45 protein-coding genes and 2 tRNA genes (1 of these 47 running past the window's edge) are annotated in these 57,671 nt (G+C 68.3%); 23 read left to right on the forward strand and 24 right to left on the reverse strand.

Features of this window, described 5'->3' with window-relative positions; all coding sequences use genetic code 11:
* Positions 1-98: 98 nt before the first annotated feature.
* Positions 99-1,508: a type I glutamate--ammonia ligase gene (gene glnA, locus V7Q42_RS11090; RefSeq protein WP_333824124.1), complete on the reverse strand. Its 1,410-nt coding sequence runs from the start codon at positions 1,506-1,508 to the stop codon at positions 99-101.
* A gap of 106 nt (positions 1,509-1,614) precedes the next feature.
* Entirely contained in the window at positions 1,615-1,953 is a 339-nt protein-coding gene (locus V7Q42_RS11095) for a P-II family nitrogen regulator (protein WP_217926929.1), read from the reverse strand.
* Positions 1,954-2,310: 357 nt separating this feature from the next.
* Here V7Q42_RS11095 and V7Q42_RS11100 point away from each other — a divergent pair, with 357 nt between their 5' ends.
* Together V7Q42_RS11100 and V7Q42_RS11105 are read left to right on the forward strand one after the other, a co-directional pair.
* Positions 2,311-3,885: an NAD(P)H-hydrate dehydratase gene (locus V7Q42_RS11100; RefSeq protein WP_333824193.1), complete on the forward strand. Its 1,575-nt coding sequence runs from the start codon at positions 2,311-2,313 to the stop codon at positions 3,883-3,885.
* Between the two features lie 267 nt (positions 3,886-4,152).
* Positions 4,153-4,770 carry a hypothetical protein gene (locus V7Q42_RS11105; protein ID WP_333824125.1) on the forward strand — a complete coding sequence of 206 codons (618 nt, stop codon included), beginning with the start codon at positions 4,153-4,155 and terminating at the stop codon, positions 4,768-4,770.
* An 82-nt stretch (positions 4,771-4,852) separates the two neighbouring features.
* On the opposite strand, the gene V7Q42_RS11110 is transcribed toward V7Q42_RS11105, so the two are convergent.
* Complete coding sequence (locus V7Q42_RS11110; protein ID WP_333824126.1) at positions 4,853-5,677, reverse strand: DMT family transporter; 825 nt, start codon at positions 5,675-5,677, stop codon at positions 4,853-4,855.
* Between the two features lie 208 nt (positions 5,678-5,885).
* Here V7Q42_RS11110 and V7Q42_RS11115 point away from each other — a divergent pair.
* The 3 genes from V7Q42_RS11115 (at position 5,886) to V7Q42_RS11125 (ending at position 9,844) form a co-directional block, all read left to right on the forward strand.
* Positions 5,886-5,970, forward strand: a tRNA-Leu gene (locus V7Q42_RS11115).
* Positions 5,971-6,346: 376 nt separating this feature from the next.
* Positions 6,347-8,212 carry a hypothetical protein gene (locus V7Q42_RS11120; protein WP_333824127.1) on the forward strand — a complete coding sequence of 622 codons (1,866 nt, stop codon included), beginning with the start codon at positions 6,347-6,349 and terminating at the stop codon, positions 8,210-8,212.
* A 165-nt stretch (positions 8,213-8,377) separates the two neighbouring features.
* Positions 8,378-9,844 carry a sensor domain-containing diguanylate cyclase gene (locus V7Q42_RS11125; protein ID WP_333824128.1) on the forward strand — a complete coding sequence of 489 codons (1,467 nt, stop codon included), beginning with the start codon at positions 8,378-8,380 and terminating at the stop codon, positions 9,842-9,844.
* A gap of 52 nt (positions 9,845-9,896) precedes the next feature.
* Here V7Q42_RS11125 and V7Q42_RS11130 read toward each other — a convergent pair whose 3' ends face one another.
* Positions 9,897-10,493 carry a DUF2585 domain-containing protein gene (locus tag V7Q42_RS11130; protein ID WP_333824129.1) on the reverse strand — a complete coding sequence of 199 codons (597 nt, stop codon included), beginning with the start codon at positions 10,491-10,493 and terminating at the stop codon, positions 9,897-9,899.
* Between the two features lie 344 nt (positions 10,494-10,837).
* Between V7Q42_RS11130 and V7Q42_RS11135 the strand changes: the two genes are divergently transcribed.
* The 12 genes from V7Q42_RS11135 to V7Q42_RS11190 all read left to right on the forward strand — a co-directional run bounded on the left by V7Q42_RS11135 (position 10,838) and on the right by V7Q42_RS11190 (position 23,865).
* Positions 10,838-11,917: an OpgC family protein gene (locus tag V7Q42_RS11135; protein WP_333824130.1), complete on the forward strand. Its 1,080-nt coding sequence runs from the start codon at positions 10,838-10,840 to the stop codon at positions 11,915-11,917.
* A complete protein-coding gene (locus V7Q42_RS11140) occupies positions 11,914-12,708 on the forward strand; it encodes an SGNH/GDSL hydrolase family protein (RefSeq protein ID WP_333824131.1) in 795 nt (264 codons plus the stop codon). The genes V7Q42_RS11135 and V7Q42_RS11140 overlap by 4 nt, the downstream gene beginning before the upstream one ends.
* A gap of 109 nt (positions 12,709-12,817) precedes the next feature.
* Positions 12,818-13,585 carry an SGNH/GDSL hydrolase family protein gene (locus V7Q42_RS11145; protein ID WP_333824132.1) on the forward strand — a complete coding sequence of 256 codons (768 nt, stop codon included), beginning with the start codon at positions 12,818-12,820 and terminating at the stop codon, positions 13,583-13,585.
* 336 nt (positions 13,586-13,921) lie between these two features.
* Positions 13,922-15,268 carry a trigger factor gene (gene tig / locus V7Q42_RS11150; RefSeq protein WP_333824133.1) on the forward strand — a complete coding sequence of 449 codons (1,347 nt, stop codon included), beginning with the start codon at positions 13,922-13,924 and terminating at the stop codon, positions 15,266-15,268.
* Between the two features lie 345 nt (positions 15,269-15,613).
* Complete coding sequence (gene clpP / locus V7Q42_RS11155) at positions 15,614-16,246, forward strand: ATP-dependent Clp endopeptidase proteolytic subunit ClpP (RefSeq protein WP_333824134.1); 633 nt, start codon at positions 15,614-15,616, stop codon at positions 16,244-16,246.
* A gap of 369 nt (positions 16,247-16,615) precedes the next feature.
* Positions 16,616-17,878, forward strand: coding sequence for an ATP-dependent Clp protease ATP-binding subunit ClpX (clpX, locus tag V7Q42_RS11160; RefSeq protein WP_333824135.1), 1,263 nt, complete (start codon positions 16,616-16,618; stop codon positions 17,876-17,878).
* A 105-nt stretch (positions 17,879-17,983) separates the two neighbouring features.
* Complete coding sequence (locus V7Q42_RS11165) at positions 17,984-18,733, forward strand: TylF/MycF/NovP-related O-methyltransferase (RefSeq protein ID WP_333824136.1); 750 nt, start codon at positions 17,984-17,986, stop codon at positions 18,731-18,733.
* Between the two features lie 386 nt (positions 18,734-19,119).
* Positions 19,120-21,543, forward strand: a complete 2,424-nt coding sequence (lon, locus tag V7Q42_RS11170; protein WP_333824137.1) for an endopeptidase La — start codon at positions 19,120-19,122, stop codon at positions 21,541-21,543.
* A 430-nt stretch (positions 21,544-21,973) separates the two neighbouring features.
* Complete coding sequence (locus tag V7Q42_RS11175; RefSeq protein WP_333824138.1) at positions 21,974-22,297, forward strand: HU family DNA-binding protein; 324 nt, start codon at positions 21,974-21,976, stop codon at positions 22,295-22,297.
* A 289-nt stretch (positions 22,298-22,586) separates the two neighbouring features.
* Positions 22,587-22,661, forward strand: a tRNA-Val gene (locus V7Q42_RS11180).
* A 248-nt stretch (positions 22,662-22,909) separates the two neighbouring features.
* Positions 22,910-23,179: a PepSY domain-containing protein gene (locus tag V7Q42_RS11185; protein ID WP_333824139.1), complete on the forward strand. Its 270-nt coding sequence runs from the start codon at positions 22,910-22,912 to the stop codon at positions 23,177-23,179.
* Positions 23,180-23,286: 107 nt separating this feature from the next.
* Positions 23,287-23,865: a cytochrome b/b6 domain-containing protein gene (locus V7Q42_RS11190; RefSeq protein ID WP_333824140.1), complete on the forward strand. Its 579-nt coding sequence runs from the start codon at positions 23,287-23,289 to the stop codon at positions 23,863-23,865.
* Between the two features lie 21 nt (positions 23,866-23,886).
* On the opposite strand, the gene V7Q42_RS11195 is transcribed toward V7Q42_RS11190, so the two are convergent.
* The 6 genes from V7Q42_RS11195 to V7Q42_RS11220 all read right to left on the reverse strand — a co-directional run bounded on the left by V7Q42_RS11195 (position 23,887) and on the right by V7Q42_RS11220 (position 29,888).
* Complete coding sequence (locus V7Q42_RS11195; protein ID WP_333824141.1) at positions 23,887-24,771, reverse strand: alpha/beta hydrolase; 885 nt, start codon at positions 24,769-24,771, stop codon at positions 23,887-23,889.
* A gap of 172 nt (positions 24,772-24,943) precedes the next feature.
* The gene (locus V7Q42_RS11200; RefSeq protein WP_333824142.1) at positions 24,944-25,657 is read right to left on the reverse strand and encodes an ABC transporter ATP-binding protein; all 714 of its coding nucleotides are present in this window, start codon (positions 25,655-25,657) and stop codon (positions 24,944-24,946) included.
* Positions 25,654-26,406: an ABC transporter ATP-binding protein gene (locus V7Q42_RS11205; RefSeq protein WP_333824143.1), complete on the reverse strand. Its 753-nt coding sequence runs from the start codon at positions 26,404-26,406 to the stop codon at positions 25,654-25,656. Before V7Q42_RS11205 ends, V7Q42_RS11200 begins: the two co-directional genes overlap by 4 nt.
* On the reverse strand, positions 26,403-27,368 hold the full coding sequence (locus V7Q42_RS11210; RefSeq protein ID WP_333824144.1) for a branched-chain amino acid ABC transporter permease: 966 nt from the start codon (positions 27,366-27,368) through the stop codon (positions 26,403-26,405). Before V7Q42_RS11210 ends, V7Q42_RS11205 begins: the two co-directional genes overlap by 4 nt.
* The gene (locus tag V7Q42_RS11215) at positions 27,365-28,300 is read right to left on the reverse strand and encodes a branched-chain amino acid ABC transporter permease (protein ID WP_333824145.1); all 936 of its coding nucleotides are present in this window, start codon (positions 28,298-28,300) and stop codon (positions 27,365-27,367) included. The genes V7Q42_RS11210 and V7Q42_RS11215 overlap by 4 nt, the downstream gene beginning before the upstream one ends.
* A 418-nt stretch (positions 28,301-28,718) precedes the next feature.
* Positions 28,719-29,888, reverse strand: a complete 1,170-nt coding sequence (locus V7Q42_RS11220; RefSeq protein WP_333824146.1) for an ABC transporter substrate-binding protein — start codon at positions 29,886-29,888, stop codon at positions 28,719-28,721.
* A 306-nt stretch (positions 29,889-30,194) separates the two neighbouring features.
* On the opposite strand from V7Q42_RS11220, the gene ade reads away from it, so the two are divergent.
* Positions 30,195-31,910, forward strand: coding sequence for an adenine deaminase (gene ade / locus V7Q42_RS11225; protein WP_333824147.1), 1,716 nt, complete (start codon positions 30,195-30,197; stop codon positions 31,908-31,910).
* 242 nt (positions 31,911-32,152) lie between these two features.
* Here ade and V7Q42_RS11230 read toward each other — a convergent pair whose 3' ends face one another.
* Positions 32,153-33,223: an alkene reductase gene (locus tag V7Q42_RS11230; RefSeq protein WP_333824148.1), complete on the reverse strand. Its 1,071-nt coding sequence runs from the start codon at positions 33,221-33,223 to the stop codon at positions 32,153-32,155.
* A 175-nt stretch (positions 33,224-33,398) separates the two neighbouring features.
* Here V7Q42_RS11230 and V7Q42_RS11235 point away from each other — a divergent pair, with 175 nt between their 5' ends.
* Positions 33,399-34,385, forward strand: a complete 987-nt coding sequence (locus V7Q42_RS11235; protein ID WP_333824149.1) for a zinc-dependent alcohol dehydrogenase family protein — start codon at positions 33,399-33,401, stop codon at positions 34,383-34,385.
* A 16-nt stretch (positions 34,386-34,401) separates the two neighbouring features.
* Here V7Q42_RS11235 and V7Q42_RS11240 read toward each other — a convergent pair whose 3' ends face one another.
* Positions 34,402-35,760, reverse strand: a complete 1,359-nt coding sequence (locus V7Q42_RS11240) for a globin-coupled sensor protein (protein WP_333824150.1) — start codon at positions 35,758-35,760, stop codon at positions 34,402-34,404.
* Positions 35,761-36,161: 401 nt separating this feature from the next.
* On the opposite strand from V7Q42_RS11240, the gene V7Q42_RS11245 reads away from it, so the two are divergent.
* Positions 36,162-39,545, forward strand: coding sequence for an EAL domain-containing protein (locus V7Q42_RS11245; RefSeq protein WP_333824151.1), 3,384 nt, complete (start codon positions 36,162-36,164; stop codon positions 39,543-39,545).
* A gap of 199 nt (positions 39,546-39,744) precedes the next feature.
* A complete protein-coding gene (locus V7Q42_RS11250; RefSeq protein WP_333824152.1) occupies positions 39,745-40,332 on the forward strand; it encodes a malonic semialdehyde reductase in 588 nt (195 codons plus the stop codon).
* Between the two features lie 96 nt (positions 40,333-40,428).
* Here the strand turns inward: V7Q42_RS11250 and V7Q42_RS11255 are convergent, their stop codons facing one another.
* The 7 genes from V7Q42_RS11255 to cobA all read right to left on the reverse strand — a co-directional run bounded on the left by V7Q42_RS11255 (position 40,429) and on the right by cobA (position 50,258).
* Positions 40,429-43,620 carry an efflux RND transporter permease subunit gene (locus V7Q42_RS11255; protein ID WP_333824153.1) on the reverse strand — a complete coding sequence of 1,064 codons (3,192 nt, stop codon included), beginning with the start codon at positions 43,618-43,620 and terminating at the stop codon, positions 40,429-40,431.
* Between the two features lie 12 nt (positions 43,621-43,632).
* A complete protein-coding gene (locus tag V7Q42_RS11260; RefSeq protein ID WP_333824154.1) occupies positions 43,633-44,814 on the reverse strand; it encodes an efflux RND transporter periplasmic adaptor subunit in 1,182 nt (393 codons plus the stop codon).
* Positions 44,815-44,951: 137 nt separating this feature from the next.
* A complete protein-coding gene (locus V7Q42_RS11265; protein ID WP_333824155.1) occupies positions 44,952-46,565 on the reverse strand; it encodes a methyl-accepting chemotaxis protein in 1,614 nt (537 codons plus the stop codon).
* The gene (locus tag V7Q42_RS11270) at positions 46,540-47,064 is read right to left on the reverse strand and encodes a PAS domain-containing protein (RefSeq protein ID WP_333824156.1); all 525 of its coding nucleotides are present in this window, start codon (positions 47,062-47,064) and stop codon (positions 46,540-46,542) included. Before V7Q42_RS11270 ends, V7Q42_RS11265 begins: the two co-directional genes overlap by 26 nt.
* 544 nt (positions 47,065-47,608) lie before the next feature.
* Positions 47,609-48,034 (reverse strand): group III truncated hemoglobin, encoded by a 426-nt coding sequence (locus tag V7Q42_RS11275; protein WP_333824157.1) that lies wholly within the window; start codon positions 48,032-48,034, stop codon positions 47,609-47,611.
* 119 nt (positions 48,035-48,153) lie between these two features.
* Complete coding sequence (locus tag V7Q42_RS11280) at positions 48,154-49,470, reverse strand: cobyrinate a,c-diamide synthase (protein WP_333824159.1); 1,317 nt, start codon at positions 49,468-49,470, stop codon at positions 48,154-48,156.
* Complete coding sequence (gene cobA, locus V7Q42_RS11285; protein WP_333824161.1) at positions 49,467-50,258, reverse strand: uroporphyrinogen-III C-methyltransferase; 792 nt, start codon at positions 50,256-50,258, stop codon at positions 49,467-49,469. The genes V7Q42_RS11280 and cobA overlap by 4 nt, the downstream gene beginning before the upstream one ends.
* A gap of 69 nt (positions 50,259-50,327) precedes the next feature.
* On the opposite strand from cobA, the gene V7Q42_RS11290 reads away from it, so the two are divergent.
* A complete protein-coding gene (locus V7Q42_RS11290; RefSeq protein ID WP_442958189.1) occupies positions 50,328-51,434 on the forward strand; it encodes a cobalt-precorrin-5B (C(1))-methyltransferase in 1,107 nt (368 codons plus the stop codon).
* A gap of 67 nt (positions 51,435-51,501) precedes the next feature.
* Here V7Q42_RS11290 and parE read toward each other — a convergent pair whose 3' ends face one another.
* The 5 genes from parE to cbiE all read right to left on the reverse strand — a co-directional run bounded on the left by parE (position 51,502) and on the right by cbiE (position 57,645).
* Positions 51,502-53,568, reverse strand: a complete 2,067-nt coding sequence (gene parE, locus V7Q42_RS11295; RefSeq protein WP_333824165.1) for a DNA topoisomerase IV subunit B — start codon at positions 53,566-53,568, stop codon at positions 51,502-51,504.
* A 172-nt stretch (positions 53,569-53,740) separates the two neighbouring features.
* Positions 53,741-54,661 carry an EamA family transporter RarD gene (gene rarD, locus V7Q42_RS11300; RefSeq protein WP_333824166.1) on the reverse strand — a complete coding sequence of 307 codons (921 nt, stop codon included), beginning with the start codon at positions 54,659-54,661 and terminating at the stop codon, positions 53,741-53,743.
* A 230-nt stretch (positions 54,662-54,891) separates the two neighbouring features.
* A complete protein-coding gene (gene cobM, locus V7Q42_RS11305) occupies positions 54,892-55,665 on the reverse strand; it encodes a precorrin-4 C(11)-methyltransferase (protein ID WP_333824167.1) in 774 nt (257 codons plus the stop codon).
* Positions 55,662-56,075, reverse strand: a complete 414-nt coding sequence (locus tag V7Q42_RS11310) for a cobalamin biosynthesis protein (RefSeq protein ID WP_333824168.1) — start codon at positions 56,073-56,075, stop codon at positions 55,662-55,664. Before V7Q42_RS11310 ends, cobM begins: the two co-directional genes overlap by 4 nt.
* A 274-nt stretch (positions 56,076-56,349) precedes the next feature.
* On the reverse strand, positions 56,350-57,645 hold the full coding sequence (gene cbiE / locus V7Q42_RS11315) for a precorrin-6y C5,15-methyltransferase (decarboxylating) subunit CbiE (RefSeq protein WP_333824170.1): 1,296 nt from the start codon (positions 57,643-57,645) through the stop codon (positions 56,350-56,352).
* On the opposite strand from cbiE, the gene V7Q42_RS11320 reads away from it, so the two are divergent.
* Positions 57,608-57,671 carry the 5' end (the start) of a cobalt-precorrin-6A reductase gene (locus V7Q42_RS11320; protein ID WP_333824172.1) on the forward strand. 740 nt of this gene lie beyond the right edge of the window, so 64 of the gene's 804 nt are visible here — the first part of the coding sequence; it begins with the start codon at positions 57,608-57,610; its stop codon lies beyond the right edge, outside the window. The two genes, cbiE and V7Q42_RS11320, sit on opposite strands and share 38 nt — an antisense overlap.

Consider the following 57,671-nt stretch of genomic DNA (forward strand, 5'->3'; position numbering starts at 1 on the left):
AGGGCGCTTCTCTCGTCGGGCTCGCCCGACGAGAGCCCGAAAACGAAACGGGGCGCCCAGAGGGCGCCCCGAAGCGATTGCCGTGATCCGTGGATCGATCAGCAGGAGTAGTACATCTCGTACTCGACCGGATGCGGGGTCATCTCGTAGCGCATCAGCTCTTCCCACTTGAGCTCGATGTAGCTGTCGATGAAGTCCGGATCGAAGACGCCGCCGGCGGTGAGGAAGGCGTTGTCCTTCTTCAGGCTCTCGAGAGCCTCGCGCAGCGAGCCCGACACGGTCGGGATCTTCTTGAGCTCCTTCGGCGGCAGGTCGTAGAGGTTCTTGTCCATCGCCGAACCCGGATGGATCTTGTTGATGATGCCGTCGAGGCCGGCCATCAGCATCGCCGAGTAGGCGAGGTAGGGGTTGGCGGTCGGATCCGGGAAGCGGACCTCGATGCGCTTGGCCTTCGGCGAGTTGCCCCACGGAATACGGACCGAAGCCGAACGGTTGCGGGCCGAGTAGGCGAGGAGCACCGGCGCCTCGTAGCCCGGGACCAGACGCTTGTAGGAGTTGGTCGACGGGTTGGTGAAGGCGTTGAGCGCCTTGGCGTGCTTCAGGATGCCGCCGATGTAGTAGAGGCAGGTCTCGGAGAGATCGGCGTACTGGTTGCCGGCGAAGGTCGGCTTGCCGTCCTTCCAGATCGACTGGTGGACGTGCATGCCCGAGCCGTTGTCACCGAAGACCGGCTTCGGCATGAAGGTCGCGGTCTTGCCGTAGGCCTGGGCGACCTGATGGATCGCGTACTTGTAGATCTGCAGGTGGTCGGCGACGCGGGTGAGCGGGGCGAACTTGATGCCGAGCTCGTGCTGGGCCGAAGCGACCTCGTGATGGTGCTTCTCGACCGAGACGCCCATCTTGGCCATCATGGCGAGCATCTCGCCGCGGATGTCCTGGCACGAGTCGAGCGGCGGGACGGGGAAGTAGCCGCCCTTGGTCTTGACGTGGTGGCCGAGGTTGCCGCCCTCGTACTCGGTGTCGGTGTTGGTCGGCAGCTCCGGATCGTCGACCTGGAAGCCGGTCTTGTACGGGGTGGCCGAGTACTTGACGTCGGAGAAGATGAAGAACTCGGCTTCGGGGCCGAAGTAGGCGACGTCGCCGATGCCGGTCGACTTCAGGTACATCTCCGCCTTCTTGGCGATACCGCGCGGATCGCGGCCGTAACGCTCACCCGAGGGCTCGAGGATGTCGCAGACGATGACCAGAGTGGTCTGCGCGAAGAACGGGTCGATGAAGGCGGTCTCCGGGTCCGGGATGAGGACCATGTCGGACTCGTTGATGGCCTTCCAGCCGGCGATCGACGAACCGTCGAACATCGTGCCGTCGGCGAAGATGTCCTCGTCCACGAGCGACACGTCGAAGGTGACGTGCTGCCACTTGCCGCGCGGATCGGTGAAGCGGAAATCGACGTACTTGACGTCCTGCTCCTTGATGAGAGCGAGAACGTCCTTCGCGGTCTTCGTCATGGGAAATTTCCCTTTCGTGGTGTGTGCTCGGGTCCGAGTGCCGGCCGGTGCGCGTCCGCTTGCCGGGTGGAGGAAGATGAGACGGGGGGAGGATCTAGCTCGTCGCTCAGATCGCGTCGAGTCCCGTTTCACCGGTACGGATTCGCACCGCTTCTTCGACGTTGGAAACGAAGATCTTGCCGTCGCCGATCCGCCCGGTCTGGGCGGCCTTGCGGATCGCGTCGACGGCTTTCTCCACCGTCTCGTCCGGCAGAACGATCTCGACCTTCACCTTGGGAAGGAAGTCCACGACGTATTCCGCACCGCGGTACAGTTCCGTGTGACCCTTCTGCCGGCCGAAGCCCTTCGCCTCGGTGACGGTGATGCCCTGGAGGCCGACCTCCTGGAGCGCTTCCTTCACCTCGTCGAGCTTGAACGGCTTGATGATCGCCTCGATCTTCTTCATCGCGTTCCGATACTCCGAAGAAATGTGTGGGATCGGTCGAAAAACCGACCCGCGCCTGTCGTTAGCACACCCCGTGCCACACGCCGATGCTCCGGCCGGCTTCCCGATCGGGCGGAGATTGTAGGGCTTTTCTCGCGTGCAGCGCAGCGTCGAGAACTTACGATGCAGGACAATGTTTGGGCAATTGAAAATTTTTTGTGCAGTTGCGCTGCACAAAATGCCATCCGCTCGGTCACTTCCCCCTGGTCGTGACGGGTGCGAACGCGTGGGGCGGCGACCGGGCGGCGGCGGCGGGCTGGAGCCGCGCCGCGGAATGACGCATATCTTGGCCGAACCGAGTGGAGAGAGCCGGACGTGATCGAACTCCTCACCCCTGCGGAGATGGGCCGCGCCGATCGTCTGACCATCGAGGCGGGAACCCCGGGCATCCGCTTGATGGAGGCGGCCGGGCGCGCCGTCGCCGACGCGGTCGGCCACCGCTTCGCCGTCGGCACGCGGGTCGTGGTGCTGTGCGGTCCGGGCAACAACGGCGGCGACGGCTTCGTCGCGGCGCGGATCCTGCGCGAACGCGGCTACGTCGTGTCGCTCCTGCTCTTCGGCGACCGCGACCGGCTCGCCGGCGACGCGCGCGCCGCGGCGGAACGATGGCCGGGGGCGGTGGATGCGGCGAGCGCCGCCGGGGTGGCGCGCGAATTGCCGAAATGCGGGGTGGTGGTCGACGCGCTCTACGGCGCCGGCCTGTCGCGGCCGCTCGACGGCGAAGCGCGAGCGATCGTCGAGGCGGTGAACGCGACACGTCGTCGGGTGATCGCCGTCGATCTGCCGTCCGGCATCGACGGCGCCACCGGGCGGGTGATGGGGGCGGCGGTGCGCGCCGAACTCTCGGTCACCTTCTTCCGCATGAAGCCGGGACATCTCCTGCTGCCGGGTCGGCTCCATTGCGGCAAGGTGATCACCGCCGACATCGGTATCCGGCCGTGGGTGCTGAAGGAGATCGCGCCGAAGACCTCGCGCGACGCGCCGGAGGGGTGGCGCGACCATCTCCACGCCCCGGGGCTCGGCGATCACAAATACAGCCGCGGCCATGCGGTCGTGGTGTCCGGTCCGATGACCCGCACCGGCGCAGCGCGGATGGCGGCGGATGCGGCGCTCAGGGCCGGTGCCGGGCTCGTCACGTTGGCCTCGCCGCCGGATGCGCTGGTCGTCAACGCCGCGCATCTGACCGCCGTCATGCTCGCCCGCATGGACGGGGCGGCAGGTCTCGCCGAGATCCTGGCCGATGCGCGCAAGAACGCCGTCGTCCTCGGCCCGGCGCTCGGGGTGGGCGAGGGCACCGCCGCTCTCGTCGCCGCCGCGGCGGCGAGCCCGGCCGCGGTCGTCCTCGACGCCGACGCCCTGACGACGATCGCCGCCGATCCGACCGCGAGTTTCGCGGCGATCGCCGGACGCGCCGCCCCGGTGGTGCTCACCCCGCACGAGGGTGAATTCGCCCGGCTCTTCCCCGATCTCGATCCGCGCGCCGGCGGTGCGGATCTCGCCAAGACCGAGCGGGCGGCGCGGGCGGCGGCGCGCTCCGGCGCGGTCGTCGTCCTGAAGGGGGCCGACACGGTGATCGCCGCCCCCGACGGCCGCGTCGCCATCGCCGACAATGCGCCGGCCGATCTCGCCACCGCCGGCTCCGGCGACGTCCTCGCCGGGATCGTCGGCGGTCTCCTCGCCCGCGGCCTGCCCGGTTTCGACGCGGCCTCGGCGGCGGTGTGGTTGCACGGCGAATGCGGCCGCCGCGCCGGCGCGGGCCTGATCGCCGAAGATCTCGCCCGCCACCTCGCTCCCACCCTCGCCGACCTCTACGAGGCGGAACGGCGGCGCGGTTGGGAGACGGCGGACGAGGACGGCGAAGACGACGAGATGGGCGTCGGCGGAACGGATTGAAATAGCGGATTGTGCAGCCGTGTAATTACACGCGAGAGTATTGCGTTCCTCCGTGCCATACCGGATCGTGTCCTCGGCCCGAGTTGAGCCGGAGGAGTAGGTCACATGGCACGGGGGAGTGGAGTTTCGGCCGCCGCGGTCGCGGCGGTGTTGTCGTCCGGATTGGTCGGTTGCGGGGCGATCCCGGGGTCGGAGACTCGTTACGGACCCGCCCAGACGTTGGATACCACCGACGTCGAGACGGAGACGAAGCGACAATCGGACGTCATGCAGGCTTTCGCGGCGGGGGCCGGATACAAGAACGCGGACAAGAATAACGATATCGCTCCGATTCACGACCCGCGTTGGTACGACGTGACGCTCGCCGGCTACAATTACGTCGACGAGAAGTGCGACGCCTATCTGCGCCAACTCTTCATCCTCGATCGCGAGAAGACGCGCGCGAAGGACAGTATCGTTCAGGTCGACAAACTCACCGGGGCGATCCTCGGCGCATCGGGCGCTGCGCCGGCGTCGATCCAGATCGTGGCGCAGGCGTTCGGCTTCGGCTCGACGATGACCACGATCATGGCCGACAGCTATCTCTATTCGGTGCCGCTGCCGACGCTGTTCACCACCGAGGAGCGGCTGCGCAAGGTCTATCGAGACGAGGCTGCCGCCAATCGTGCCGCGATCGACAACCGAGCCGCCGCCTATCAGAGCGTCCGCGGTTATCTCGCGCTGTGTTTCCCGCAGACGATCGAGTCCAAGGTGATCGGTGCGGTGGCGGCGGCGACGGTCACGCCGAGTGACGGCAAGAGCGGCGACACGCCGAAGAAGAACGGCGCCATGCCGCCGAAGAAGGGAGCGTCGAGCTCCATTCTCCTACAGATGAACGCGAAGTGACCGCGAACAGGGCGGTAGCCTCGGTCGGGGAGACGTGGTCGGGGCGACCGATCGAGTTCGCCCGGGCGCGCCGTCGCGTGTCTCAGCGGGTGGGCGGGGCGGGGGCGATGCGCCGGCGGCCGAGGATCACGACCGCGATGCCGCCGAGAACGGCGATCGACGCCGCGGCGAGACGGAGGGCCGCCGGCTCGCCGAGGAGGAACACCGCGAGGATCGCCGCGATCGGTGGCACCGAGAGTTGCACGGTCGCGGCGATCGAGGCGGTGAGCGAGGGGAGAGCCGCGTACCAGATGGCGTAGCCGAGGCCCGATGCGAGCGCGCCGGAGGCCAGCGCCCAGACCACGCCGGCGGGATCGAGGGATCTCGTTCCCGAAGCGAACAACGCGACGAGAAGGGCGAAGGGAACGGCGCGCAGGAAGTTCCCGGCGGTCGCGGCGAGCGGATCCGCGACGCCGCGCCCGCGCAGCGAGTAGACGCCCCAGGCGATGCCGGCGAGCGCCATCATCGCGGCGGCGAGCGGGTCGGGCGCGCCGAGGCCGGGCAGTACGAGCACGACGAGACCGCCGACCGCGACGAGGAGCCCGAACGACTGGATCGGGCGGAAGCGTTCGCCGGCGGCGAAGGCCCGGCCGATCATCGTCGCCTGGACCGCGGCGAACAGAACCAGTGCGCCTGTCCCGGCCGGCAGCGTCAGATAGGCGAAGGAGAAGAAGATCGCGTAGGCGAAGAGGGCGAGGGCGGAGAGCCAGCTTCCGGCCCTCGTCGGCGATCCGCCGCGCAGGCCGACGATCACCGCCAGAACCAGGGCGCCGGAGGCGATGCGGATCGCGGTGAAGCTCGCGGCATCGATGGTGGTATCGCGCAGAGCGAGGCGGCACAGCAGCGAATTGCCGGCGAAGGCGATCATCGCGGCGCTCGTGAGAGCGGCGATCCGGAATGTCGTCATGCCCGTCCGGCCGAGGCCGCCCCCTCTTCGTCCCTCGTCCGACGAGCGACATCACCGGTGTCGCGCTCTGTCAACCGTGCGCCGCAGGAGAAAGCGGACGGCGCGAGCTTCGGTCCGGTCACGCGGTCACTTGCAATGCCCACATGCTTCGCGCTACCTCCGAGGCCGTGCGGGTGTGGTGGAACTGGTAGACACAACGGATTTAGGTTCCGTCGGCGCAAGCCTTGGGGGTTCGAGTCCCTTCACCCGCACCACTCCTTGCCCTTCGCCGCGTACTCGTGGCCACGGTCGGCCCTCGGCCCCGGGGCCGGCCCGGCTCGCCGTTCGATGCGGCGGGATCGACGACGTGCGCCGTGTTCGTCGACACGATGACGTGATCGCGTGCTCCGACACGGAATGCTTGTATTCATGGCGCACTCGTTCGACACTCACCGGGGTCATATCGCCGGGGGGCTCGTCATGAGTGTGCGATCTGGACGTCCGTCGTCTGTCGGGATCTTTCTTCTGCTGGCCGCGCTGCAGGGCGCGACCGTCGGGGTCGCATTCGCCGCCGACATCGAATGGTCGGTTCGAAATCGGTTTCCCTTTCTTCGCCACGAAGAGGATTTCCGGCGGCTCGAGGCGGGCCACATGCAGGCCGGGGAGGGCGGCCGCGACGCGTTCGTCGGTGTTCTCGAAGCCGAGCATCGGCTGTCGAAGGGCGTCGAAGGGGCGAACTGGGCGCGCTCGCTGACGTCGACGGCGAATGGTCGCGTCTGTTTCGATCAGGGCCGGAGCAACGGCTACGGCGGCCTCGTCGAGAAATGCGTCCTCCATTTCGACGGCGAGAAGCCCTACGAGACGACCTACGTCAATCCGATCAGCCATCTCGTCGCATTCCAACTGAATGGTTCGGCGGACGAGCTGGCCGGGGCGCGATGCGAGTGGACCTTCGGGTCGCGTGAGGTGGAGCCCTTCACCGGGCCCTGTGACGCGCGGTTCAGCCGGCGCATCCCGCGCAAGATCGACCGCGCCGACGGCAGCCGGGTGATCGCTCCGACCGGCGTCTCCGTGAAGATCTCGCGGGCGGGTGCCGAGGATCGCGTCGTCGGGAGCGAGGTCGCGGTCCGCGACCTCATGATCGTCGGCATGGGCGATTCCATCGCCTCGGGCGAGGGCAATCCCGACAGGCCGGTCCAACTCTCCCAGAAAGGGTTCTGCTTCCGGCGGTTCCTCACCGGTGGCGCGGACGATTTCAATCGGCCGAGCCGGGCCGGGGTCTCGGAGACCGGCATCGCGCGAGCCTGCCCTCCGGACGACGAGCCGACCGGAGATCCGATCGCCGAACGCGAAGCCTGGGATGCGACCGGCGCCGATTGGTTGTGGCGGCGCTGCCATCGCTCGATGTTCGGCTACCAGATGCGCAGCGCGCTCGCCGTGGCGATCCGCAACCGCCACGCTTCGGTGACCTATGTTCCGCTCGGCTGTTCGGGTGCGGAGATTCGGGCCGGGGTGCTCGACATCCAGGATGCCCGCGAGAAGAAGCGTCGCCGCGGCTGGAGCGACGGCGGCACCGTCGATTCCCAGCGCAACGTCATCTCGCAACTCCTGAACATCGGGTCTCGGCGCAATCGTGTGCGAGAGGTCGATGCGGTCCTTCTCACGATCGGTGCGAACGACGTCGGCTTCTCGGGTCTGGTCGCGGACGTGTTGTTGGACCCCGCCGCCAAGGAGCGCGGGGTAATGGGCTCGACGATCGTCGAGCCGGCCACGGCGCGCAAGGCGATCGTCGACAAGCTGAGGTCCGATTTCGTCGAACTCCGCGCCTTCCTGCACTTGGTCGTCGGCCCAGACCTCTCCAAGGTCGTCTACACCGCCTACGCCAACCCGGCTCTGAAGGGCATCGACGCGTCCGGACGACCCGTCGCCTGCGGATCGGGACGACAGGGCGTCGACGTCCATCCGGCCTTCTCCGTCGACGGCACGAAGCTCGCCGAGACGGCGAAGTTCGTGGACGGCGAATTCATTCCGGCGCTCGAGACTCTGGCGACCTGCCGGAAGGTGAGCGGATCTCCGGTTCCGGTGAATTGCGACGATGCCGAAAAGGATCGCATGACCTTCGTCGCCGAACATCGCGCCGCCTTCGCCACGCACGGGTTCTGCGCCACGGCGGCCAGCGATCCGGCGTTCGATCGCGACTGCTTCCGCGCATCGGGCGACAGTTTCGACGACACGAACCAGTCGAAGCCGCTGCGTTGCGACCGAGACCCGGACGCTTTCCGCACCTACGCCGAGCGAACCCGCTGGATCCGCACGCCCAACGACGCCTATTTCGCGGCGATGACCTATCCCTTCCGCAGGTCGAAGGCGCAACAGCCGTCCGATCTGCACGCCGGGCTGTGGGGCGTGTTGACCGGCGTCTACGGCGGCGCCATCCATCCGACCGCGGAGGGACACGCCGCGATGGCCGACGCGGTCGTTCCCAAGCTCGAGGGCGTGTTGAACCTCGGTCGATGAGGGGCTCGGCCGGGTCGTCCTCGGCCCGGCTCGGGCGAGCGTCGCGGCAGGGTGACGCGGGCCCCGATCGACCGTGCTCGGTGGTGCGTGAACGAAGTCTTAACCGAAACAGGGTTCGCTCGAAGGGGCGTTTCGTGCCTCGATTCGTTGGCGGGCGGATTTCTCATGCACACATCACAGGTAGAAATCGCCGACCCGGGCGTCTCGTCGGAGGTGTCCGTTCTCTTCGATCTCGCGCCGGTGTCGCTGTGGCTCGAGGACTATTCGGGCGTGAAGGCGCAGCTGGAGATGTGGCGCGCCGAAGGCGTCGAGGACCTGCGCGCCCATCTCCTCGCCGATCTCGACCGCGTCCGCGCCTGCACGGCGCTGATCCGGGTGGTCGAGGTCAATCGCCGGACCCTCGATCTCTACGAGGCGCCGGACCGGATCCGCCTCTATGCCGGGCTCGATCGCGTCTTCCGCGGAGAAATGCTCGCCGGGCACGTCGAGGAACTGATGCAGCTGTGGGAGGGCAGGGGCGGTTTCCGCGGTCAGGGCGTCAACTACACGCTCTGCGGACGCCGGCTCGACGTTCTCGTGAGCGGCAACGTGCTGCCCGGCTCCGAGACCGACTGGGCTCGCGTTCTCGTCGCGGTCGACGACGTCAGCGAGCGGGAGGCGGCGCGCCGGGCGCTGACCGCCAGCGACGCCCATGCCCGCGGCCTCTTCGATCATTCGCCGGTGTCGCTGTGGGTGGAGGACTTCTCCTCGGTCAAGCGGCTGGTCGACGAGGTGAGACACTGCGGCATCGAGGATTTCCGCACCTTCACCGACGTCCATCCCGAATTCGTCGAGCGCTGCATGAGCGAGATCCGGGTCCTCGACGTCAACCACGAGACGTTGCGGATCTTCTGCGCCGCCGATCGCGCCGTGCTTCTCAAGCGCAAGCACGAGATCTTCCGCGACCGCATGCGCCAGCCGTTCCGCGAACAGCTCGTCGACCTGTGGAACGGCAAGCTGATGCAGCGGCGTGAGGTGATCAACTATTCGCTCGAGGGCGACGAGCTGCATTTTCTCATGCAGTTCTCGGTGCTGCCCGGCCACGAGGACGACTGGGCCCAGGTCCAGGTGGCGTTGACCGACATCACGGCGCGCAAGAAGGCGGAGGCCTACCTGGAATTCCTCGGCAAGCACGACGTGCTCACCAAGCTGCACAACCGCTCCTTCTACGTCGACGAGATCGATCGCCTGCAACGCGGCGGCCCGGCGCCGGTGACCATCGTGCTGGCCGATCTCAACGGCCTGAAGGAGGTCAACGACGGCTTCGGCCACGCCGCAGGCGATCATGTGTTGCGCCGCGCCGGCGAGATCCTCGCCTCGGCGGCGACGGCGCCGGCGAAAGCCGCCCGGATCGGCGGCGACGAATTCGCCGTGATCCTGCCGGCGACCGACGAGCGCGGCGGGCAGGCGATGATCGACAACATCCGCAAGCTCAGCGAACTCAACAACCAGTTCTACGGCGGCGTGCCGATCAGCTTCGCCCTCGGCGTGGCCACGGCGCGGTCGGGCGAACGGCTCGAAGAGGTCGCCAAGCGCGCCGACGCCGACATGTACGAGGACAAGCGGCTCTACTACGCCGGTCGCGGCGGTTGATCCGCGCCGCAGGCCGGACGGGCCTTCCGGCGCGACGCCGGCGCGGACCCGATCAAGGGGACGAGGGGCCGGCGAGGCCCTTCTGCCAGCCGGCGATCGCGTCGACCGGATGGATCAGCTGGATCACGTTGAGGGTGAGGTTGTCGCGGATCGTCACCGCGGTGAAGATCTCGAAGGCGAGGGCGAGAGCGACGGTGCCGCGCGCCGGCAGGACGCGGGCGAGGGCGAAGCCGATCGCCGCCATCACCGTGTCGGACAGCGAATTGATCACGCTGTCGCCGGAATAGCCCTGGGCGAGCGCCTGCATCCGGTAGCGGTCGATCACCATCGGCGAATTCTCGACGAGTTCCCAACCGACCTCGAGGCCGAGCGCGATCGCCAGCCTCGACACGATCGACGCCCGCGGCAGGGCGAAGCGGGTCGCCGCGTAGAAGATCATCCCGTGGATGACGTGGCTGAAGGAATACCAGTCGGTGAGCTGTTGAGAGTTCTCCGGGCCGAGCACGTCGCCCACCCAGAGTCGGACCACGCCGCAGGCGCACAGCGTCGGTTGGCCCATGGCATGGAGCACCAGCCCCTGCAGCGTCAGCGCGGCGGCGAGGACCGCGGCGACGGCGAGGAGAGGGCGGAGGGTGGCGGTCGACGTCACGCGCGGTTCGTCCCGGATCGAGGGGTTTCGCGACCGCCGGAGACGGCCGTGCGGCGACGGTGGAGCAGGCGGGCCGGCGTGGCAAGTGCGGTGGCGGCGGCGGCCGCGACGGTCCCCGACATTCCGCTTGTCGGCGACGCGGCGGCGTGCCTATCGTGGCGCCGCCCGTACGGCGCGCGCGGGATGCCCGGCCCGGTCGGGCGAGGGAAGTGGGTGCGGCGTCCCCGCCGGGGCGAGGATCTCGGGAACATGGTGTCGATCACCTCGGTGTGGCGCGGACGGCGCGGCATGGATCGCCGGGCTCGCGACGCCGCGTCCGGACCTGCCGTTCGAGGTGGCTTCGCATGAGCCGCGCCGCCAACGCCGTCGATTTCTGGCGGGGCTTCGCCCTGATCGAGATCTTCGTCAATCACATCCCCGGCAATTTCTACGAGCACTTCACTCACAAAGCGCTGTCCCAGTCGGATTCGGCCGAACTCTTCGTGTTCCTCGCCGGGTGGTCGCTCACCCATGTCGTCGGGCCGCCCGACGATCCGCGCCCGACGCCGCGCCTGATCGGTCGCCTGTTGTTGCGCGCCGGCAAGCTCTACGCCGCCCACATGGTCATCGTCATGATGGCGATCGCCATGTTGGCGGTCTCGGCGCGATGGCTCGACAACCCGCTGATCCTCGAATGGTTCAACGCGGCCTCGGTGTTCTACGATCCCGTCGACACCCACGTCGGGCTGGTGCTGCTCACCCATCAGCTCGGCTATTTCGACATCCTGCCGCTCTACGTGGTGTTGTTGACGGCCTCGCCCGGCATCGCGCTGATCCATCGGCGATGGCCGAACGCGCTGTTGCCGCTCTCCTTCGCCCTGTGGCTCGGCGCGCTGGTCACCGAGACCACCTTCCGCACCTGGCCCTCGGAAGGCGAGTGGTTCTTCAACCCCTTGTGCTGGCAGTTCGATTTCGTCCTCGGCTTCCTGCTGGCGCGGGGGACTGGTCCCGGCGGCCGGGTCCGCCGCCATCTCGCCACGCTGCGCTGGGTCGCGATCCCGTTGGTCGTCGTCGCGGCGGTGTTGCGGGTGAAGGGGATCGCGGTCGATCCGACGCGGGTCCCCGAGCCGCATCTGCTGTTCGTCGACGCCAAGAGCTTCCTGAGCCCGTTGCGGCTCGTCCAGTTCCTGATGCTGGTGACGGCGCTGTCCGGCCTCTATCCCCACATCGCCCGCTGGGCCGGTCCGCTCGCGGGTGCGCTTTCCCTCCTCGGACGCAATTCGCTGCTGGTCTTCTGCATCGGCTCGATCCTGAGCCTCGCCGGACAGATCGGCCGCTTCGCGGCGCGCGGTGGTCTCGTCTTCGATACGGTCTTCGTCCTGGCCGGCATCGCGGTTCTGTTCATGGCGGCCCGAGCCGCGGACTGGTGGGAGCGTGCGCGATGAGAACATTGGTTCCGATCCTGGTGGTTCTCGTCGCGCTGATCGCCGGGGCGTCGACCCCGCGTGCGGCCGAGGAGAGCGCGCCGGCGATGGCGCCGATCCCGCCCGAATGCGTCGCCCCCGATGCCGAGGTCGCTTCTGTCGCGCCGCTGCCCGCCATCGCCAAGGCCCTGAGCGAACGGAAGAAAGTGGTGGCGTTGGCGATCGGCGGATCGGCGCTCGGCGTCGGTCGCAAGGGCGGCGACTACTTCGCGCTGGTCGAGACCTTCCTCGAGCAGACGTTCAAGGGGCTCGACGTCGTCATCGTCCAGCGCGGCGTCTCCGGCGAGTTGGCGCGCGACGCCGCCGAGCGCATCAAACTCGAGACGGCGCGCAGCGGGCCCGACGTCGTCTTCTGGCAGGTCGGGACCGCCGACGCGCTCGCCGGTGTCGACCCGCAAGAATTCGGCCAGACCCTGCGTGACACGATCGGCTGGCTGCGCGAGCACGATGTGGACACGGTGCTGATCGGATTGCATTATTCGCGCGCCCTCGCCCGCGATCCGCACTATCAGGCGGTGCGTGGCAAGGTCGTGGAGGTGGCGAAGACCGAGAACGTGCTGCGGATCAGCCGCTACGAGGTGATGGAGACGCTGGCCAAGATCCAGCAGAGCGCGCGACTGCCCGAGACCGACACGGAACTCACGGCGACGAGCTACAATTGCATGGCGGAATACCTCGCACGCTCTCTGGCGACCGGCATCTTCGGTCGCGCCAAGATCACGCCGCCGGCGCGGTCGCCGGACAAGCGGTGAGGCGCGAGGAGCGGGAAGGGCGAGATCGAACGTCGGCGAAAGATCGGCGGATCCGGAGGGAACGATGCGGAAGGATCGGTTGTTCGGAAGTGGGAAGTCGGGGAAGACGATGTCGATCGCGAGCGCACTTCTCGTCGCGGTCACCACGTTCCTGATGGCGACGGCGAGCGCGCGCGCCGAAATGCTCGCCAAGGGGCCGACCTGTTCGGCGCCCGCCTCTCTCCTGCGCCTGCAACGGCCGTTGCCGCATGTCGCGGCGCGTCTGGCCGACGGTGGTCCGCTCAAGATCCTCGCCTTCGGATCGTCGTCGACCCTCGGGTTCGGTGCGTCGACGCCCGAAACGACGTATCCGGCGCGCCTCCAGAGCGAACTGCGCCGCCGCCATCCGAAGAATGCGATCACCGTGGTGAACCGCGGCGTCAACGGCAACGAGACGCGCGAGATGATGCTGCGGTTCGAGATCGACGTGCTCGACGAGAAGCCCGATCTGGTCATCTGGCAGGCCGGGACCAACACGCTGCTCAACGGCCACGACATGTGGCCGGTGTTCCTCGACGTCCGCTCCGGGATCCGGCGGCTGCGCGCCCAAGGGGCCGACGTGCTGCTGATGAACCCGCAGTATTCGCCGCGGGTCCTCGCCCGGCCGGATCACCTGGCGATGAACGATCTGGTCGAGGTGATCGGGCGCGAGCTCGACGTCGACGTCTTCGATCGCTTCTCCATCATGCGCAACTGGGCCGAGGGCCAGCGCTATCCGATGGACACCTTCATCACCGCCGACGGCCTGCACATGAACGATTGGGCCTACGACTGCATCGCCAATCTCCTCGCCGACCTGCTCGACAAGGCGTCCGCCGGCTCGGTCGCCGCGAAGTGATCCCCTCGCGGCGACGGAATGCCGACGCTGCGACACCGTCCCGTGTCGGGTGGCGCAGTCGGGATGGGCGAAAACCGTCGTGCGAGCCGAAGAACCGGGGCCGTCACGCGTCTGGGACGTCGCCGTCGTCGAAGACGCCGCCCGACGGCCCGAACCTTCGGCTCGAGACCGTCGATACCGTCGCACAAGCGCGCCGGACCGCTTTTTTCCCTTGTCCTTCCGTCTCCCCACGCTTATGAAGCCCCACCACGGCGGGTTCGGACTCGTGGCCGTGCGCATGCGCGCGTCGTCCGCCCGTTTCCGCGACACAACGATTTCATCCAGGACGTCGATCCCATGCAGGTGACCGAAACCCTTTCCGAGGGCCTCAAGCGCGAACTCTCCATCACCGTGCCGATGGCCGACCTCGTCGATCGTCTCGACAAGCGTCTGGTGGAGCTCAAGGATACCGTCCGCATCAACGGCTTCCGCCCCGGCAAGGTGCCGACCGCTCACCTCAAGCGTCTCGTCGGCGCCCAGGAGATGGCCAAGATCGTCGACTCCGTCATCGGCGAGGCGATCCGCGACGTGGTCGAGGGCCGCAAGGAGCGCCCGGCGCTGAACCCCGACGTGGCGCTGGCCGAGGGCTGCGACGCGGAGAAGGTGGTGGCCGGTGAGGCCGACCTCGTCTTCAACGCCTCCTACGAACTGCTGCCGACCTTCGAGATCCTGGACTGGACCGCGATCGAGATCGAGCGCCCGGTGGTGACCGTCTCCGACGACGAGGTCAAGGAGCGCATCGACCAGCTCGCCGAGGGCAACCGTCCGTTCACCGACCGCGCCAAGACCGCCAAGGCGAAGAAGGGCGACAAGGTCAAGATCGACTTCGTCGGCACCATCGACGGCGTCGCCTTCGAGGGTGGTTCGGCCGACGACGTCGACCTCGTCCTCGGCTCGGGCCAGTTCATCCCCGGCTTCGAGGATCAGCTGATCGGCCACAAGACCGGCGACGACGTCACCGTCAAGGTCGCCTTCCCGGCCGACTACGGCGCGGCTCACCTCGCCGGCAAGGACGCCGAATTCGCCTGCAAGGTGAAGAGCGTCGCCTCGCCGGGCGACCTCGTGGTCGACGACGAGTGGGCCAAGGGCCTCGGTCTCGAGAGCCTCGAGAAGCTCCAGGAGATCGTGAAGGAGCAGATCGCGTCGCAGTACGCCGGCGCCACCCGCGCCAAGGTGAAGCGCGCGCTCCTCGACAAGCTCGACGAGCAGTACACCTTCGAGCTGCCCTCCAAGCTCGTCGAAGGCGAGTTCGAGAACATCTGGGCCCAGGCTCAGCAGGAACTCGCTCAGACCGGCAAGAGCTTCGCCGACGAGGGCACCACCGAGGACGAGGCCAAGGCCGACTATCGCAAGATCGCCGAGCGTCGCGTCCGCCTCGGTCTGGTTCTCTCCGAGGTCGGCGAGAAGCGTGAGATCAAGGTCACCGACGAGGAAGTGTCGCGTGCCATGATCGAGCGGGCTCGCCAGTTCCCGGGTCAGGAGAAGCAGGTGTTCGACTACTTCCGTTCGAACGCCATGGCGCTCGCCTCGCTGCGCGCCCCGATCTTCGAGGAGAAGGTCGTCGACCTGATCGTCTCCGAGGCCAAGGTCTCCGACAAGGAAGTGACCAAGGAAGAGCTGCTGAAGGAAGACGAGGAGGCGTGATCGAACGCCGATTCGAACGTCCTTCTCGCAGACGTGATCCGATGTGCGGCCCGCCTCTCCGGCGGGCCGTCGTCGTCAGGGGGCGAGGCTCACCATCATGGATCGCCAAGGCGTTGGTCGCAAAGGCGAATTCGTGGCGCCGGAAGCGCGTTGACGATATCGGTCGGTCGTCGGGGCGACGTCGCCCGCGCCCCTTCCTTCTCCGACCCCCAAGCTATATGTATCGAAAAACACGGGTTCGCCCGCGATCGCTCCGTCTCCCGGCGCGGTCGAGGCGGATCGAAGACGCCGCTCGCGACGCTCGTCGCCGAGACGGGTTGGTTCGAAGAACGTTCAGGTGAGCCGATGCAGGATCCGGTCGAGACCTACATGAGCATGCTGGTGCCGATGGTGGTGGAGACCACCAACCGCGGCGAGCGTGCCTACGACATCTATTCGCGGCTCCTCAAGGAACGCATCATCTTCATCACCGGGCCGGTCGAGGACTACATGGCCACGCTGGTCTGCGCCCAGCTGCTGTTCCTCGAAGCCGAGAACCCGAACAAGGAAATCGCCATGTACATCAACTCGCCGGGCGGTTCCGTCACGGCGGGTCTGGCGATCTACGACACGATGCAGTTCATCAAGCCGGCGGTGTCGACGCTGTGCATCGGTCAGGCGGCCTCGATGGGCTCGCTGCTCTTGTGCGCCGGCGAGAAGGGCTCGCGCTTCTGCCTGCCCAACTCGCGCGTCATGGTGCACCAGCCCTCGGCCGGTTTCCGCGGTCAGGCGACCGACATCGCCATCCGCGCCCAGGAGATCCTGTCGCTGAAGCAGCGCCTCAACGAGATCTACGTCACCCACACCGGGCAGACGCTGGAGGCGATCCACGAGGCGCTGGAACGCGACAACTTCATGACCGCCGAAGGCGCCAAATCCTTCGGTCTGGTCGACGACGTCATCACCTCGCGCTCGGCGCTCGAGGCGGCGGCGGGTTGATTTCGCGGGCGTCCGGACCCATGTTCGGAGCTTCGTGACGAAAAGTGCGCATCGCTCGCGCGGTGTGACGGGTCGATGACGGGGCGTCGCGGAGACGACGGCCCGCTTCGGCGGATGGAATGGCGCGGTCACTCCTCGTGGGAGGATGCCCGACCGACGACGGATGAGATGTGAGCGGCGCCGCCGCACGAGGGACGCGATCGACCGTTAAGACGGCTTTGATCATTGCCCCCTAGCATCGATCGGTCGAAGGGGAGGCGGATTCGCACGGCTCCGGCCACGGGCAAGGTGGCGGGACCGCGTGGGGCAGGGAAGGCGTCGGCGACGCCGGACGCGCTCCGCGAGAGGGCCGCGAATACGAGGTCGACGATGAGCAAAGTCACCGGAAGCGACACCAAGAACACTCTCTACTGCTCGTTCTGCGGCAAGTCGCAACACGAAGTCAGGAAACTCATCGCCGGACCGACGGTGTTCATCTGCGATGAATGCGTCGAGCTGTGCATGGACATCATCCGCGAGGAGAACAAGTCTTCGCTGGTGAAGTCGCGCGACGGCATCCCGACGCCCCGCGAGATCCGCAAGGTGCTCGACGACTACGTCATCGGCCAGGATCACGCCAAGAAGGTGCTGTCGGTCGCCGTCCACAATCACTACAAGCGGCTGAACCACGCCTCGAAGAACAACGACGTCGAGCTGGCGAAGTCGAACGTCCTGCTGATCGGTCCGACCGGCACGGGTAAGACGCTGCTGGCCCAGACGCTCGCCCGTATCCTCGACGTGCCGTTCACCATGTCCGACGCGACGACGCTGACCGAGGCCGGTTACGTCGGCGAGGATGTCGAGAACATCATCCTCAAGCTGCTGCAGTCGGCCGACTACAACGTCGAGCGGGCGCAGCGCGGCATCGTCTACATCGACGAGGTCGACAAGATCAGCCGCAAGTCCGACAACCCGTCGATCACCCGCGACGTGTCGGGCGAGGGCGTCCAGCAGGCGCTCCTCAAGATCATGGAAGGCACGGTCGCTTCGGTCCCGCCGCAGGGCGGCCGCAAGCATCCGCAGCAGGAGTTCCTGCAGGTCGACACGACGAACATCCTGTTCATCGTCGGCGGCGCCTTCGCCGGCCTCGACCGCATCATCTCGGATCGCGGTCGCGGCACCTCGATCGGCTTCAAGGCCAAGGTCCAGGCCCCGGAAGACCGCCGCACCGGTGCGATCTTCCGCGAGGTCGAGCCCGAGGATCTGGTCAAGTTCGGCCTGATCCCCGAGTTCATCGGCCGTCTGCCGATCATCGCGACGCTGGAGGACCTCGACGAGGCCGCGCTGGTCGAGATCCTGACCGCGCCGAAGAACGCGCTCGCCCGCCAGTATCAGCGGCTCTTCGAGATGGAGGGCGTCGAGCTCGTCTTCCACGAGGACGCGCTGAAGGCGATCGCCCGCAAGGCGATCGAGCGCAAGACCGGCGCGCGCGGCCTGCGTTCGATCCTCGAGGGTATCCTGCTCGAGACCATGTTCGAGCTGCCCGGCCTCAAGGGCGTCAAGGAGATCGTGATCTCGCCCGAGGTCGTGACCGGCAACGCCCGTCCGCTCTACACCTACGAGGACGAGGCGGAGGCGGCCACTTCGGCCTGATCCGGGCCTTCGCCGATCGATTTTCGCGGCCGCCCACCGTTCGTTCGGTTCGGGCGGCCGTATCGTTTTCGGGGCGCGGCCGAGTCCGCGACGTCGGAGCTTCCCATGACCCCAGAGAGCCCGCGTGCCACCGTGAAGGACCCGGCCTATCTGGCCTTCCTGGAGGAGCGGTTGCCGCTGCTCGCGCGTCACAGGGTTCCCTGGTGGCGTCGGTCGTGGCGCAGCAAACACGACACCCTGCGTTACTGCCTCGGGCGGGTGCCCATCGATCCGAACGGACTGATCGCCGAATTCGGAGTCTATCAGGGCACCACCATCCGGATGATGGCGCGCCGTTTCCCGGACCGGCAGATCTACGGTTTCGATTCCTTCGAGGGCTTTCCTGAAGACGGCCGCAAGGATTGGCGCCAGGACTTCTCGACCGGCGGACGCCTACCCGAGGTTCCGGCCAACGTCGTCCTATCGAAGGGGTTCTTCGAGGACACGCTCCCCGACTTCGTCGCGGCGCATGCCGGTGAGCATCTGGCGTTGCTCCACATCGATTGCGACCTCTATTCCTCGACGCGCACCGTCTTTCGGCATTGCGCGCCGATGATCCGGCCCGGATGCGTCGTCGTCTTCGACGAGCTTCTCCACTATCCCGAATGTCTGGACAACGAGATCGCCGCTTTCTGGGAGTTCCTGCGCGACAGCGGCGCCGATTTCGAGTGGGTGGCGACGGGAGGTGGGGTTCTGCCGGTCTCCGAATACCTCGCGCCGTCGCCGCGGACGCGGGCCTTCATGAACGGCATGGCCGGTCCGCGGGCCGCAGGTTACGACCCGGCGGTGGCCGTGCGCATCATCGCTCCGCGGTGAAAGCAGGGGGCGACTCGGTCGACGTCTTCGCGGCACGAGGACGGCTCCGCGGAGCGTTCGAAGCCGTCCGGGATCGCTCCGACGCTCGGTGTTTTCCGCAGATCGGCGGATTTCCGCGCTCTCGGAGGCGGCACTCGAGTGTGATGGGCGTCACCTTGACTCGGGGGGGGCCGGTAGCCACCTAATGGGAGAACGAGACGGTCATGTGAGATCTCGTCGTCATGCCCTCGAGGGGGTGATCGACGGGAGGCTCGGCCGGTCGCGGCGCTGAGGAGGGATCACCATCCCTTTCGGCGCCGGGTCCGGGGACGGTCGCGATCCGACGCCGCCCCGGGGCAAATGTCTCGCACGGGATCCACGGCGACGAGGCGAGAGAGGACTATTGAATGACCGTCGAGAACCTGCCGGAAGTGACCGATACGCCGCGCGACGACATCTTCGCCGTCCTGCCGCTGCGTGACATCGTCGTCTTCCCCCACATGATCGTGCCCCTGTTCGTCGGCCGCGAGAAGTCGATCCGCGCCCTCGAGCAGGTGATGAAGGCCGACAAGCAGATCCTGCTGGCGACCCAGAAGAACGCCGCCGACGACGACCCGTCGACCGATCAGATCTATCGCATCGGCACGCTGGCGAGCGTTCTCCAGCTCCTGAAGCTGCCCGACGGTACCGTCAAGGTGCTGGTCGAGGGCGCGTCGCGCGCCGAGGTCGTCGAATTCGTCGAGAACTCCGACATCTTCGAGGCGCGCGCCCGCGTCGTCGCCGAAGAGGTCGGGCCGCAGGTCGAGATGGAGGCGCTCGCCCGCTCGGTCGTCTCCGAGTTCGAGAACTACGTCAAGCTGAACAAGAAGGTGTCGCCGGAGGTCCTCGGCACGGTGACCCAGATCACCGACCACTCCAAGCTGGCCGACACCGTCGCCTCGCATCTCGCGGTGAAGATCCCCGAGAAGCAGGAGCTGCTCGCCATCACCTCGGTCGGCGCGCGGCTCGAGAAGGTACTCGGATTCATGGAGAGCGAGATCTCGGTCCTCCAGGTCGAGAAGCGCATCCGCTCGCGCGTCAAGCGCCAGATGGAGAAGACCCAGCGCGAGTACTACCTCAACGAGCAGATCAAGGCGATCCAGAAGGAACTGGGCGACAACGAGGAGGGCCGCGACGAGCTGGCCGAACTCGAGGAGCGCATCGCCAAGACCAAGCTGTCGAAGGAAGCCCGCGAAAAGGCGACCGGCGAGCTGAAGAAGCTGCGCCAGATGTCGCCGATGTCGGCGGAAGCGACCGTCGTGCGCAACTACCTCGACTGGCTGCTCGGCATCCCGTGGTCGAAGAAGTCGAAGCTGAAGCAGGATCTGGTCAACGCCCAGGAGGTGCTCGATCACGACCACTACGGCCTCGACAAGGTCAAGGAACGCATCGTCGAGTATCTCGCGGTGCAGGCCCGCGCCAACAAGCTGAAGGGCCCGATCCTCTGCCTCGTCGGTCCTCCGGGCGTCGGCAAGACCTCGCTCGGCAAGTCCATCGCCAAGGCGACGGGTCGCGAGTTCGTGCGCGTGTCGCTCGGCGGCGTTCGTGACGAGGCCGAGATCCGCGGTCACCGCCGCACCTACATCGGCTCGATGCCCGGCAAGGTCGTCCAGTCGATGCGCAAGGCGAAGAAGTCCAACCCGCTCTTCCTGCTCGACGAGATCGACAAGATGGGCATGGACTTCCGTGGCGATCCGTCCTCGGCGCTGCTCGAGGTGCTCGATCCGGAGCAGAACTCCACCTTCATGGACCACTATCTGGAGGTCGAATACGACCTGTCGGACGTGATGTTCGTGACCACGGCGAACACGCTGAACATCCCGGCGCCGCTGATGGACCGCATGGAGATCATCCGCATCGCCGGCTACACCGAGGACGAGAAGGTCGAGATCGCCCACCGTCACCTGCTCCCCAAGACCATGAAGGATCATGGTCTGAAGGAAGGCGAATACGCCGTCTCCGACGAGGCGCTGCGCGAGGTGATCCGCACCTACACGCGGGAAGCCGGCGTGCGCAATCTCGAGCGCGAACTCGCCACCCTCGCCCGCAAGGCGACCAAGGACCTGGTGCTGAAGAAGACCGACAAGGTCGACGTCGACGCCGCCAAGCTCGAATCCTACCTCGGCGTGCCGCGCTTCCGTCATTCGGAGGCGGAGGCCGAGGATCAGGTCGGCTGCGTCACCGGTCTCGCCTGGACCGAGGTCGGCGGTGAGCTCCTCACCATCGAAGCGGTCACCATGCCGGGCAAGGGCCGCATGACGGTCACCGGCAACCTGCGCGACGTGATGAAGGAATCGATCTCGGCGGCGGCGTCCTACGTCCGCTCGCGCGCCCTCGATTTCGGCATCGAACCGCCGCTCTTCGAGAAGCGCGACGTGCACGTCCACGTGCCCGAGGGCGCCACCCCGAAGGACGGCCCGTCCGCCGGTACGGCGATGGCGACCACCATCGTCTCGGTGCTGACCGGCATCCCGGTGCGTCACGACGTGGCGATGACCGGCGAGGTGACGTTGCGTGGCCGCGTCCTGCCGATCGGTGGTCTCAAGGAGAAACTGCTCGCGGCGTTGCGCGGCGGCATCAAGAAGGTGCTGATCCCGGCGGAGAACGCCAAGGATCTCGCCGAGATCCCCGAGAACGTGAAGAGCGGTCTCGAGATCGTGCCGGTCAGCCGGATGGACGAAGTGCTCGGCCACGCGCTCACCCGCATGCCGGAACGCATCGAATGGGAGGAGCCGGCTTCGAAGCCGGCCTCGGCCTCCGACGACGAAGCGGCGGGCGTCACGGCCCACTGATACCGGGCGGATGAAGTTCCGACCTGTTCGGAACTTCATCCGCGAAGGCTAGCCCGAACGGGCGTCGGCCGGTCAGGCCGTAACTCACGAAATTCGGACGAGTCCGGATTTCGTGAACTCGGTATGAGCCCGATTCGACACATTGGAAAAGTTGACGAAGGCCCCGCGGGAGACGATCCCGCGGGGCCTTCGGCGTCTCGGATCGCCGCTTTGTGAACAGACGGAGAGAGATTTTTCGCTTTTCGGTCGAAAATCGCCTCGAGGCTGCGAAAAAAGCCTTGCGGAGCGCCGGTTTTCGGGGCTTCTGGCGCTGTCCGGTCGCGGTCTTCGGGTGCTTCGTCACCGGGAACGCGCGGAACGCCCATTCCGGCGTGGCGAGGGGAAGAGCCGTCCGAAACTCGCCCTCGATGTCACGTCCGGCAGTACCCCGGTGGCCTCGCCGAGCTGCCGCCATGCCCAGAACCGAAGGAAGCACAAGATGAACAAGAACGACCTGATCGCCGAAGTGGCTGCCAAGACCGGTCAGACCAAGGTTGCGGCCGGTGAGGCCGTCGAGGCCACCTTCGACGCGATCACGGCCGCCCTCGCCAAGGGCGACGACGTGAAGATCGCCGGCTTCGGCAACTTCGTCGTCTCCACCCGCGCCGCCTCCGAGGGCCGCAACCCGCGCACCGGCGAGACCATCGCGATCCCCGCCCAGAAGGCCGCCAAGTTCCGCGCCGGCAAGGCGCTCAAGGATGCCGTCAACGGCTGACGCGTCGGGACCGGTCCCATACCGGTTCCTCGAACGCCTCGGACGACGCACCCTGTGAAAGCACGAACGATCCGGCGGCCCACGCCGGATCGTTTTCTATTTCGCGTCCGCGCCATCGATCGTGCTCCGCCGGCGCATCGCGTCGCTGTTTCGCCGTCAGGACCGCCGGAGCGCTCCGCGCACGGTCTCGCGCCCTTTCCCGCGCCGCCTCGATCTGCTATCGCTCGCCCCGCGCGGCGCGTGGTCGAGACCCGAGAGCCGCGTCATGGTCCTCTCGCAGGTGCCACGGGGGCGGTTAGCTCAGCGGTAGAGCGACGGTTTTACACGCCGTTGGTCGGGGGTTCGATCCCCTCACCGCCCACCATTCGTCCGATCCGAGAACGGCGAGCGGAGCGCGGTGCTCGTCCGCCCGACCTCGGTCATCGCCGGTGATTTCTCGCCGTCGGCCGCGAGATCGGCGCACGGTGCGGCGCCGCGATTCACGCGCCGGTCGTGCCTTCCTGACATTTTCCCGACATGCTCCGTCAGGCTCACGAGAGGTGGGGCGTGCGAAGAGGCCTCGTCCGGCCCGCTCGTTCCCGAAGCGGGCGCAACCGCGAAAGGTTCTCTTCGATGCGTCTCACCTTCGCTCTCGCCGCCGCCATCGTCGCCGTCTCGAGCCTCGGGGCCGTCGCCGCCGAGAAATGCACCACCACGCCGAAGTCGGGCTGGAAGCCGCAGGAAGCCGCGCTCGAGAAGGCGAAATCGCTCGGCTACACGACCTCGAAGGTCAAGGAAGAGGACGGCTGCTGGGAGGTCTACGCCAAGAAGGTCGACGGATCGAAGCTCGAGCTGTTCTTTCATCCGGTCACCCTCGACCTCGTCCGCACCAAGGCGATGTGACGGTCGGGGATCGCCGGGGGCCCGTCGTCCGCGCTCCGTCGGGCGGCGCGGCTCCGGGCGATCCGAGCAACCGCGCCCTTCCTCTCCGTGCCGGGAGCCTAACGACGATGACCACTTGCGATTTCGATCCCGCCGAACCGAGCCGCGCCACGCCGAACGAAACGCCGCGGAGCCGTGAGATCGGCGTCTGGGACCCCGTCGTCCGCGTCTTCCACTGGTCGCTGGTGACCGGGGTGACCGCCGCCTTCTTCACCGGCGACGACCTGACACGTATCCACATCCGCATCGGCTGGGCGATCGCCGCGCTCGTCGCAGCCCGCATCGTCTGGGGCTTCGTCGGCCCGCGTCACGCCCGCTTCCGCGATTTCGTTCGCGGCCCGCGCGCCGTCTTCCGTTATCTCTATGCCACGGCGTTCCTCCGCGCGCGGCGCTTCATCGGACACAATCCCGCCGGTGGCGCCATGGTCGTGGCGCTGCTGCTGCTGCTCGCCGCGCTCACCGCCACCGGCTGGATGCTCACCCTCGACGCCTTCTTCGGCGACGAACTGATCGAAGAGGTCCACGTGACCATCGCCTGGACGCTGGTCGTCTTCGTCGGCCTGCACGTCGCCGGGGTGATCGTCGCGAGCCTCGAGCACGGCGAGAACCTGGTGCGCGCCATGTTCACCGGTCGCAAGCGCCTCTGAGGCGCGACGGGTCGGGTGGGCTCAGCCGGCGGCGGGTCGCGGCACGGCTTCGTCGAGGAGATCGGCGACGGCGCGGTGGATCGGGCTCGCCGGATCCATCAGCCGCAGGATCAGCGAGAAGTGGTCGTCGTCCGGGCTCTCGAGGTCGCGGGTCGGGTTGCCTGCGGCGCGCCACGCCGCCGCCATGTCGCGGTTCTGGGCGAGGAAGGCCGCCGTCTCGGCGCCGCCGACGGCGAAGAGGGCGGGCGGACCGCCGGTCGGTACGCGATGCAGCGGTGAGGCCGCCCGGGCGCTCGCCGCATCGAGGCGGAGGGCGATGTTGAGCGAGGTCGCGACCAGCGGTTCGAGGTCGTAGACGCCGGAGAGGGCGACGACGCCGGCGATCGGCGACGGCGAGAGGCCGCGCGCCCCCCAGTCGGTCACCGCCAATTCCACCGCCAGATGGCCGCCGGCCGAATGTCCCGCGGCGACGATCGGCAGATCGCGGCCGCGCACGGTCCGGGCGTGCGCCAGGAGCGCCGGGACGGCCGCTCGCGCCGAGTCCGTCAGGTCGGCGAGGCTCGCGTCCGGACAGAGGGGATAGCCGACGGTCGCGACGTCGAAGCCGAGGTGGGCGAAGACGGGCATCAGGCAGCGCATGAGGGTGCGGTCGCGCATCTGCCAGTAGCCGGGGTGGAAATAGGCGACGACACCGCGCGCTTCGCCCGATGTCGCATACCAGTCGAACGCCTGACGCGGATGCGCCCCGTAGCGAAGATCGCCGGTGAAGCCGGGTCTCGTCGCCACCTCGGCGCTCGCGGCGATGAAGCCGTCGATGGTGGAGGGCCAGTGCGGGCGGCGCTGGTCGACGACATAGGCAGCCTCGTTCACCGGATCGATGGTCGGGGCGGCGGTCGGCTCGGTCATCGGCTTCGGTCTCCTGATGGGGGAGGAGGATCCTCGCCGATCGTGACTCATACCAAAGGCCGAAGGTGCTGACGCACCCGGCCTCTGAAAACACGCGAATTTCTCACTTGCATCCGGGGCATGAGAAATTCGCGTCAGGAATACCATCGGTCATGTTCGATGACCGATGGTATCACAATTCCAGATGGCGGGAGGCGAGGCTGCGGTCGTGGGCGAGTTCGGCGGAGGCGCCCTGCCAGACGATCCGGCCCTTCTCCATCACCACATGGCGATCGGAGAGGCGCATCGAGGCTTCGAGATGCTTGTCGACCACCAGGATCGCCAGCCCCTCACGCTTCAGGGCCGCGAGTGCCGTCCAGATCTCGTCGCGCAGCACCGGGGCGAGGCCCTCGGTCGCTTCGTCGAGAACGAGAAGGTCGGGATTGGTCATCAGCGCCCGGCCGATCGCCAGCATCTGCTGTTCGCCGCCGGAGAGTTCGTCGCCGAGATTGCGCCGCCGTTCGGCGAGCCGCGGGAAGAGGCGATGGACGGTTTCGAGCGTCCAGGTGGCGCCGCGCGCCGTGGAGGCGGTGGCGGTGAGGTTCTCGTCGACGGTGAGGCGGGTGAAGATCTGCCGGCCCTCCGGCACCAGCCCCAGCCCCTCGCGGGCGATGGCGTGGGGCGGTCGGCCGGTCATGTCGCGGCCGCGCACGATCACCCGGCCGGCGGTCGGCACGACCAGACCGAAGAGCGTCTTGATGGTGGTCGACTTGCCCATGCCGTTGCGGCCCATGAGGGTGACCACCTCGCCGGCGCCGACGGCGAGCGAGAGGGCGAACAGCACCCGCGCCTCGCCGTAACCGGCGTCGACGGCCTCGAGGGCGACGAGAGGGGACGATCCGGTCATGGCGCCTCCTCGCCGAGATAGGCGCTGCGCACTTGGCGGTCGGCGCGGATCTCGTCGGCCGTGCCGGTGATCGCCACCGCACCGCCGATCAGCACGGTGATGCGGTGGGCGAGGCGGAACACCGTCGCCATGTCGTGCTCGACGATCAGCATCGGGATCTTGCCGTCGAGCGAGGCGAGAAGCTCGGTGAGCCGTTCGGTCTCCTCGCGGCCGGTGCCGGCCATCGGCTCGTCGAGGAGCAGGAACTTCGGCTCCTGGACGAGGCCCATGGCGAGTTCGAGCGCCCGCTTCTCGCCGTGCGCCAGCGCCCCGGCGAGGATCGTCTCGCGCCCGGCGAGGCCGACCCGCTCCAGCGACGCCGCGGCGCGCTCCCTGAGACGCCGTTCGCCGGCGAGCGGGCGGATGAAGCGGAACGAGGTGCCGTCGGTCGCCGCCGCGGCGAGAACGACGTTGTCGAGCGCGCTGAAGCCGGCGATGACGTTCGACGTCTGGAAGACGCGGGCGAGGCCGAGACGAGCGCGGCGGGCGACGGGGAGGCCGGTGACGTCGCGCCCGTCGAAGACCACCCGGCCGGCGTCGGGGCGGATCGACCCGGCGATCTGGCCGACCAGCGTCGACTTGCCGGCGCCGTTGGGGCCGATCAGGGCGTGGATCTCTTTCGCACCGACGCTGAACGACACGTGGTCGGAGACGATGAGGGCGCCGTAGCGTTTCTGGATGTCGTCGAGACGCAGGATCGGTTCGCTCATGCGCGCCTCCCGAGGAGCCGCGGCAGGTCGACGACGCGGGTCGCGACGACCGCCAGGATGAGGAGCCCGAGTCCGAACTTCCAATATTCGGTCGCCTCGCCGAGGAATTCCTCGACCAGCACCACGACGATCGCGCCGAGGACCGCCCCGGAGAGCCGGCGCGAGCCGCCGAGTACGACCATGACGATGAGTTCGCCCGAGCGATGCCAGTTCATCAGCGACGGCGAGACGAAGCCGGTCTGCTCGGCCATCAGCGCGCCGGCGAGGCCGGCGATGCCGGCGGCGATCATGGTGGCGGCGAGGCGGGTGCGGAACACCGAGAAGCCGAGCGCCGCGGTGCGCGCCTCGTTGTCGCGGGCGGCGCGCAGCACGTGGCCGAAGCGGGCGCCGACCGTTCGATGGAGGAACAGCGAGGCGGCGGCGAGGACGGCGATCGAGAGCCAGGCGAGCGCCCCGTCGCTGCGGAAGACGCGGGCGCCGAGGAGCGTGGCGCGGCCGGCGATGCTCATGCCGTCGTCGCCGCCGTAGGCCGAGAGCGCCGAGAAGACGAAATATCCCATCTGGGCGAAGGCGAGGGTGATCATGATGAAGTAGACGCCGCGGGTCCTGAGCGCCAGGGCGCCGGTCGGCAGGGCGAAGAGGGCGCTGCCGAGGAAGGCGAGCGGCAGGAGGACGAGGACGTCGCGGACGCCCGCTTCGCCGGCGATTAACACCACGTAGGCGCCGATGCCGAAGGGCGCGGCGTGGCCGAAGCTGACGAGGCCGCCCTGGCCGAGGATGAAGCCGAGGGAGAGGGCGGCGAGGCCGAGGATGGCGGCGCGCGTCGCCAGCGTCACCCAGAAGCCCTGATCGAGGATCTGGCCGGCCGCGACGACGAGGGCGATCGCCGCGATCGCCGTCACCGGATGGGTGAGGAGCGCGACGAGGCGGGCGGGGAGGGAGCGGGGTGCGGGAGACGTCATTTCGTCCACGTCGCCCGTTCGCCGGTGAAGAGCCCGGAGGGTTTGAAGATCAGCACGGCGGCCATGAACAGGTAGATCGCCATCGAGGCGATCGCCGGTCCGGCCTGCGCCGCCGACGAGCGGTCGACGACGAGACGCAGCAGGTCGGTGGCGAAGGCGCGGCCGAGTGTGTCGACGAGGCCGACGATCAGCGAAGCGACGAGCGCGCCGCGCACCGAACCGATGCCGCCGATGACGATGACGACGAAGGCGAGGATCAGCACCGTGTCGCCCATGTGCGGCTCGACCGACAGGATCGGTCCGGCCATGGCGCCGGAGAAGCCGGCGAGCATGGCGCCGAAGGCGAAGACGAAGAGAAACAGCCGGTCGATGTCGACGCCGAGCGCCGAGACCATCTCGGGATGGGTCGAGCCGGCGCGCACCAGCATGCCGATGCGCGTCCGGGTGATCAGGAACCACAGGAGGAAGGCGACGAAGAGGCCGCTCGCGATGACGACCAACCGCCACACCGGGTAGAGCAACCCCGGCATCAGCGCGATCGAGCCGGAGAAGGCCTCGGGCACCGAAAGGGCGATCGGCGCCGGGCCGAAGATCATCTTCACCCCGTCGGTCGCCACCAGGATGACGCCGAAAGTGGCGAGTACCTGTTCGAGATGGTCGCGCCGGGTCAGATGGCGGAAGAGCACGAATTCCATCACCAATCCCAGCCCCAGCGCCGCGGCGAGGCCGATGAGCAGGCCGAGGCCGAAGCTGCCGGTCGCCGCCACGGCGGTCGCCGTCAGATAGGCGCCGATCATGTATTGGACGCCGTGGGCGAGGTTGACGAAGTCCATCACCCCGAACACCAGCGTCAGCCCGGCGGCGACCAGAAACAGGATCACGCCGAACTGCAGGCCGTTGAGGATCTGGACGAGGAGAAGGGTGACGGACATCGGATCGGTGAAGTTGGTGTGTGAATCGAGCGACGCCGCAGCCCGTCCTTCGGGACCCGTGGTGTCGGCGATCGAATTCGACCGTCATCTCCGGCCGTAGCGTAGCGGAGGGGAAGGGGATCCAGGGTGGCGGTTCGAGTCTCGCCGAAACGGTGCGTCGCGGCGGCGCCCTCCTGGATCCCCTTCCCTCGCTTTGCTCGCCGGGGATGACGGCGGAGGGGGCATGCATCCTCTGGCGCGATCGTCAGAGGTCTCTCGTCCTCGTCGCAGGCCCGCTCGGGGTTCTTCTGCCCCTCGCGGGGAAGCGGCCAAGCGAAGCCGGGTCGGGGGGGGCTCGGCGCGTCCGACGCCCTCACGCGTGGAGTGGGCCCCCCTCCCTGACCCTCCCCCGCGAGGAGGGAGGGAAGGAGGATCATTCTCACTTCAGCGGGCATTCCGTCCCGTAGGCGTCGCCGGCTTTGTCGAAGACCTTGGAGACGATCTCGGTGGCGTACTTGCCGTCGGCGCGTTTGACCGCCTGCACGACGTAGAAGTCCTGGACGGGGAAGCCGTTGGGCGAGAAGGAGAAGCCGCCGCGCACCGACTTGAACGGGGCGGAGAGCAGCGCCTTGCGGAACGCGGCCTTGTCGGAGGTCTTGCCGCCGGTGGCCTTGAGCGCGCCGTCGATCAGCTTGGCCGCGTCGTAGCCCTGCGCCGCGTAGAGCGACGGCACCGTGCCGTATTCCTTCTCGTAGGCGGCGACGAAGGCCTTGTTCTCGGGCGTGTCGAGGTTCGGCGCCCATTCCGCGCCGGAAAGCAGACCGACCGCGGCGTCCTTGGTCGCCGGCAGGGTGGTCTCGTCGACGGTGAAGGCGGAGAGGAAGGGGATCTTGCCGGCGAGACCGGCCTGGTTCCACTGCTTGACCAGGTTCACACCCATGCCGCCGGGCATGAAGGTGAAGACCGCATCGGGGCCGGCCGCGGCGATCTTGGTCAGTTCGGCGGAGAAGTCGAGCTGGTTCAGCGGCACGAAGATCTCGTCGAGAACCTCGCCCTTGAAGGCGCGCTTGAAGCCCGCCATCGAGTCCTTGCCGGCCTGATAGTTCGGCGTCATCAGGACGACCTTCTTGTAGCCCTTCGACTGGGCGTAGGCGCCCATGGTCTCGTGGTTCTGGTCGTTCTGGTAGGAGGCGGAATAGAAGTAGGGCGAGCAGCCCTTGCCGGCGAGCGGCGAGGGGCCGGCGTTGCCGGAGATCAGCGGCGTCTCGGCTTCGAACACCGGCTTGGCGATCGCCATCATGACGTTAGAGAAGACGACGCCGGCGACGACGTCAACCTTGTCGCGCTCCAGAAGCGCCTTGACCTTGGTGACGGCGACGTCGGGCTTCAACTCGTCGTCGACGACGATGACCTCGGTCTCCTGCCCGCCGAGCTTGCCGCCCAGTTCCTTCACCGCCAGTTGGAAACCGTCGCGCATGTGCACGCCGAGAGCCGCCGGCGGGCCGGAGAGCGTCGCGACGAAGCCGACCTTGATCGGATCGGCCGAGGCCACCGCGGTCGTGGCGAGGAGGGTCGCCGCGAACGCGGCCATACGGGTCGAATGAAGCATCGATCTCACCTTCTTCTTCGTCGTCGCGACCGAGCGGCCACGTGAGGATCTCCCTGTGCGCCGAGGGGATCGGCGCCGGCGCTGCCACGGCCGGTCGTCCCGCCGGCGAGGAGACACGCGTCTCTCTCGCCGATCGCGGACCCGGCGGGATCGCGCACCGACCCCTTTATAGAGAGGTTTCGGCGAATTGTACCGGGGAGCGGCCGGCGATCGTTCGCGTCCGGCGAGACCGGTCGTCGCGACCGTCTGGCTCGCCGCGCCCTACGTATGTATCCTGAGAGGGGGCGCTCCGAGGAGTCGCGAAGGATGGCCAGCCGCATCGAAGACGTCATCGCACGCGCCGTCGATCAGGGGCGCGGGGTTGCAGCCGCCGATCTGGTGCTGAAGGGCGGTCGCTTCCTCGACATCGTCACCGGCGAACTCGCCGCCTCCGACGTGGCGATCTCCGGTGATCGCATCGTCGGCACCTTCGGCGACTATCGCGGAGTGCGCGAGATCGATGCCCGCGGCAAGGTGATCGTCCCCGGTTTCGTCGACAGTCATCTCCACGTCGAAAGTTCGCTGCTCACGCCGCAGGAGTTCGACCGCTGCGTCGTTCCGCACGGCGTCACCACCGCGATCTGCGACCCGCACGAGATCGCCAACGTGCTCGGCCGCGCCGCCTTCGACTTCTTCCTCGCCTCGGCCGAGACGACGGTGGTCGATCTGCGCGTCATGCTGTCGAGCTGCGTGCCGGCGACCGACCATCTGGAGACGGCCGGCGCCCGGCTGACGGCCGAAGACCTCCTCGCCTATGCCGATCACCCGAAGGTGCTCGGCCTCGCCGAGTTCATGAACTTCCCCGGCGTCTTCGCCCACGATCCCGGCTGCATGGCCAAGCTCGCGGCCTTCGCCGGGCGCCACATCGACGGCCATGCGCCGCTGATGCGCGGTTACGACCTCAACGGCTATCTCGCTGCCGGCATCCGCACCGACCACGAGGCGACGACGCGCGAAGAGGCGCTGGAGAAGATCCGCAAGGGCATGACGGTGCTGATCCGCGAGGGATCGGTGTCGAAGGACCTGCACCTCTTGGCGCCGGTGCTGACCGAGCGGACGAGCCCGTTCATGGCCTTCTGCACCGACGACCGCAATCCGCTCGACATCGCCGAGGAGGGTCACCTCGACTTCGTGATCCGCACCGCCATCCGCCTCGGTGTGCCGCCGCTCGCCGCCTATCGTGCCGCCTCGTGGTCGGCGGCCCGCGCCTTCCGCCTGCACGATCGCGGCATGGTGGCGCCGGGCTGGCGCGCCGATCTCGTGCTCCTCGACGATTTCGACGATTGCCGGGTGGCGCAGGTGATCGCCGCCGGACGGCCGGTCGACGAGGCGCTGTTCGCCGCGCGGCGGCGGATCGAGCCGATCGGTCGGCACTCGATCCACGCGCCGCAGGTGGCGGCGGGCGACTTCCGTTCGCCGGGCGCGGGGCCGTCGACGCCGGTGATCGGCATCGTTCCCGGCCGCATCGTCACCGAGCGGCGCGACCTGTCCCTGCCTTACGCGAACGGCGAGCGCCGGGTCGATCTCGATCAGGACGTCATAAAGATCGCGGTGGTCGAGCGCCACGGCCGTGGCGGCGGCATCGGCCGGGCCTTCACGCAAGGCTTCGGTCTGAAGCGCGGCGCCATCGCCGCTTCCGTCGGCCACGACAGCCACAACATCACCGTGTGCGGCGCCTCGGACGCCGACATGGCGACGGCGGTCAATCGCATGGCCGAGATCGAGGGCGGCTTCGTCGTCGTCGAGGGCGGGCGGGTGGTCGCGGAACTGCCACTGGCGTCGGCCGGGCTGATGAGCCTCGGGTCACACGAGACGGTGCACGACCAACTGGTGCCGCTGCGTGCCGCGGCCAAGGGTCTCGGAGTGACGCTGACCGAGCCGTTCCTGCAGATGGCCTTCCTGCCGCTGCCGGTGATCCCCCACCTCAAGGTCACCGACAAGGGTCTCGTCGACGTCGATCGCTTCGAGCTGATCGACGGGTGAGGGGAAGGTGGGGGGCGACGAGCCGAAGGTGAGTTGCGCCGGTGGAGGTGACGGACCGGGTCGACCTCCGTGCGCGATGCTTCGAGACGCGCCTTCGGCGCTCCTCAGCATGAGGCGCTTCTTGGTTTTCCGGAAAAAACAAACACCTCATGCTGAGGAGCGCCCCGCGAGGGGCCCGTCTCGAAGCATCGCGCACCGAGCCTGTCGGCCGACGCGCATCCGCCGCCGATCGACCGCCGCCGTCACCCCGCCGCCGGTTCGAGCGCCGGATAGTCGGTGTAGCCCTTCGGGCCGTTGTCGTTGCCGTAGAGGGTGGCGACGTCGAGCGGGTTCTGCGGGGCGTCGGTGGCGATGCGTCCGACGAGGTCGGGGTTGGCGATGAAGGCCTTGCCCCAGGCGGCGGCGTCGGCGGTGCCGGCGTCGAGCAGCGCTTCGGCGCTCTCTCGCGTCAGCCCCTCGTTGGCGATCACCACGCCGCCGAAGATGCGCTTGATCTCGGGGAGAAGGCTGTCGTCGGCGATGCGCTCGCGCAGGAACAGGAACGCCACCTTCCGCTTCGCCAGTTCTTCGGCGACGTGGGTGAAGACGGCGCGCGGATTGGAGTCCCCGGCATCGTTGGCGTCGCAGCGCGGCGCCAGATGGATGCCGACCCGACCCGACCCCCACACGGCGATCACCGCATCGGTCACCTCGAGCAGGAAGCGCGCCCGGTTCTCGATCGAACCGCCATAGGCGTCGGTCCGGTGGTTGGTCTCGTCCTGGAGGAACTGGTCGATCAGGTAGCCGTTGGCGGCGTGGATCTCGACGCCGTCGAAGCCGGCGGCTTTCGCGTTCGCCGCGCCGCGCGCGTAGGCGGCGACGATGCCGGGGATCTCCTCGATCGCCAGCGCTCGCGGCGTCACGAACCGCCGCTTCGGCCGGACCAGCGTGACATGGCCGGCCGGCTGCACGGCGCTCGGGGCGACCGGCTGATCACCGTCGAGGTAGATCGGATCGGAGATGCGGCCGACGTGCCAGAGCTGGGCGACGATCAGCCCGCCCTTCGCGTGGACCGCGTCGGTGACCTTGCGCCAGCCGGCGACCTGTTCGTCGGACCACAGGCCCGGCGTATCGGGGTAGCCGACGCCCTTCGGCGTCACCGCCGTCGCCTCGGTCAGGATCATCCCGGCATCGGCGCGCTGGACATAGTATTCGACGTTGAGATCGGTCGGCACGCGACCGGCGCCGGCGCGGCAGCGGGTGAGCGGCGCCATGACGATGCGGTTGCGCAGGGCGAATTCGCCGGCGACGAGCGGGTCGAACAGAGACGGCATCGGGGATCCTCGAGCGGAGGGGGCGCCGGACGGTGCGGCGGGGTACGCCGAATATGGGCGGCGGGGCGCCGACGCGCCAGAGGCGGACCGCATGGCTCCGCTCCGCAATCCACCGGCTGTCCGCGAAGCCCTCGACGCCCTAGAGTCTCCGGGCTCACCGATCGGAGGATGCGACATGCGTGCGATGGTGCTGCGGCGACCGAAAACGCCTCTGGTGCTCGAGGAGCGGCCCGATCCGGTCCCCGGTCCCGGTGAGATCCGGGTGAAGGTCTCGGCCTGCGCGGTCTGCCGCACCGATCTCCACGTCGTCGACGGCGACCTGCCGCCGCATCGCGCCTCGGTGGTGCCGGGTCACGAGATCGTCGGCCACGTCGACGGGCTCGGGTCCGGCGTCACCGATCTCACCCTGGGCCAGCGCGTCGGCATTCCCTGGCTCGGCCACACCTGCGGCACCTGCCCGTGGTGCGCCGGCGGCGCCGAGAACCTGTGCGACGAACCGGCCTTCACCGGCTGGGATCGCGACGGCGGGTTCGCCACCCATGTGGTCGCCGACGCCGCATTCGCGGTGCCGCTCGACGATCTCGATCTCGACGACGTCGCCGCCGCGCCGCTGATGTGCGCCGGCCTCATCGGCTGGCGCTCGCTGGTCAAGGCGGGGGAGGGGCGGGTTCTCGGCCTCTACGGTTTCGGCGCCGCCGCCCACATCGTCGCCCAGGTGGCGAAGCACCAGGGTCGTCGCGTCTTCGCCTTCACCCGGCCGGGGGACGCGGACGCGCAGGCCTTCGCCCTGTCGCTCGGCTGCGACTGGGCCGGCGACGCCGGGGCGACGCCGCCGGAGGCGCTCGATGCGGCGATCATCTTCGCGCCGGTCGGCGAGTTGGTGCCGGAGGCGCTGCGGGTGGTGAAGAAGGGGGGCCGTGTGGTGTGCGGCGGCATCCACATGAGCGACATCCCCGCCTTCCCCTATGCGCTTCTCTGGCAGGAGCGCGAGGTGGTGTCGGTCGCCAACCTGACGCGCGCCGATGCGCGCGACTTCCTCGCCGTGGCGAAGGACGCGCGGCCGCATATCGCCACCCACGTCTACCCGCTCGAGCGGGCGAACGAAGCCCTCGACGATCTGCGTGCCGGGCGCTTCGCCGGGGCCGCCGTGCTGGTGCCGTGAAGCGGAGCGCCGCCGGTCAGCCGGTGCGGCGCTCGCTCTCGGGGCCGCGGCGCAACGCCTCGAGGAAGACCGTGACGGCCTCCGCCAGCGTCGTGGTGCGATCGCCGAAGATCTTGGCGACGGCTTCGACGTCGACCGCGTTGCGGCGGGTCTCGCCGATCGCCGTGTCGACGGCGGCGACCGAGCGGGCGAGAACGACGGTGCCGTCGGCGGCCTGCGCGACCGAGCCTGCGATGTCCTGCGTCACCGTTCCCTGTTCCTCGATCGCGGCGGCGATGGAGGCGGTGACGCCACCGATCTCGCGCATGATCCGGCCGATCTCGTCGATCGCATCGACCGCCTTGCCGGTCCCCGCCTGGATGTCGGCGACGCGGCGGGAGATCTCTTCGGTCGCCTTGGCGGTCTGGCCGGCGAGGTTCTTCACCTCCGAGGCGACGACGGCGAAGCCGCGCCCGGCTTCACCGGCGCGTGCCGCTTCGATGGTGGCGTTGAGGGCGAGCAGGTTGGTCTGGCCGGCGATCGCCTGGATCAGCCCGACGACGGCGCCGATGTGGGACCCGGACTGGGCGAGAGCTTCGATCGCCTGGGCCATCTGCGCCGTCATGCCGTTGGCGCGGTCGACGATGCCGGTGGCGGCACCGATCTGGCGGCCGATCTCGCCGATCGAGGCGCTCATCTCCTCCGCGGCGCTCGCCACCGATTGCACCATGGTGGAGGTCTCTTCCGCGGCCGCGGAGGCGCTGGTCGCCTGATTTCCGGCGTCGGAGGCGATCCCGGCGAGCGACTTCGCCGTGCCGAGCATCTTGCCCGAACAGGCGCCGACCTCGCCGAGGATGTTCTCGGTCGCGCCTTTGAAGCGGCCGATCGCACCTTCGACGAAGGTGGCGTGGCGTGCGCGCTCTTCGAGCAGGACCTCCTGATAGACGCTGATGGCGAGATCCATGTCGAGGAACACCGCTTTGGTGAGCGCGGTCGTGCGCTTCACCAGGCTCGCCTTGTCACGCCCGCAATCGGCGACGAGAAGGGCGATCAGCTCGTTGAGCACGAACTGGTATCCACCCATGTACCAGCGTGGTTCGAGGCCGATGCGGTGATGGGCGAGGCCGATCGCGCGGACCGAACGGGCGTAGTCGTCGTCGAAGCGGCCGGAGAACACCCGCGACCAGTGCCGGCTCTGAGCGGCGGCGAGATCTTTCGAGCGGTTGCCGACGAGGCGCGCCAGTTCCGGCTCGCGTCGGATGTGGTCGTAGAAGCGACGCAGGATGTCGTCGAGATGCGGTGAGACGATGTCGAACACGGTCGGCAACGTGGTGAGCGTATCCCGGTCGATGCGGGCGAAGTCCAGTCGGCGTCTGATCTCGTCGGTCGCTGCCATGATCGTCTTTCCAAGGTGTACCATCGGTGGTCGTCTGGACGGGATCGGGCGGAAGTGGTGCAGCCTGTTTCGTTGTTTCTATTACGTTACGTAATCTGAACGCGACACATCCACTTCGACCCAAGATTGTTTCAGCTTGGTTTCACGTGATTAACGCGAAGTTAAGACGGTCGGATCGAAATTCGCGATCGGCTTGTTTTTGTGACGCCCACAATCACGGCGCGGTGGCCGGCGAAGAAATCGGAGCGGCTGCTGCGTCTTCTCTCGCGTCGGCTTCGCAGGTCGTACTTCCCGTGGCGCCGCAGCGGTGCAAACTATTCTGGTTTCACCGAATCTTAGGGATGATTCTCGAAAGTCGACCGAAGATTTGCGCCCGCTGAGGGTCGGAAAACGGGGATGGTATGGGCGACGGCGAAATCAAGAAGGACGGCTGGCTCGTGTCCCAAATCCGGGTGGCGGCGGTGGTCGTCGGCTTCTTCCTGCTCGCGGCGCTCGGCCTCGGCATGTCGCGCAGCTGGGGCGAGATCGCGGCGTTCTGGCCGGCGACCTCTTTCGCCGTGGCGATGCTCTGGCGCGATCCGCGGATCCCGGTACCGGCAACCCTCGTCGGGATCTGGGGCGCGGGAACGCTGTCGTCGATCCTGCTCGGCACGCCGCTCGAACTCGCGGTCATCCTCGCCGGCGTCGACGCGCTCGAGGTCTCGATCGCACTTCTCGGGCTTCGTTGGTTGGGCGAACGGCGGCTCGACCGCTCGATTCCGATCTTCTTCGGCGCTCTCATCTTCGTCGGCGGGATCGCACCCGCACTGAGCGGAGTCCTCGGCGCGGCGGCGATCCACTGGTACCTCGGTCACGACCTGCATGCGGTGTGGACGACATGGTGGGTCGGCAACGCGCTCGGCACGGCGCTGCTGCTTCCGGTCATGACGTCGGTCACGCGGCGACGTCTGGCCGAGACCCTCGAAGGGCAGGCGCTCCTGGAAGCGGTGGGTCTCACGGTCGTGGCGGCGCTCGTCGTCGTCGTCACCGTCACCCGCATCGGCCAACCCAACCTGCTGATGGCGATCCCCGTCATCATCGCCGCGGTGCGCCTCAACCCTTTCGCCACCGCCGCACTCGGCTCTGCGACCGTCGTCTCGGTCGTCGGCGCCTCGCTCCTCGGCCTCACCATCACCGTTCCCGGCGGCGGGCAGGGGGCGTCGGTCGGGGCATGGTCGTTGGGGGCGGTGCTGCTGCCCTACTCGATCGCCCTGCTCATCGACGAACTGGCGCGTGAGCGCGAACGCCTCGCCGCCAGCGAACATCATTTCCGCGTCGCCATGGACCGTTCGCCTTTCGGCATGGTGCTGCTCGACACCTGCGGACGGATCTATGCGGTCAATCGTTCGCTGTGCGAGTTCCTCGGCTACGATCCGGAGGACCTCCTCGGCCACTCCCCGGTGGAATTCACCTGCGGCGACGACCGCGATCTGGTGGTCGACCGGATGAAGCGGCTTCTGGCGGGCGAGATCGACGAATACTCGCTGGAGAAGCAGTTTTTCCACAAGAACGGCACGCCGATGTGGACCTTCATCGCGGTGTCGTTGGTCCGGGACGAGAGGAGCGGCGCTCCGCTCTACATGATCGCCCAGATGCAGGACATCTCGGATCGCAAGGCGACCGAAGAGGCGCTCGAAGAGAGCGAGAGCCGCTGGAACTTCGCGCTCGAGAGCGCCGGCCAAGGCGTGTGGGATCACGACTACGGTCGCGGCACGACGTTCTATTCGCCGATGTGGGCGCGGATGCTCGGTTACGAACCGGAGGAGATCTCCACCGAATCCGACGCTTGGCTCGCCCTCGTCCATCCGCACGACCTGCCGCGACTGCTCCACCAGGAGCAGGTGCATCTCACCGGTGAGAGCCAGCAGTTCGAGAGCGAATTCCGCATGCGCCACAAGGACGGCCACTGGTTGTGGATCCTCGACCGCGGCAAGGTCATCGCGCGCGACGTCGACGGCCGGCCGCTGCGCATGGTCGGCACCCACACCGACATCACCGAACATCGCAAGCTCACCGAAGCCCTGCAGGAGGAGAAGGAGCGCCTGCGCATCACGCTCCACTCGATCGGCGACGGCGTGATCTGCACCGACGCCAGCGGACGCGTCACCTTCATGAACCCGATCGCCGAGCAACTGACCGGCTGGGCGGCGTCGGCGGCACTGCTGCGCCCGGTCGAGATCGTCTTCCGGCTGATCGACGAGAGGAACGACCACCCGATCGAAGGAACGGTGGCGCAATGTCTCGCCCGGCTCGACCGCGTCTCGCGCGACGAGGGCGTCCTGCTCGTCGGCCGCGGTGGGGCTCGTGTCGACGTCAAGGCCTCGGCCTCGCCGGTCAGGACACCGGCCGGTGAGGTTCTCGGCACCGTGCTGGTGTTCCAGGACGTGACGCGCGCCCGGACGCTGCAGAAGGAACTGGCACAGATGGCGCGTCAGGACGCGCTGACCGGTCTGCCCAACCGCTCGTCGTTCGAAACCGTCCTCACCGAGGTCTGTGCCGCGGCCGGCGACAGCGAAGCCGGGCACGCCCTGTGCTTCCTCGATCTCGACCGCTTCAAGATCGTCAACGACACGGCGGGGCACGCCGCCGGCGACGCCCTGCTGCGCGAGGTCGGTCGGGTGATCCGCGAGCAGATGCGCCGGCAGGATCGGATCGCGCGTCTCGGCGGCGACGAGTTCGGCATTCTTCTCGCCGATTGCGGCGAGGAGGACGCCCGCAACATCGCCGAACGTCTGCTCGAGCGGATCGGCCGTGTGCGCTTCGCCTGGCAGGATCGGGTCTACGAAGTCGGCGCATCGATCGGCATCGCCCGTATCGATGGCGACATCCCGCTCGCCGCCGACGTGATGAGCCGCGCCGACGTCGCCTGTTACGCGGCGAAAGCGGCGGGGCGCAACCGCGTCTCGGTCTATCATCCCTCGGAGGGCGACGCCCGCCGCCATCACCACGAACTCCACACCGCCGCCGGTATTCGCGCCGCGCTCGACGACGACCGCTTCGTCGTCCACGCCCAGGAGATTCTCGATCTCAGGCCGTCGGGCCACCTGCAGCGCCACTGCGAACTGCTGGTGCGCATGCGCGACGACGACGGGGCGCTGCTCTCGCCCGGCGCCTTCATCCCCGCGGCGGAACGCTACGGCCTGATGGCGTCGATCGATCGCTGGGTCATCCGCCGCGTGTTGCACACCTACGGCCGGGCCATCCTCGCCGTGCCGCGCCTCACGGTTTCGATCAATCTGTCGGCCAATTCGCTCGAAGATCCCGATCTCGTCGACTTCCTCGCGGCGGAACTGGAGCGCTCGGTGCTGCCGCCGCATCGGCTGCGCTTCGAGATCACCGAGACCTCGCTGATCAACAACCTGACCAACGCTGCGAAGCTCGTCGCGGCGTTGCGCGCCGCCGGCTACGCCATCATGCTCGACGACTTCGGCGCCGGGGTCTCGTCCTTCGCCTACCTCGAGAATTTCCCGACCGACTATCTGAAGATCGACGGCGGCTTCGTCCGCAAGATGAAGGACAATCCGGTCGATCGGGCGATCGTCGAGAGCATCAACGACATCGGCCACAAGCTCGGTGCGGTGACCATCGCCGAATTCGTCGAGGATGCCGAAACCCTGGAGATCCTGCGCGCGATCGGCCTCGACATGGCGCAGGGCTATCACATCGCCCGGCCGATCCCGCTCGAGACGCTGCTCCTGGAATTCACCGACGACGAGGTCGACGGCGCCGGCGCGCGCACGGCCTGATCCGGACGTCGGGGCTCGCGGCGGCGGTCATGCGGGCCACCGTTCACCGGACGGCGACGATGCGTTCGCCGAAGCGACACCCCGTCAGGCCTTTCCCGCGGTTGAACCGAATCTCCCTGCGTTCCATGTTGGGTAGAGCAGTTTCCGTCCGACATCCGTCCGGCGCATCGTCGTCTTCGACACGTTTCCCGAGGTTCCCATGTCCCGTCTCGACTCCGCCGCTCTCGATCTCCTCTTCCGCGACGCCCGCACCCACAACGGCTGGTCGGCCGAGCCGGTCGCCGACGCCGATCTCGTCGCCGCGCTCGATCTCGCCAAGATGGGACCGACGGCGGCCAATTCGCAGCCGCTGCGGGTCGTCTTCGTGCGCAGCGCAGAGGCCAAGGCGCGGCTGAAGCCGACCCTGTCTCCGGGCAACGTCGACAAGACCATGGCCGCGCCGGTCACCGCGATCGTCGCCTACGACCCGAAGTTCTACGATCTGCTGCCGAAGCTCTTCCCGCACACCGACGCGCGCTCGTGGTTCGCCGGCGATCCGGTGGGGGCGGAGGCGGTGGCGCGGATGAACGCGACGCTGCAAGCGGCCTATCTCATCCTGGCGCTGCGCGCCGTCGGTCTCGACACCGGCCCGATGGGCGGCTTCGACGCGGCCGCCGCCGATGCCGCCTTCTTCCCCGAAGGCGATGCCAAGTCGGTGTTCCTGATCAACATCGGCCGCGGCGACCCGGCCGCGCTCTTCCCCCGCAGCCCGCGCCTCGACTTCGCCGAGATGGCGAAGATCGTGTGACGGCGGACGCACCGCCCGAAACGAAAGAGCCGCCGAGGGTGACCTCGGCGGCTCTTTCGTTCGTGGAGCGTCGACGACGGGGCGGTGTCAGTCGGCTCAACCCGCCGGGTGCTCCGCCTCGCGCTTCGCCGTCACCGCCGCCCGCTTCGCCCGGCTGCGGAACCAGCCGGTGGTCCTGCGGATGGCGACGTAGAAGACCGGGGTCAGGAACAGGCCGAAGAAGGTGACGCCGATCATGCCGTAGAACACGGCGGTGCCGAGCGCCTGACGCATCTCGGCGCCGGGTCCTTGTGCGATCACCAGCGGCAACACGCCGAGGATGAAGGCGAAGGCGGTCATCAGGATCGGCCGGAGCCGCAGGCGGCACGCCTCGATCACCGCCGCCACCGGGCCGTTGCGGTTCTGGATCTCACCCTGGGAGGCGAATTCGACGATGAGGATGGCGTTCTTGGCGGCGAGGCCGACGAGGACGACGAGGCCGACCTGGGTCAGGATGTTGTTGTCCATGCCGCGCATCATCACGCCGGCGAGCGCCGACATGACGCTCATCGGCACGATCAGGACGATGGCGAGCGGCAGCGCCCAGCTCTCGTACTGAGCCGCCAGCAACAGGAAGACGAAGATCACCGACAGGGCGAAGACGAAGATCGTCGAGCCGCCGGCGAGCTTCTCCTGGAAGGCGAGTTCGGTCCACTGGAAGCCGGTGCCCTGCGGCAGCACCTTCTGGGCGATCGCCTCCATCTTGTCGAGCGCCACGCCCGAGGAGACGCCCGGTGCCGCCGAACCCTGGAGCGGTACGGCGGTGTACATGTTGTAACGCTGGATCAGCGCCGGGCCGGCGACGTCGCGGATCTCGACCAGGGTGCCGAGTGGCACCAGGGCGCCGGTCTGCGAGCGCACCTTGATCTGGGCGAGGTCCTCCTTGGTCATGCGGAAGCGCTGATCGGCCTGGGCGCGGACCTGATAGACGCGGCCGAAGGCATTGAAATCGTTGACGTAGGCCGTGCCGAAATTCTGCTGGAGAGCGGCGAAGACGGCTTCGACCGGCACGTTGAGCATCTGCGCCTTGGTGCGGTCGATGTCGACGCGGACCTGCGGCGTCGAGGCGGTGAAGGTGGTGAAGACGCCGCGCAGTTCCGGATCCTGCGCCGCCATGCCCATCATCTGATAGGCGAGGCCGAGGATGCGGTGCATGTCGGCCGAATCCTTCTCCTGGATTTCCAGTTTGAAGCCGCCCTGGTTGCCCAGGCCGCGCACCGGCGGCGGCGGCACCGCGATGGTGAAGGCCTCCTGGATCGGCGAGAGCCTCTTCAGGATCTCGCCGACCAACGCGTTCGAGGTCCTGCCCGTCTTCAGCCGCTCTTCGAAGGGGGCGAAAGGCACGAACAGGACGGCGCCGTTGGAGGCGGGGGTGAAGGTGGCGGCGTTGAGACCGGCGATCTCGACCGTATGGGCGACGCCGTCGATGTCGCGCACGATCCGCCCGGCCTTGGCCACCACGTCCTGCGTCCGGGTGAGCGAGGCGCCGTCGGGGAGCTGGATGATGACCAGCGCATAGCCCTGGTCCTGCGCCGGGATGAAGCCGGTCGGCAGCGTCTTGGCGAGCCACACCGTCGCGCCGATCATGCCGGCGTAGACGACGAGCGCCACCAGCTTGAAGCGCAGCACGAAGCCGACGGTCGCGGCGTAGCGGTCGGCGATGCGGTCGAAGGCGGTGTTGAAACCGTCGGAGAGCCAGCGTCCGAAGCGGGCGAGCGCCCCCGTCGGCCGGTGGCCCGGGTCGTGAGCCTTGAGGAGCAGCGCCGCGAGCGCCGGCGACAGGGTCAGCGAGTTGAAGGCCGAGATCAGCGTGGCGACCGCGATGGTGACGGCGAACTGGCGATAGAACTGGCCGGTGATGCCGGGGATGAAGGCGGCCGGCACGAAGACGGCGGCGAGCACCAGGGCGATGGCGATCAGCGCCGTGCCGACCTCGTCCATGGTCTGGTGGGTGGCGTCGCGAGGTTTCAGCCCGTCGGCGATGTTGCGCTCGACGTTCTCGACCACGACGATCGCGTCGTCGACGACGATGCCGATGGCGAGCACCAGACCGAAGAGCGTCAGATTGTTGAGCGAATAGCCGAGCGCCGAGAGGACCGCGAAGGTGCCGATCAGCGACACCGGAATGGTGGCGAGCGGGATGATCGCCGTGCGCCAGTTCTGCAGGAAGACGACGATGACGACGACGACCAGGATCACCGCCTCGAACAGCGTCTGGTAGACGGCGTCGACCGAGGCCTGGATGTATTCCGTCGGGTTGAACGGGATGGCGTAGGCGATGCCTTGCGGGAAGCTCTTGGCGAGCTCGTCCATGGCGGTGCGGATCTCCTTGGCGGCGGCGAGCGCATTTGTGCCCGGTCGCTGGAAGATGCCGATACCGACGGACGACTTGCCGTCGAAGGAGGAGAGGTTGTCGTAGCTCTGGGCGCCGATCTCGACCCGCGCCACGTCCTTCAGGCGGACGATGCGGCCGTCGGCGGTCGAGCGGACGATCACCTCGTTGAACTGCTGGGCGTCCTGGAAGCGCCCTTGCGTCTTCACCGAGAACTGGAAGGCGTTGTCCTTGGGCGCCGGCTGGCCGCCGATCGAGCCGCCGGAGACCTGGACGTTCTGGGCGCGCACCGCGGCGATGGCGTCGTCGGCGGTCAGCCCCAGGCTCGCCAGCTTGTCGGGATCGAGCCAGATGCGCAGCGAATAGAGACGCTCGCCGAAGATCGTCACGTCGCCGACGCCGTCGAGGCGCAGGAGCGGGTCACGGACGTTGGCGCGAGCGAAGTTCGACACGTAGAGCGGATCGAGCGACCCGTCGGGCGAGTACATCACCACGACCATCATGATGTCGGGCGACGACTTGTTGGTGGTGACGCCGAGCGACTGCACCGCCGAGGGCAGGCGCGGCATGGCGATCGACACGCGGTTCTGAACCAGAACCTGCGCCTTGTTGAGGTCGGTGCCGAGCTTGAAGGTGATGGTCAGCGCCATCGAGCCGTCGGCGGAGGCGTAGGAGGACATGTAGAGCATGTCCTCGACGCCGTTGATCTGCTCCTCGAGCGGCGTTGCCACGGTCGCCGCCACCGTTTCGGCGTCGGCGCCGGGATAGTTGGCGCGCACCACGATGGTCGGCGGCGCGATCTCGGGATATTGCGACACCGGCAGATTGCGGAAGGCGATCGAGCCGACGAGGATCAGCAGGATCGACAGGACCGAGGCGAAGATCGGCCGGTGGACGAAGAAGTGAGCGAAGCGCATCGGGTCGCGTCCTCACTTGGCCGGCGGCTGAGCGGCGGGCGCGGCGGGTGGAGGCGGGGCCGGGATCGCCGGTCCGACCGGCGGCAGCGCCACCATCTGCGGCGTCACCTTGACGCCCGGCCGGATGCGCACGATGCCGTTGACGGCGATCGTCTCGCTGCCGTCGAGACCGGAGCGGATCAGCCGCCAGCCGTCGATCTTGGGACCCGGCACCACCGGCTTCTGAGTGGTCGAGCCGTCCGCGGCGACGACGTGGACGATGCGGCGGGTCTGATCGGAGGCGATCGCCTCGTCGGGCAGCAGGATGCCCTTCTTGGTGCCGCCGAGCGGCACACGGATCTTGCCGAAGAGGCCGGGGGTGAGGAACAGGTCGTCGTTGGCGACCTTGGCGCGCACCCGCATGGTGCCGGAGGCCTGATCGACGCGGTTGTCGAAGAAGTCGACGCGTGCCTTGCGCTTCGGCTCGGGTTCGTCGGTGGTGCCGACGACGCCCTCGAGGCCGACGATCGAGGCGCTCGGGCCGCCGCTCGCCGCGGCGCGCTCGAAGGCGAGGAAGGTGGTCTCGTCGACGTCGAAATAGAAGTCGATCGGGTCGGCGGCGACGATGGTGGTCAGGAGCGTGTCGTTGGCCGCTACGAGCGTGCCCTCGGAGACCAGGGTGCGCGACAGGCGGCCGTCGATCGGCGCCTTCACCTGGGTGAACTCGAGATTGAGCTTGGCGGCGGCGAGCGCAGCGCGGTCGCCGGCGAGCTTGGCGGTCGCCTGGATCACCGCCTGGCGGCGCTGATCGAAGACCTGTTCGGTGATGTTGCCGGTCTTCTGCAACTGAGTGGCGCGCTCGAGGTCCCCGTTGGCGAAGGAGAGCGTCGTCTCCGACACGGTGACGGCGGCCGCCGCCTGATCGACCGACGCCTGATAGGGCCGCGGATCGATGGCGAAGAGCAGGTCGCCCTTCTTCACCGTCGCGCCGTCGGTGAAGGCGACCTTCTGGAGGTATCCGGCCACCCGCGACTTCACCTGGACCGACTGGGTCGCGTCGAACCGCCCGGTGAAGGCGACGTGCTCCTGGACGTCCTTGATCACCGGCTTGGCGACGGTGACCGGCGGGGCAGGGGGCGCGCCCTGTGCCTCGGCCTCCTGCGCTGCGACGAGGCAGGCGACGGCGAAGACGGCGGGAAGAAACAGGTGCCGCATGGGAAACCTCGGTGCGCGAAAAACGAGTCGCGGCCGGAGACGCGATCCGGCCGCGGCCCATATCAGCACGAGGAACGGTGTCTCGTCACCTTAATGATGGGTCATGCTGTGACGATCGACCATGTCGCCCGCCGCGGTCAGGCCGCCGCCGCGGTCGCCTCGCCGACGAGCCGCCGCAATCGGGCGATCGCCTTCTCCGACAATTCGGCCGCCAGGAATTCGACACCGAACTCCTCCTCCCCGACCCATTTGACGACACAGGGACAATAGATGCCCTTCTCGCCGCTCAACTCCATCTTGTCGCCGACCGCGACGCCGGCGATCGTCTTGACCTTGGCGCCGGTCAAGGAGACGTCGAGACAGGTCGCCTGTTCGCTGCGGCCGTCGCACCGCACCTCGATGAGGTGCCCGGTTTCGACCCGCTCGGCGCGCCCGTCACGGCGGTCGAGCGGACCGCGGCGCAGGGTCACCAGGAATTCCTTCACCGTCGCGGAGAGGCGATCGCCTTCGGACGAGATCGTATGGGTGCGTTGGCGGATGCCGCTGGCCAGCGTCGCCGTTTCGCGGGCGATCTCGGAGATGCCGTGGATGTCGCCGGTGACGGTACGGGTGCCTTCGAAGGCGTTACCGACGTTCTGGGCGATGTCGTCGGTCGCGGCGATCTGCGCTTCGATCGAACTGCGCATGGCGCCGGTGATGGCGTCGATCTCGGCGATGGTGCCGCCGATGCCGAGGATCGAATCGACCGCCGCCCTGGTCGCCGCCTGGACCTCGCCGATGTGGCGCGAGATCTCGCCGGTCGCTCGGCCGGTCTGTTCGGCGAGCGTCTTCACTTCCGAGGCGACGACCGCGAAGCCGCGTCCCGCCTCGCCGGCGCGCGCCGCCTCGATGGTGGCGTTGAGCGCCAGGAGGTTGGTCTGCGCGGCGATCTGATCGATGAGGTCGATGACCGCGCCGATCTTTTCCGCCGCCTCCGACAGGCCGGAGACGATCCGACCGGTCTCCTCGGCGCGCGCCACGGCGGTGCGGGCGATCACGGCGGAGCGGTCGACCTCGGTCCCGATGCCCTTGGCCGAGGAGGTCAGCGCGGCGGCGGCGTCGGCGACCGCCTGGACGTCGGAGGACGCCGTCTCGGACGTGCGGCCGACCGAGGCGGCACGTTCGTCGGTGGCGCCTGCGCCGGTTTCCATCCGGCTGGCGGCGTCGCCCATGTCGCGCGACCCGTCGATCAGGCTCTCGACGATCGAATTGATCGTCTCGGCGAAGTCCGAGGTCGAGACGTTGAAGGCGTCGATCCGCGCCTGGATCATGTCGGTGGCCTCGTTGATCGTGTCGGAGGCCATCAAGAGGGCACCGTTCATGCCGTGCGGCAGGATGCGGCGGTAGTACCGATTGTGACGGACGGCATCCATGGCGGCGCTCGACTCGCGCACGAAGGCGTCGAGATGGTCCGCCATGTCGTTGATCGCGTCGGAGAGGCGGCCGATCATGCCGGCCTGATCGAAGACCAGATCGCGGGTCTCGAAATCGCCGGCGGCGACCGCCCGCGCCACGCCGATCGATCGGTCGATGCCGGCGGCGATGCGCAAGGCGTTCCAGGTCGCGAAACCGACGGCGAGACCGGCGACGCCGAGCAGGGTGAGGGCGGTGATCGTCTGGCCGAACCAGACGGCCGCCGCGGTCGCGGTGATCGCGGCCAGGGCCAGGGCGCCGGGGAGGAGCGCCTCAGAGCGCGAAGATGAGCTCGTCATAGCTGGCCGCCTTCGATTTCACGATTTCCATCAGACGAGAGAAGGAAGCCTTCAGGCCGTCCTTGGCGTTGGCGTGGGAGGCCTCGATCCGCAGGAGATCGGCATAGACCGGCTCCATCACCTCCTCGATCACCCGGCGATCCGGCACCCGGCGATTGGAGTGGTAGCCGACGACCTCGCGCGCCTCATCGTAAGACGGCGTGACATGGGCGAAGACCCAATAGAAATCGCCGGTCCGCGTCATGTTCTTGACGTAGGCGAAGACTTCTTTCTTCTCGGCCAGTTGGTCCCAGAGGAGCTTGAACACCGCTCTCGGCATGTCGGGATGACGAATGATCGAATGGGGTTTGCCCATCAATTCGTCCCGCGTGTAGCCGGCGACCTGTGAAAAAGTGCGGTTCGCGTAGGTGATGCGCCCCTTGAGATCGGTCTTGGAGACGATGATCTCCTCGGGGCGGAACGTCACTTCCCGATCCGTAGGCGAAACAATTGCACCCATCGAGAAACACCCGCTTCGAGTCCGGCAGGAAAGTCTGCTTTCTAAAGGTTTTGTGTCAGGAGCGTTAACAAACCGTTCCGTTCTTTTCGTCGGATGAATACGGGTAAGTTACGTAGCGTAATATTTGACCGGACACATGACGAGAAAGGAAACGTCGACGGAATTGCACGAGCCGTCGAAGTGAAGACCGGCGGCGTACCCCGCCGGGGTCGTCGCGGATGTGTGGTTGACCTCCGTACTTCGATCCGAGGTCGGCTCGGCGTCGCGCGGCCGGCGCTGCACGTGCGAATAATATGGGCACGAAAATTTCAAAAAGAAAAAAATTGCGTTGATTTTTTGCGGCGCATCATCATAATCGATGTGTGGCCGGTGCTTCGCGGCACCCGTCATGGCCCTTCTGGGCGTTTCCTCCCTAGACTTGGGCCGCCGTCACAGGCGGCCTTTTTTTGCGCCGCAGTGAGGCGGGTCCGGGTCAGGCCGGCGTTGGTCGGGCGGGCGTACGCCGTCGGCCGAGAGCGTTGCGAGCCACGGTCTGGGAGCGGCGTCAATCGCGCGGCAGTCGCATCGGCCGCCCGTCGGGACCGCGCAGCGGGAACATCGCCGCCTGGAACGCCGTCGACATGTGTCCGGCCTTCTCGATCGCCTTGTCGGCGAGGTCGGCGGGCAATTCCTCTCGCGCGGTCTCGGAGAACAGGGCGATCCAGCGATCGAAATGTTCGGGCGTCAGTTCGAGCTTCCAATGGGGCGGGAAGGGCCGCCCCATGTAGCGGTCGGAGCCGATCAACTGGCGCGACCAGAAATCGATGATCACCTTGAGATGCTCGTCGAGCGCCGGAATGGCGCGGAAGATCGGCCCGATCAGGTCGTCGGCGTCGCCCTTCACGTAGAAGCGACGCACGAGGCGCTCGATCGCCGGCTCGATCTCGTGCGGATCGTGTTCGACGGTGAGCGTGAGGAGGTCGCGCTCCATGGATCATCCTCGTCTGGGAACGGTCCCGAATTGCTCGCAGGTCGGTGGAGCCGGAGGCAATCGGTAGAACCACGCAGTCACCCACGGTCACCCGGTCCCACGCGAACCGGGTTGCGCGGTCAGACCGGGGCGATGACGTGGAAGAACGTCCCGGAGACGCGGCCGCGGCGGCTGCCGGTCGGCACCTGCGGCGAACCGTAGGCGTCTCCGGCGAATCCGAAGGGGGCGTCGGTGCCGGGATCGACGATGGTGGCGTAGTGGAACTCGTGACCGCGGAGCCGTGTGCCGGCCGGGCCGAGCGGCCCCTCCGACAGCGTTTCCGCCGTCCGATAGCCGAGATTCATCTTGCGCTTCTCGAAGGATGTCGCGACGTCGAGCAGGGCTGTCATGGGGTGGGTCACGCCGGCGGCATCGGTGAGACTGCGGCCGAGCACCATGTAGCCGCCGCACTCGCCGTGGACCGGCTTCGTCGTTGCGAACCGCCGCAGCCCGTCGAGGAAGGTCGACGCGGCGGCGATCCGTCCCGCATGGAGTTCCGGATAGCCGCCGGGCAGCCAACAGACGTCGCAGCGCGGGCTCGGCGCCTCGTCGGCGAGCGGCGAGAAGAACTCGACATCCGCACCGGCGGCGCGCCACCCGGCGAGGAGATGAGGGTAGAGGAAGCCGAAGGCGGCGTCCCGGGCGACGGCGATCCGCTGGCCCGGCGGCGGCAGGAGCTTCGCACCGGTCGTGTCGAGCGCGCGCAGCGGTCGCGCCGCGCGCGTCATCCGGTCGAGATCGACGTGGGCCTCGACGAGGTCGGCCATGCGCTCGAGCAGCGCCTCGAGGCCGTCCGTTTCGGCCGCCTGGACGAGACCGAGGTGGCGCTCGGGGACGGCGATGTCGCCCGTCCGCGGGATCGCGCCGAGGACGTCGACGCCGATGGCTCGGATGGCGTCGCGCACCAGCCGGGTGTGGCGCTCCGAGCCGACGCGGTTGAGGATCACGCCGGCCAGGGCGAGATCGGGCGCATAGGCCTTCACGCCTGCGACGATCGCCGCCGCCGACTGCGACTGACCGGAAACGTCGTGGACGAGCACCACCGGCAGCCCCAGTGTCGCGGCGACATCGGCGCTCGAGCCCGTCCGCCCCGCTTCGCCGGGCACACCGTCGAAGAGACCCATCAGCCCCTCGGCGAGAAGGAGATCGGCGCCGGCGCTGGTCTCGCCGGCGAGCCGGGCGAGGAGGGCGGGGGGCATCGACCAACTGTCGAGATTGAGGCTCGGCCGGCCGGTCGCGGCGGCGTGGAAGGCCGGATCGATGTAGTCGGGGCCGCATTTCGCCCCGGCGACGGCGAGGCCGCGCCGCTTCAGCGCCCGGAGGGCGCCGAGCGTCACCGTCGTCTTGCCGCTCGACGATCGCAGCGCCGCGACGAGGAGGCCGCGCGCCGGGGTCATACGGTGGCGTCGGGGAAGCCGAGGGCGGCGCGCACCGGCACGATCGAGCCGATCACGGTGATCGCCGGCGCCTCGATGCCGGCCTTGGCGACGTCGGCGACGGCGTTTCCGAGGGTCGAGACCAGCACCCGCTGCTCCGGCGTCGTCGCCTTGTTGACGAAGGCGACGGGGGTGTCCGCGGTCATGCCGGCGCGCATCAGCTCGGCGATGATGGCGGCGAGGTTGTTCATCGCCATGTAGAGGACGAGCGGCACGCCGGTGCGGGCGAAGGCGGCCCAGTCGATCGCCTCCGGACCCTGCATGGCGTAGTGGCCGGTCATCAGGATGATGGCCTGGTTGGTGTCGCGGGTGGTCGCCGGGATGCCGGCGGCGGCGAGGCCGCCGAGGCCGGAGGTGATGCCCGAAACCACCTGGAAGGGGATGCCGGCGGCGTGGAGCGCCAGCGCCTCTTCACCGCCGCGGCCGAAGACGAAGGGATCGCCGCCCTTGAGGCGCAGGACGCGCTTGCCCTGGCGGGCGAGTTCGATCAGACGATCGGTGATGTCACGCTGCTTGGCCGAGGGTTTGCCGCCGCGCTTGCCGGCGAATTCGAGTTCGGCATCCTTGCGGACGAGCTCCAGGATCTCGGGCGAGACGAGCGCGTCGTAGACCAGCACGTCGGCGGTGCCGAGCGCGTGGATGGCGCGGGCGGTGAGCAGTCCGGGGTCGCCGGGGCCGGCGCCCACCAGCCAGACGGAACCCGGCTCGAAGGTCGGCATGTGCCGGCCGAGCGGTCCGAGATCGATCATGGCGCATTCCCTCCGTTGACGTCCTTCCCGGATCAGATACCAAGTCGCACGATGAAAGACGACACCTCCTTGATCGAAGATACGAAGGATTCTCGTCTGCGGCGCGGCTGGACCACCGGGTCCTGCGCCACGGCGGCGGCCAAGGCGGCCTTTTCCGCGCTTCTCGGGCGCGGCTTTCCCGATCCGGTGGAGATCGCACTTCCCGGCGGCGAACGGCCGAGCTTCGCGCTGGCCACCACCGAAATCGGTGCCGATTTCGCCCGCGCCGGCGTGGTCAAGGACGCCGGCGACGACCCCGACGTCACCCACGGCGCGCTCGTCGTCGCGACCGTTCGCCGCGCTGCGGCGGGGAGGGGGGTCGTCTTTCGCGCCGGAGACGGGGTCGGCACCATCACCCGTCCCGGTCTGCCGCTCGCCGTCGGCGAGCCGGCGATCAATCCCGTGCCGCGCGCCATGATCGCCCGCGCCCTCGCCGAAGTCGCGGAAGCCGCTGGGGCCGCGGTGGACGTCGAGGTCGAGATCTCGATCCCGAACGGCGAGAAGATCGCGGTGAAGACGCTGAACCCGCGCCTCGGCATCCTCGGTGGCCTGTCGATCCTGGGGACGACCGGCATCGTCGTGCCCTTCTCCTGCGCCGCCTGGATCCATTCGATCCACCGCGGCATCGACGTCGCCCGCGCCATGGGGTTCACCCACGTCGCCGGGTCGACCGGCCACACGAGCGAGGTCGCGGTGCAGGCGCTCCACCGCCTCGACGAGGTGCAGCTCATCGACATGGGCGACTTCGTCGGCGGTATGGCGAAGTACCTGCGCAGCCATCCGGTCGAGCGGGTGACCGTCGCCGGCGGCATCGGCAAGATGGTCAAGCTGGCGCAGGGGCTCGCCGATCTCCACTCCAAGCGTGGGTCGGTCGATCACGATTTCCTGGCTGAAATCGCGGCGCAGGCGGGTGCGGCGGCGGATGTGGTCGCGCGGGTGAGGGGAGCCAACACGGCGCTCGAAGTGCTGGAGATCGCGCGCGAAACCGGCTTCGATCTCGGCACGCCGATCGCCGAGGCCGGCTGGCGAACGGCGGCGAAGCTCCTCGACGGCGCGCCGATCGCGCTCGAGGTGGCGGTGTTCGATCGCCGCGGCGGGCTGGTGGCGACGACAGGGTTCCGACCGGTCGGTATGTAGCCGGATCGCGTTCGGGTCGGGAGAGGGAGGCGAGCTTACCGACCGACCGGTCGGAATCATCGCTCTCTCAGATGTCCAGTTCCAACTCGTCGGCGAAGGCGGCGCGTTCCTGGATGAAGGTGAAGCGGGCCTCGGGCTTGTTGCCCATCAGGCGCTCGACCGAATCCGCCGTCGGTTGTTCGCTGTCGTCGAGGATGCCGACGCGCAGAAGGGTGCGCGAGCGCGGATCCATGGTCGTCTCCTTGAGCTGGTTCGGCATCATCTCGCCGAGGCCCTTGAAGCGGCCGATCTCGGGCTTCTTGTTCTTGAACATCGTCCGCATCAGCTCGTCGCGATGCGCCTCGTCGCGGGCGTAGGCGGTCTTGGCGCCGTGGGTCAGCCGGTAGAGCGGCGGTACGGCGAGATAGAGGTGGCCGCTCCTCACGAGGTTGGGCATCTCGCGCCAGAAGAAGGTGACGAGCAGCGAGGCGATGTGGGCGCCGTCGACGTCGGCGTCGGTCATGACGATGATCTTGTCGTAGCGCAGATCCTCGTCGCGATAGGCGGAGCGCAACCCGCATCCGAGCGCCTGGACGAGGTCGGCGAGCTGCTGGTTGGCGCCCAGCTTCTCGCGCGTCGCCGAGGCGACGTTGAGGATCTTGCCGCGGAGCGGCAGCACCGCCTGGGAACGGCGATCGCGTGCCTGCTTGGCCGAGCCGCCGGCCGAATCGCCCTCGACGATGAAGAGTTCGGAGCCCTGCGCGGCGCTGTCGGAGCAGTCGGCGAGCTTGCCCGGCAGGCGCAGCTTGCGCACCGCGGTCTTGCGCAGGACCTCCTTCTCCTGGCGACGCTTGAGGCGCTCCTCGGCGCGCTCGATCGTCCATTCGAGGAGTTTCGCGGCATTGGCGGGCGAGGCGGCGATCCAGTGGTCGAAGGCGTCCTTGATCGCCGTCTCGACGATGCGGCTCGCCTCCTGAGTGGCGAGCTTGTCCTTGGTCTGGCCGACGAACTCCGGTTCGCGGATGAAGACCGACAGCATGGCGCCCGAGGAGGTCATGACGTCGTCGGTGGTCAGCACGCCGGCCCGTTTGTTGCCGACGAGATCGGCGTAGGCCTTGAGGCCGCGCAGGAGCGCGATGCGGAAGCCGGCCTCGTGAGTGCCGCCCTCGGGGGTCGGCACGGTGTTGCAGTAGGAGGAGACGAAGCCGTCGCCGGCGAACCAGGCGACCGCCCATTCGACCGCGCCGTGGCCCGACGTCTTCGCCGTCTTTCCCGCGAAGAAGTCCTCGCAGACGAGGCGCTCGCCCTTCAGCCGTTCGGCGAGGAAGTCCTTCAGGCCGCCGGGGAAGTGGAAGACCGCCTTGTCCGGCACCGGATCGGCCTGCGACACGCATTCCGGTGCGCAGGACCAACGGATCTCGACGCCGCCGAAGAGATAGGCCTTGGAGCGGGCCATGCGGTAGATGCGTTCCGCCTTGAAGCGCGCGCCCTCGCCGAAGATCTGGGGATCGGGGCGGAAGCGCACCGTGGTGCCGCGACGGTTCATGATCTCGCCGAGACTTTCGAGCCCACCCTGCGGATTGCCGCGAGAGAAGCGTTGGCGATAGAGCCGCCGGTTCTTGGCGACCTCGACCTCGAGGAACTCGGAAAGTGCATTGACCACCGACACGCCGACGCCGTGCAGACCGCCCGAGGTCTCGTATGCTTTGCCGTCGAACTTTCCGCCCGAATGCAGCATGGTCATGATGACTTCGAGGGCGGATTTGTCGGGGAACTTCGGGTGCGGATCGACCGGGATACCGCGGCCGTTGTCGGCGATGGTCAGCGTCCCGTCGGCGTCGAGCGCCACTTCGATGAAGGAGGCGTGGCCGGCCACCGCCTCGTCCATCGAATTGTCGATGACCTCGGCGAAGAGATGGTGCAGAGCCTTCTCGTCGGTGCCGCCGATGTACATGCCGGGGCGGCGGCGAACCGGTTCGAGGCCTTCGAGGACTTCGATGTGGGAAGCGTCGTAGTCGCTCTCGCCGGGCGTGGCGCGCTTCGACGAGGCGGCCAGCGTCAGCGCCGCCTTGACGGCCTCGGCCTTGGCGGCCGGCGTCTTCGCCGGCGCCTTGCGCGCCGTCGCCGCTCCGCCGAAGAGATCGTCACTCGCCATCTGCCGACACCCGTCCTTCGCGCTCGCCCGTCGCCATCCCGGCGCGGGCGCCGTTCATAGCCCGATCGTCCACCCGAATCACCGGCATTCTGTCACGGATCGGGAGGGCAAGGGAATTTGTTCGTGCATTGTTCTTGCTGGCCGTATCTCGGATCGTCGCGCGCTTCGCACTCTACCGCGGCGGGTCGGCTTCACGCCTCGTCCGGTGCCGCGCCGCGGCGATCAGCGTCCAGGTGTAGATCACCAGCGCCGTCCAGATCAGGGCGAAGGCGGCGAGCTTGGTCGCGCCGAAGGGCTCGTGGAAGACGAAGACGGCGATGAGGAAGATCATCGTCGGGGCGGAATACTGCATCACGGCGATGGTCGAGAGGCGCAGCAGCTTGGCGCCGGTGGCGTAGAGCATCAGCGGGATGGCGGTGACGACGCCGGAGCCGACGAGGAGAAGCGCGTCGGTGGCGCCGGTGTGGAGGAAGTGCGAGGCGCCCTCGCGCTCGAGCCAGCCGAACATCGCGAGGGAGGGCAGCGCCAGAAGCGTCACCTCGAGCAGGAAGCCCTGGGTCGGATCGACCGGCAGGGTGCGCTTGAAATAGGCGTAGAAGCCCCAGGAGACGGTGAGGACGATCGACACCCAGGGCAGGCCGCCGGCCTCCCAGGTGAGGAGCGCCACCGCGAGGGCGGCGAGGAAGATGGCGAAGACCTGCGGCCGGCTCAGCCGCTCGCCGATCAGCACGGCGGCGAGGAACACCGAGAACAGCGGGTTGATGTAGTAGCCGAGCGCCGTCTCCAGCGCCCGTCCGGCGCCGATCGCCCAGACGTAGGTGCCCCAGTTCACCGAGATCAGCGAGGCGGTCAGGAAAGCCATCGCCAGGGTGCGCGGCGTGGTCGCCGCCTTCACCAGCGCGCCGGCCTTGCCCTGCCACCACACCACCAATCCGGCGATCGGCAGCGACCACAGGATCCGGTGCGGCACCACCTCCCAGGCCGGCACGTGCGCCAGCGCCTTCATGTAGAGCGGCAGGAAGCCCCACATGAAATAGGCGCCACCGGCGAAGAGGAAGCCTTCCCGCGTATCGCGATGGTCCGAAGGAGACATGAAGAGCCGTTTCGAGCCGAAGCTCACATCGAGGGGAAGGGACGGCGCGGGCGCCGGCGGAACGTCGTACGCCCGGCGGCCGCAGGGTACGGCGACCGGAGAGAACTTGCGGCGGGCCGCGGCGGTCCGTACCGAGCCGCTGCGATCCTCCATCCCATAAAGGCCTTTTCGAGATCGCGCAGAGCGGCGGAGCGCATGGCTGCCCCCCACCGGATCGGCGCGATCCCCGCTCACTCCGGCCGTGAATCCCGGCCGCGGAACCGCCGCTGATAGCCCGCATCGTAGAGCGCGCTCTCGCGGACGACCTCCGCCGCGAGCGCCCGGCCGACCAGGATCAGCGCGGTGCGCTCGAGGCCTCCGGCGGCGGCGAGCTCCGCCTCGATGGTGGCGAGCGTCCCGCGGATCACCTTCTCGTCGGGCCAGGTGGCGCGGAAGACGATCGCCACCGGGCAGTCGGCGCCATAGGCGGGCGTCAGTTCGGCGACGATCTTCGGCAACACGTGGATCGAGAGATGGACGGCCAGCGTCGCCCGTGTCGCGGCGAAGGCTGCGAGCGTCTCGGTCTCGGGCATCGCCGAGGCGCGGCCCGAGGTGCGGGTGAGCACCACCGACTGGGCGACTTCCGGCAGCGTCAGTTCCTGGCCGAGAACGGCGGCGGCGGCGGCGAAGGAGGGTACGCCCGGCGTCACCGTGTAGGGGATGCCGTGTTTCTCCAGGCGGCGGATCTGCTCGCCCATGGCGCTCCACACCGAGAGGTCGCCGGAATGGAGCCGCGCCACGTCTTCGCCCGCGGCGTCGGCGCGGAGGTATTCCGCCTCGATCTCGTCGAGCGACATCGGCGCCGTGTCGACGATGCGGGCGTCCGCGCGGGCGTGGGTCAGGAGTTCGGGCGCGATGATCGAGCCGGCCCACATCACCACGGGGCACCGCGCCAAGAGGTCGCGCCCGCGCACCGTGATGAGATCGGCCGCGCCGGGCCCGGCTCCGATGAAATGCACCGTCATTCCGCATCCGCTCCCGTCGTCGCGCCGCCGAGTGCCACCGCCACGGTGGCGCCCCTGTCGGCCATGCGTTTCACCACCAGACGTGCGCCGGGGCCGGCGCCGGCGAGCGCCGCGCCCTCCGCGATCGACGGCACGCCGAAGAGTTCCACCACCTTGTCCGACCGCGTCTCGACGGCGTCGGCGACCGCCGCCAGCGCGGCGCGCGGCAGATGGACGAGGGCGAGCCCGAGGGCCGCGGCGGCCTCGCCGATGCCCGGTTCCTGCGCCTTGTCGACGACGGTGAACATCGCCACCGGCGCATCGGGCCGGGCGCAGGTCTCGAGGGCGCGTTCGACGAGATCGGCGATCGCCGCGCCCGAGACCCCGGAGCGGCAACCGACCCCGACGGCGAGGAAGGGGCGGGAGGTCATGCGAGGGCTCTCCGCTCGGGCTGAGCGGAGGTGCTCGTCGCACCGAGAGTGCCGGCCCCACCTCCCTGTCCCTCCCCCTCGAGCGGGGAGGGGACGCCGAAGGCGCAGCCGGTCATCGCGACGTGGGCCCGGCGGTGTTTCGGAACGGCCCAGCGCCTATGGGACGAAGATCCGCGCCCCGTCGTTGCCTCCCCCCGGGAGGGGGCGGGACAGGGAGAGGGGGCTAGGAGGCTGCCCGGCGGACGGCGGGAGTTCGGGTCGAACGCCGAGCACCTCATCCCTCGTCCTCCACAGCCTCGTCCACCTCGTCTCCCCGGCCCGTCCAACGGTTTTCCACAGGGCCGTCCACAGGTTTTTCCCAACACCACTGGACGATCGGCATCGCCGGCTTGAAGCCGTGGAAGCGGCCGAGGGGGACGGCGCGGGCGATCGAGATCTGCACCAACTCGCCGCCGAAAGCCTTGGCGTGGCCGATCACCTCGGCCTGGGTCTCGATGGTCACGGCGTTGATCACCAGCCGCCCGCCCGGGGCGAGGCGCTCCATGCACAGTTTCACCAGTGCCGCGTCCGAGCCGCCGCCGCCGAGGAAGACGGCGTTCGGCGTCGCCAGTCCGTCGAGGGCGGCCGGGGCGAAGCCCTCGACGATGGCGAGATCCGGCACCCCGAATGTGGCGGCGTTGCGGGCGATGCGGGCGAGGCGATCGGCGCGCGGCTCGACGGCGATCGCCCGGTTCTTCGGGTCCGCCAGCATCCATTCGATGGCGATCGAGCCGGTGCCGGCGCCGACGTCCCACAGGAGTTCGCCGTGGCGCGGCGCCAGCTTGGAGAGCGTCACGGCGCGGACTTCGCGCTTGGTGATCTGGCCGTCGTTGTCGAAGAAATGATCGGGAATGCCGGCGGCGAGCGGCAGGACGCGGGCGCTCGCGTCGGCCACCACCTCGATCGCCACGGTGTTCAGGGGATCGAGATCGGCGCGGTCGAAGTCGTTCGCCGTGGTGGCGTGGACGCGCTCGCGCATCCCCCCCATAGCCTCCAGCACGATCAGCTTGGAGCGGCCCATGCCGCGGTCGCGCAGGTGTTCGGCGAGGCGGCCGGGCGTGGTGCCGTCCCAGGAGAGGACGAGGATGCGCCGGCCGGGCTGGAGATGCGGCACGATCTTCTCGAAGGCGCGGCCGTGGAGGGTGACCAGCGCACAATCCTGCACCGCCCAGCCGACGCGCGCCGCCGCCATCGAGAAGGCCGACGGGGCAGGGATGGTGACATAGTCGGTCGGCGGCACGTGGCGGGCGAGCAGCGAGCCGACGCCGTAGGAGAAGGGGTCGCCCGACGCGAGCACCGCCACGGGGCGGCCGCGTCGCGCCAGGATCGCCGGGAAGGCGTCGGTGAGCGGCGACGGCCAGGCGAGTTTCTCGCCCTTCACGTCGCCGACCAGATCGAGATGGCGCTTGCCGCCGACGACGAGTTCGGCTTGATCGAGGAGCCGACGCGCGGCAGGAGAGAGGCCGTCGAGGCCGTCTTCGCCGAGGCCGAGGATGGCGAGCCACGGATGGGTGGCGGCCGGATCGATCATGGATGCGCTCCCGGGAGGGGTCATGC

The organism is Pinisolibacter sp. (assembly GCF_036782435.1).
In the GTDB taxonomy this organism is placed as follows: Bacteria; Pseudomonadota; Alphaproteobacteria; order Rhizobiales; family Ancalomicrobiaceae; genus CALBKH01.

Coding starts and splice junctions, on each gene's coding strand:
- glnA (WP_333824124.1), bottom strand. CDS start 1,508: ATGACGAAGACCGCGAAGGACGTTCTCGCTCTCATCAAGGAGCAGGAC.
- V7Q42_RS11095 (WP_217926929.1), bottom strand. CDS start 1,953: ATGAAGAAGATCGAGGCGATCATCAAGCCGTTCAAGCTCGACGAGGTG.
- V7Q42_RS11105 (WP_333824125.1), top strand. CDS start 4,153: ATGCAGGCTTTCGCGGCGGGGGCCGGATACAAGAACGCGGACAAGAAT.
- V7Q42_RS11110 (WP_333824126.1), bottom strand. CDS start 5,677: ATGATCGCCTTCGCCGGCAATTCGCTGCTGTGCCGCCTCGCTCTGCGC.
- V7Q42_RS11120 (WP_333824127.1), top strand. CDS start 6,347: ATGCAGGCCGGGGAGGGCGGCCGCGACGCGTTCGTCGGTGTTCTCGAA.
- V7Q42_RS11125 (WP_333824128.1), top strand. CDS start 8,378: ATGCACACATCACAGGTAGAAATCGCCGACCCGGGCGTCTCGTCGGAG.
- V7Q42_RS11135 (WP_333824130.1), top strand. CDS start 10,838: ATGAGCCGCGCCGCCAACGCCGTCGATTTCTGGCGGGGCTTCGCCCTG.
- V7Q42_RS11140 (WP_333824131.1), top strand. CDS start 11,914: ATGAGAACATTGGTTCCGATCCTGGTGGTTCTCGTCGCGCTGATCGCC.
- V7Q42_RS11145 (WP_333824132.1), top strand. CDS start 12,818: ATGTCGATCGCGAGCGCACTTCTCGTCGCGGTCACCACGTTCCTGATG.
- tig (WP_333824133.1), top strand. CDS start 13,922: ATGCAGGTGACCGAAACCCTTTCCGAGGGCCTCAAGCGCGAACTCTCC.
- clpP (WP_333824134.1), top strand. CDS start 15,614: ATGCAGGATCCGGTCGAGACCTACATGAGCATGCTGGTGCCGATGGTG.
- clpX (WP_333824135.1), top strand. CDS start 16,616: ATGAGCAAAGTCACCGGAAGCGACACCAAGAACACTCTCTACTGCTCG.
- V7Q42_RS11165 (WP_333824136.1), top strand. CDS start 17,984: ATGACCCCAGAGAGCCCGCGTGCCACCGTGAAGGACCCGGCCTATCTG.
- lon (WP_333824137.1), top strand. CDS start 19,120: ATGACCGTCGAGAACCTGCCGGAAGTGACCGATACGCCGCGCGACGAC.
- V7Q42_RS11185 (WP_333824139.1), top strand. CDS start 22,910: ATGCGTCTCACCTTCGCTCTCGCCGCCGCCATCGTCGCCGTCTCGAGC.
- V7Q42_RS11190 (WP_333824140.1), top strand. CDS start 23,287: ATGACCACTTGCGATTTCGATCCCGCCGAACCGAGCCGCGCCACGCCG.
- V7Q42_RS11195 (WP_333824141.1), bottom strand. CDS start 24,771: ATGACCGAGCCGACCGCCGCCCCGACCATCGATCCGGTGAACGAGGCT.
- V7Q42_RS11200 (WP_333824142.1), bottom strand. CDS start 25,657: ATGACCGGATCGTCCCCTCTCGTCGCCCTCGAGGCCGTCGACGCCGGT.
- V7Q42_RS11205 (WP_333824143.1), bottom strand. CDS start 26,406: ATGAGCGAACCGATCCTGCGTCTCGACGACATCCAGAAACGCTACGGC.
- V7Q42_RS11210 (WP_333824144.1), bottom strand. CDS start 27,368: ATGACGTCTCCCGCACCCCGCTCCCTCCCCGCCCGCCTCGTCGCGCTC.
- V7Q42_RS11215 (WP_333824145.1), bottom strand. CDS start 28,300: ATGTCCGTCACCCTTCTCCTCGTCCAGATCCTCAACGGCCTGCAGTTC.
- V7Q42_RS11220 (WP_333824146.1), bottom strand. CDS start 29,888: ATGCTTCATTCGACCCGTATGGCCGCGTTCGCGGCGACCCTCCTCGCC.
- ade (WP_333824147.1), top strand. CDS start 30,195: ATGGCCAGCCGCATCGAAGACGTCATCGCACGCGCCGTCGATCAGGGG.
- V7Q42_RS11230 (WP_333824148.1), bottom strand. CDS start 33,223: ATGCCGTCTCTGTTCGACCCGCTCGTCGCCGGCGAATTCGCCCTGCGC.
- V7Q42_RS11235 (WP_333824149.1), top strand. CDS start 33,399: ATGCGTGCGATGGTGCTGCGGCGACCGAAAACGCCTCTGGTGCTCGAG.
- V7Q42_RS11240 (WP_333824150.1), bottom strand. CDS start 35,760: ATGGCAGCGACCGACGAGATCAGACGCCGACTGGACTTCGCCCGCATC.
- V7Q42_RS11245 (WP_333824151.1), top strand. CDS start 36,162: ATGGGCGACGGCGAAATCAAGAAGGACGGCTGGCTCGTGTCCCAAATC.
- V7Q42_RS11250 (WP_333824152.1), top strand. CDS start 39,745: ATGTCCCGTCTCGACTCCGCCGCTCTCGATCTCCTCTTCCGCGACGCC.
- V7Q42_RS11255 (WP_333824153.1), bottom strand. CDS start 43,620: ATGCGCTTCGCTCACTTCTTCGTCCACCGGCCGATCTTCGCCTCGGTC.
- V7Q42_RS11260 (WP_333824154.1), bottom strand. CDS start 44,814: ATGCGGCACCTGTTTCTTCCCGCCGTCTTCGCCGTCGCCTGCCTCGTC.
- V7Q42_RS11265 (WP_333824155.1), bottom strand. CDS start 46,565: ATGACGAGCTCATCTTCGCGCTCTGAGGCGCTCCTCCCCGGCGCCCTG.
- V7Q42_RS11270 (WP_333824156.1), bottom strand. CDS start 47,064: ATGGGTGCAATTGTTTCGCCTACGGATCGGGAAGTGACGTTCCGCCCC.
- V7Q42_RS11275 (WP_333824157.1), bottom strand. CDS start 48,034: ATGGAGCGCGACCTCCTCACGCTCACCGTCGAACACGATCCGCACGAG.
- V7Q42_RS11280 (WP_333824159.1), bottom strand. CDS start 49,470: ATGACCCCGGCGCGCGGCCTCCTCGTCGCGGCGCTGCGATCGTCGAGC.
- cobA (WP_333824161.1), bottom strand. CDS start 50,258: ATGATCGATCTCGGACCGCTCGGCCGGCACATGCCGACCTTCGAGCCG.
- parE (WP_333824165.1), bottom strand. CDS start 53,568: ATGGCGAGTGACGATCTCTTCGGCGGAGCGGCGACGGCGCGCAAGGCG.
- rarD (WP_333824166.1), bottom strand. CDS start 54,661: ATGTCTCCTTCGGACCATCGCGATACGCGGGAAGGCTTCCTCTTCGCC.
- cobM (WP_333824167.1), bottom strand. CDS start 55,665: ATGACGGTGCATTTCATCGGAGCCGGGCCCGGCGCGGCCGATCTCATC.
- V7Q42_RS11310 (WP_333824168.1), bottom strand. CDS start 56,075: ATGACCTCCCGCCCCTTCCTCGCCGTCGGGGTCGGTTGCCGCTCCGGG.
- cbiE (WP_333824170.1), bottom strand. CDS start 57,645: ATGATCGATCCGGCCGCCACCCATCCGTGGCTCGCCATCCTCGGCCTC.